This is a genomic window from Streptomyces sp. NPDC001549 (genome assembly GCF_042894025.1).
Lineage (GTDB): Bacteria > Actinomycetota > Actinomycetes > Streptomycetales > Streptomycetaceae > Streptomyces > Streptomyces kutzneri.
Genome location: NZ_JBIAVJ010000010.1, coordinates 64,611 through 109,128, shown reverse-complemented (window position 1 = coordinate 109,128; position 44,518 = coordinate 64,611). Strand labels below are relative to the sequence as shown.

General features: G+C 73.7%; 42 protein-coding genes and 1 pseudogene (1 of these 43 running past the window's edge). 20 read left to right on the top strand and 23 right to left on the bottom strand.

Annotated features, from left to right (window positions below; genetic code table 11):
• The coding region (locus tag ACFY04_RS18665) for a hypothetical protein (RefSeq protein WP_389117960.1) at nt 1-491 on the top strand (491 nt) is incomplete at its 5' end.
• A 67-nt stretch (nt 492-558) separates the two neighbouring features.
• Here the strand turns inward: ACFY04_RS18665 and ACFY04_RS18660 are convergent.
• Entirely contained in the window at nt 559-1,017 is a 459-nt protein-coding gene (locus tag ACFY04_RS18660) for a nitroreductase/quinone reductase family protein (RefSeq protein WP_389117957.1), read from the bottom strand.
• Nucleotides 1,018-1,174: 157 nt separating this feature from the next.
• Between ACFY04_RS18660 and ACFY04_RS18655 the strand changes: the two genes are divergently transcribed.
• From ACFY04_RS18655 to ACFY04_RS18645, 3 genes are all read left to right on the top strand, one after another.
• Nucleotides 1,175-1,873: a TetR/AcrR family transcriptional regulator gene (locus ACFY04_RS18655; protein WP_389117955.1), complete on the top strand. Its 699-nt coding sequence runs from the start codon at nt 1,175-1,177 to the stop codon at nt 1,871-1,873.
• A 204-nt stretch (nt 1,874-2,077) separates the two neighbouring features.
• Nucleotides 2,078-3,025 (top strand): spherulation-specific family 4 protein, encoded by a 948-nt coding sequence (locus ACFY04_RS18650; RefSeq protein WP_389117953.1) that lies wholly within the window; start codon nt 2,078-2,080, stop codon nt 3,023-3,025.
• Between the two features lie 34 nt (nt 3,026-3,059).
• Nucleotides 3,060-3,464, top strand: coding sequence for a hypothetical protein (locus tag ACFY04_RS18645; RefSeq protein ID WP_389117951.1), 405 nt, complete (start codon nt 3,060-3,062; stop codon nt 3,462-3,464).
• Between the two features lie 64 nt (nt 3,465-3,528).
• On the opposite strand, the gene ACFY04_RS18640 is transcribed toward ACFY04_RS18645, so the two are convergent.
• From ACFY04_RS18640 to ACFY04_RS18615, 6 genes are all read right to left on the bottom strand, one after another.
• Complete coding sequence (locus ACFY04_RS18640; RefSeq protein ID WP_389117949.1) at nt 3,529-5,178, bottom strand: IS200/IS605 family accessory protein TnpB-related protein; 1,650 nt, start codon at nt 5,176-5,178, stop codon at nt 3,529-3,531.
• On the bottom strand, nt 5,171-5,749 hold the full coding sequence (locus ACFY04_RS18635; protein ID WP_389117947.1) for an IS607 family transposase: 579 nt from the start codon (nt 5,747-5,749) through the stop codon (nt 5,171-5,173). Before ACFY04_RS18635 ends, ACFY04_RS18640 begins: the two co-directional genes overlap by 8 nt.
• A 20-nt stretch (nt 5,750-5,769) precedes the next feature.
• Nucleotides 5,770-6,579: an SDR family oxidoreductase gene (locus ACFY04_RS18630; RefSeq protein ID WP_389117945.1), complete on the bottom strand. Its 810-nt coding sequence runs from the start codon at nt 6,577-6,579 to the stop codon at nt 5,770-5,772.
• A 57-nt stretch (nt 6,580-6,636) separates the two neighbouring features.
• The gene (locus ACFY04_RS18625) at nt 6,637-6,792 is read right to left on the bottom strand and encodes a hypothetical protein (RefSeq protein ID WP_389117943.1); all 156 of its coding nucleotides are present in this window, start codon (nt 6,790-6,792) and stop codon (nt 6,637-6,639) included.
• Nucleotides 6,793-6,794: 2 nt separating this feature from the next.
• Nucleotides 6,795-7,046 carry a DUF6332 family protein gene (locus tag ACFY04_RS18620; RefSeq protein ID WP_314241889.1) on the bottom strand — a complete coding sequence of 84 codons (252 nt, stop codon included), beginning with the start codon at nt 7,044-7,046 and terminating at the stop codon, nt 6,795-6,797.
• A gap of 66 nt (nt 7,047-7,112) precedes the next feature.
• On the bottom strand, nt 7,113-7,856 hold the full coding sequence (locus ACFY04_RS18615; RefSeq protein ID WP_389117941.1) for a maleylpyruvate isomerase family mycothiol-dependent enzyme: 744 nt from the start codon (nt 7,854-7,856) through the stop codon (nt 7,113-7,115).
• Nucleotides 7,857-7,895: 39 nt separating this feature from the next.
• Here ACFY04_RS18615 and ACFY04_RS18610 point away from each other — a divergent pair, with 39 nt between their 5' ends.
• Entirely contained in the window at nt 7,896-8,555 is a 660-nt protein-coding gene (locus ACFY04_RS18610; protein WP_389117939.1) for an alpha-ketoglutarate-dependent dioxygenase AlkB family protein, read from the top strand.
• Between the two features lie 43 nt (nt 8,556-8,598).
• Nucleotides 8,599-9,867, top strand: a complete 1,269-nt coding sequence (locus ACFY04_RS18605; RefSeq protein ID WP_389117937.1) for an ROK family protein — start codon at nt 8,599-8,601, stop codon at nt 9,865-9,867.
• A gap of 115 nt (nt 9,868-9,982) precedes the next feature.
• On the opposite strand, the gene ACFY04_RS18600 is transcribed toward ACFY04_RS18605, so the two are convergent.
• Complete coding sequence (locus tag ACFY04_RS18600; protein WP_389117934.1) at nt 9,983-10,531, bottom strand: ATP-binding protein; 549 nt, start codon at nt 10,529-10,531, stop codon at nt 9,983-9,985.
• 199 nt (nt 10,532-10,730) lie between these two features.
• Here ACFY04_RS18600 and ACFY04_RS18595 point away from each other — a divergent pair, with 199 nt between their 5' ends.
• A complete protein-coding gene (locus ACFY04_RS18595) occupies nt 10,731-11,885 on the top strand; it encodes a PLP-dependent cysteine synthase family protein (RefSeq protein ID WP_389117933.1) in 1,155 nt (384 codons plus the stop codon).
• Nucleotides 11,886-12,245: 360 nt separating this feature from the next.
• Here the strand turns inward: ACFY04_RS18595 and ACFY04_RS18590 are convergent, their stop codons facing one another.
• The gene (locus ACFY04_RS18590; protein WP_389117932.1) at nt 12,246-12,734 is read right to left on the bottom strand and encodes an SRPBCC family protein; all 489 of its coding nucleotides are present in this window, start codon (nt 12,732-12,734) and stop codon (nt 12,246-12,248) included.
• 231 nt (nt 12,735-12,965) lie between these two features.
• Here ACFY04_RS18590 and ACFY04_RS18585 point away from each other — a divergent pair, with 231 nt between their 5' ends.
• Entirely contained in the window at nt 12,966-15,353 is a 2,388-nt protein-coding gene (locus tag ACFY04_RS18585; protein WP_389117931.1) for a hypothetical protein, read from the top strand.
• Here ACFY04_RS18585 and ACFY04_RS18580 read toward each other — a convergent pair.
• The 5 genes from ACFY04_RS18580 to ACFY04_RS18560 form a co-directional block, all read right to left on the bottom strand.
• Nucleotides 15,295-17,760, bottom strand: a complete 2,466-nt coding sequence (locus ACFY04_RS18580) for a right-handed parallel beta-helix repeat-containing protein (RefSeq protein WP_389117930.1) — start codon at nt 17,758-17,760, stop codon at nt 15,295-15,297. The two genes, ACFY04_RS18585 and ACFY04_RS18580, sit on opposite strands and share 59 nt — an antisense overlap.
• 146 nt (nt 17,761-17,906) lie before the next feature.
• Nucleotides 17,907-18,539, bottom strand: a complete 633-nt coding sequence (locus tag ACFY04_RS18575; protein WP_389117927.1) for a hypothetical protein — start codon at nt 18,537-18,539, stop codon at nt 17,907-17,909.
• Between the two features lie 195 nt (nt 18,540-18,734).
• Nucleotides 18,735-19,559, bottom strand: a complete 825-nt coding sequence (locus tag ACFY04_RS18570; protein WP_389117926.1) for an MOSC domain-containing protein — start codon at nt 19,557-19,559, stop codon at nt 18,735-18,737.
• A 47-nt stretch (nt 19,560-19,606) separates the two neighbouring features.
• Entirely contained in the window at nt 19,607-20,116 is a 510-nt protein-coding gene (locus ACFY04_RS18565; protein ID WP_030713698.1) for a DUF6643 family protein, read from the bottom strand.
• Between the two features lie 246 nt (nt 20,117-20,362).
• On the bottom strand, nt 20,363-21,541 hold the full coding sequence (locus tag ACFY04_RS18560; RefSeq protein WP_389117923.1) for a glycosyltransferase: 1,179 nt from the start codon (nt 21,539-21,541) through the stop codon (nt 20,363-20,365).
• Nucleotides 21,542-21,985: 444 nt separating this feature from the next.
• Between ACFY04_RS18560 and ACFY04_RS18555 the strand changes: the two genes are divergently transcribed.
• Nucleotides 21,986-22,777 (top strand): glutamate racemase, encoded by a 792-nt coding sequence (locus ACFY04_RS18555; protein ID WP_389117921.1) that lies wholly within the window; start codon nt 21,986-21,988, stop codon nt 22,775-22,777.
• Between the two features lie 130 nt (nt 22,778-22,907).
• Complete coding sequence (locus tag ACFY04_RS18550) at nt 22,908-24,518, top strand: ABC-F family ATP-binding cassette domain-containing protein (protein WP_389117919.1); 1,611 nt, start codon at nt 22,908-22,910, stop codon at nt 24,516-24,518.
• On the opposite strand, the pseudogene ACFY04_RS18545 reads toward ACFY04_RS18550, so the two are convergent.
• Nucleotides 24,488-25,401 (bottom strand): annotated as a pseudogene (locus ACFY04_RS18545) (ADP-ribosylglycohydrolase family protein). The gene ACFY04_RS18550 and the pseudogene ACFY04_RS18545 overlap by 31 nt on opposite strands.
• 8 nt (nt 25,402-25,409) lie before the next feature.
• On the bottom strand, nt 25,410-26,120 hold the full coding sequence (locus ACFY04_RS18540) for a TetR/AcrR family transcriptional regulator (RefSeq protein ID WP_389117918.1): 711 nt from the start codon (nt 26,118-26,120) through the stop codon (nt 25,410-25,412).
• Nucleotides 26,121-26,205: 85 nt separating this feature from the next.
• Between ACFY04_RS18540 and ACFY04_RS18535 the strand changes: the two genes are divergently transcribed.
• From ACFY04_RS18535 to ACFY04_RS18515, 5 genes are all read left to right on the top strand, one after another.
• Nucleotides 26,206-27,324 carry an FAD-dependent oxidoreductase gene (locus ACFY04_RS18535; protein ID WP_389117915.1) on the top strand — a complete coding sequence of 373 codons (1,119 nt, stop codon included), beginning with the start codon at nt 26,206-26,208 and terminating at the stop codon, nt 27,322-27,324.
• A gap of 14 nt (nt 27,325-27,338) precedes the next feature.
• Nucleotides 27,339-27,854, top strand: coding sequence for a hypothetical protein (locus ACFY04_RS18530; protein ID WP_389117914.1), 516 nt, complete (start codon nt 27,339-27,341; stop codon nt 27,852-27,854).
• A gap of 69 nt (nt 27,855-27,923) precedes the next feature.
• On the top strand, nt 27,924-29,549 hold the full coding sequence (gene lnt / locus ACFY04_RS18525; protein ID WP_389117913.1) for an apolipoprotein N-acyltransferase: 1,626 nt from the start codon (nt 27,924-27,926) through the stop codon (nt 29,547-29,549).
• Nucleotides 29,550-29,586: 37 nt separating this feature from the next.
• Nucleotides 29,587-30,111, top strand: coding sequence for an NUDIX domain-containing protein (locus ACFY04_RS18520; RefSeq protein ID WP_389117910.1), 525 nt, complete (start codon nt 29,587-29,589; stop codon nt 30,109-30,111).
• A 59-nt stretch (nt 30,112-30,170) separates the two neighbouring features.
• Nucleotides 30,171-31,370, top strand: coding sequence for an acyltransferase family protein (locus ACFY04_RS18515; RefSeq protein WP_389117908.1), 1,200 nt, complete (start codon nt 30,171-30,173; stop codon nt 31,368-31,370).
• A 188-nt stretch (nt 31,371-31,558) separates the two neighbouring features.
• Here ACFY04_RS18515 and ACFY04_RS18510 read toward each other — a convergent pair whose 3' ends face one another.
• Together ACFY04_RS18510 and ACFY04_RS18505 are read right to left on the bottom strand one after the other, a co-directional pair.
• A complete protein-coding gene (locus ACFY04_RS18510; RefSeq protein ID WP_389117906.1) occupies nt 31,559-32,329 on the bottom strand; it encodes a trypsin-like serine peptidase in 771 nt (256 codons plus the stop codon).
• Between the two features lie 140 nt (nt 32,330-32,469).
• The gene (locus ACFY04_RS18505) at nt 32,470-33,945 is read right to left on the bottom strand and encodes a hypothetical protein (RefSeq protein WP_389117903.1); all 1,476 of its coding nucleotides are present in this window, start codon (nt 33,943-33,945) and stop codon (nt 32,470-32,472) included.
• Nucleotides 33,946-34,105: 160 nt separating this feature from the next.
• Here ACFY04_RS18505 and ACFY04_RS18500 point away from each other — a divergent pair, with 160 nt between their 5' ends.
• Nucleotides 34,106-35,395: an ATP-binding protein gene (locus ACFY04_RS18500; protein ID WP_389117902.1), complete on the top strand. Its 1,290-nt coding sequence runs from the start codon at nt 34,106-34,108 to the stop codon at nt 35,393-35,395.
• 159 nt (nt 35,396-35,554) lie between these two features.
• The gene (locus tag ACFY04_RS18495) at nt 35,555-35,899 is read left to right on the top strand and encodes a DUF6191 domain-containing protein (RefSeq protein ID WP_389117901.1); all 345 of its coding nucleotides are present in this window, start codon (nt 35,555-35,557) and stop codon (nt 35,897-35,899) included.
• Here ACFY04_RS18495 and ACFY04_RS18490 read toward each other — a convergent pair.
• From ACFY04_RS18490 to ACFY04_RS18470, 5 genes are all read right to left on the bottom strand, one after another.
• Nucleotides 35,877-36,503, bottom strand: a complete 627-nt coding sequence (locus tag ACFY04_RS18490) for a hypothetical protein (RefSeq protein ID WP_389117899.1) — start codon at nt 36,501-36,503, stop codon at nt 35,877-35,879. The two genes, ACFY04_RS18495 and ACFY04_RS18490, sit on opposite strands and share 23 nt — an antisense overlap.
• Nucleotides 36,500-38,122 (bottom strand): serine/threonine-protein kinase, encoded by a 1,623-nt coding sequence (locus tag ACFY04_RS18485; protein WP_389117897.1) that lies wholly within the window; start codon nt 38,120-38,122, stop codon nt 36,500-36,502. Before ACFY04_RS18485 ends, ACFY04_RS18490 begins: the two co-directional genes overlap by 4 nt.
• A 144-nt stretch (nt 38,123-38,266) precedes the next feature.
• Nucleotides 38,267-39,520: a Tm-1-like ATP-binding domain-containing protein gene (locus ACFY04_RS18480; RefSeq protein ID WP_389118149.1), complete on the bottom strand. Its 1,254-nt coding sequence runs from the start codon at nt 39,518-39,520 to the stop codon at nt 38,267-38,269.
• Nucleotides 39,521-39,568: 48 nt separating this feature from the next.
• Nucleotides 39,569-40,048: an NUDIX domain-containing protein gene (locus ACFY04_RS18475; RefSeq protein WP_389117894.1), complete on the bottom strand. Its 480-nt coding sequence runs from the start codon at nt 40,046-40,048 to the stop codon at nt 39,569-39,571.
• A gap of 57 nt (nt 40,049-40,105) precedes the next feature.
• Nucleotides 40,106-41,170: a cation diffusion facilitator family transporter gene (locus ACFY04_RS18470; protein ID WP_389117892.1), complete on the bottom strand. Its 1,065-nt coding sequence runs from the start codon at nt 41,168-41,170 to the stop codon at nt 40,106-40,108.
• A 179-nt stretch (nt 41,171-41,349) separates the two neighbouring features.
• Here ACFY04_RS18470 and ACFY04_RS18465 point away from each other — a divergent pair, with 179 nt between their 5' ends.
• The 3 genes in view from ACFY04_RS18465 to ACFY04_RS18455 are tightly spaced (at most 5 nt apart) and all read left to right on the top strand, a layout consistent with a single transcriptional unit that may run on beyond the window.
• Complete coding sequence (locus ACFY04_RS18465) at nt 41,350-43,731, top strand: FHA domain-containing protein (RefSeq protein ID WP_389117889.1); 2,382 nt, start codon at nt 41,350-41,352, stop codon at nt 43,729-43,731.
• A 5-nt stretch (nt 43,732-43,736) separates the two neighbouring features.
• Nucleotides 43,737-44,465 (top strand): hypothetical protein, encoded by a 729-nt coding sequence (locus tag ACFY04_RS18460; protein WP_389117887.1) that lies wholly within the window; start codon nt 43,737-43,739, stop codon nt 44,463-44,465.
• A protein-coding gene (locus ACFY04_RS18455) for a serine/threonine-protein kinase (RefSeq protein WP_389118148.1) crosses the window boundary here: on the top strand, nt 44,462-44,518 show its 5' portion. Its footprint extends 990 nt past the window's final position; 57 of the gene's 1,047 nt are visible here — the first part of the coding sequence; the start codon lies at nt 44,462-44,464; its stop codon lies beyond the right edge, outside the window. The genes ACFY04_RS18460 and ACFY04_RS18455 overlap by 4 nt, the downstream gene beginning before the upstream one ends.

Below are 44,518 nucleotides of genomic sequence, written 5' to 3'. Positions count from 1 at the left end.
ACGGTACGGGTACGGCCGACGGTGCGGGTGCGGGCACGGCCGACGGTACGGGTGCGGGTACGGCCGGCGGTGCGGACGCGGGCCGTGCCGGCGGTCCCGATTGGCGGGGCGGCTCGAACCTCCTCGGGGTGGACCGGCCGGAGGTCGTCCTCGCGGCCTTCCGGCGCGGCGAGCCCAAGGCCGGGGTGGCGGTGATCGGGCTCGCCCTCAACCACGCCGACCCCGAGGCCGTGCTCCCCGTGGTCGCGAGGGCGTTGGAGTCGGCCGACCGGGAGGTCCGCCGGCAGGGGGTCATCGCCCTGGCACACGTCGCGCGACTCCACGGCACGGTGGACCGGCGCTGTCTGGCACTGCTGCGTCGTTGCCCCCGCGGCAACGAGGCCGACGACGACCTGTGGTCCTTCGTCCCGCACCGGGAGCTGCCGCTCTGGCTGTGGCGGCACCACCTGTGGGAGCGGCTGGTGGAGCGGCTGCGCCGGCCGTTCGGCTGAGTGACCGGCACGGGCGGGGCGGTCGCCGTCCGGGCGGCCGCCGTGACGGGGCCGGCCGGACACGGGGTCAGCCGGACACCGTGATCCGGAAGACCGGGTGGTCGCCGGCGGCCGCCTGCAGTTCGGCGTCGGAGGACTTGGCGGTGACCCCCTGGAAGAACCGGTTGACCTCCCAGCCCCACTTCTCCAGGTAGGTGCGCAGGATGTCGGCCTTCTGCACCGGGTCGGTGATCTCGGTGACGGTGAACGCGCGCACCTTGCGTCCCACGCGCAGCTCGCCGCCGCCTGCCACCCGCATGTTGCGGACCCAGTGGGAGTGGCCGCGGGCCGAGACCAGGTACTGGGCGCCCCCGTAGGTGTGCGGGTTGACCGGGATCCGCTGCATCTCGCCGGACTTGCGGCCGCGTACCGACAGCTCGGCGCTGCCCGCCAGGCTGATGCCGAATCGGGCCAGCTTGCCGAAGAGCGCGTTGAAGCGGGTCTCGAACGGGGTCGCCTGGACGTAGTACGGGGTGGGCGCGTTCATCGTGACCTCCGGGGCCGCTTTCTTCATTGAGAGAGCACCGCTCTCGCTTGAGAGCAGTGTGCACGGATCGGTGCGCCAAAGCAAGAGCAGTGCTCTCGAAATGGAGCGGCAATCCGTTTCCTGGGCAGTGCTCCGTTCGCGTGGCAGACTGACCCGCATGAACACCGTGCGAGGGGCCAGGGAACGGGCCCGCATCGAGGTCACCGCCGCCATCAAGGACGAGGCGCGCCGCATGCTCGCGGCCGAGGGCGCCGCCAAGCTCTCCCTGCGCGCCGTCGCCCGCGAGCTGGGCATGGTCTCCTCCGCCCTCTACCGGTACTTCCCCAGCCGGGACGAACTGCTCACCGCCCTCATCATCGACGCGTACGACAGCGTCGGCGCGGCCGCCGAGGCGGCCGACGCCCATGCCCGCGCCGCCGGGGCCCCGCCCCGCGCCCGCTGGATCGCGGTCTGCGAGGCCGTCCGCTCCTGGGCGCTGGAGCACCCGCACGAGTACGCCCTCATCTACGGTTCCCCGGTTCCCGGCTACAGCGCCCCCGTCGACACCGTGGGCCCGGCCTCCCGCGTCGCCAACACCTTCATCGGCATCCTCCGCGCCGCGTACGAGGGCCCCGGCCTCGCCCTCCCGCCGCTGCCGTCCGCCCTGCGTTCCGAGGCCGACCGGATGACCGCCGACTTCGCCGTGGGCCTGCCCCCGGCGGTCACCGCCGCTCTGGTCGCCTCCTGGGCCCAGTTGGTCGGTCTGGTGTCCTTCGAGCTGTTCGGCCAGTTCAACCGGGTCGTCGAGGACCGGGCCGCCTTCTTCGCGCACGCCGCCGACCAGCTCGCGCACGGGGTCGGACTGCCGGCCGTATGACGGGCGGGCGGCGGCGCGGACCGTCGCGGATATCTGGGCTCTCCATGATCTCCAGGAGGTCTGGTGGATCCAGGAGATTCACATGATGAGGGGACGGCTCGCTCTTCTGTTCCTGATACGAATGCGGGCGGTTCAGCCTTGAACGATGGGCCGCCCGTCTAGTGTTCCTCGGGTCGCCCCCCTGCCGCCGCCGAAGGAACGTTCATGCCTCGCGCCGTGAAGGCCTTGTACGCCGCCCTGGTCACCGCCTTACTGGCCGCATCGGCGCCCGCCATCATCGCCGCGGCACGTGACGCGCCCCACCAGGCCGCCCCTCCGGCGCCCACCCCGCCCCCCACCCCCCGTACACCGGGCGTGCGGGGCCTGGACATCGGCGTCCCCGCGTACGTCTGGGCGAACGACCCCATGCTGACCGACCTCACCGCGACCGCTCCGGCCCCCTCGGTCGTCGTACTGAACCCGGGCAACGGCGACTCCCCGTTCGACGGCCCCTGGCGGGCCCGCGCCGACGCACTGCGCGCCCGTACCACTTCCACCGGCGAGAAGACCCGGGTGCTCGGCTACGTCCACACCGACCACGGCAACCGCGACATCGCCGCTGCCAAGACCTCCGTCGACAACTACCTCAAGACCCCCGACGGCCGCCTCCACGTCGACGGCATCTTCTTCGACGTCGTCAGCCGCGACTGCGGCCCCGCCAACGCCACCCGCGACTACTACGCCGAGCTGCGCCGCTACGTCCAGGACGCGATGGACGCCGCCGACCCGGCCGCCCCCGACCTCGTCGTCAACAACCCCGGCACCGCCATAGCCGACTGCTACCTGGAGCCGGGCCACCGCACCGCGGACATCTTCGTCACGTTCGAGGACACGTACGCCGCGTACACCGGCGCCGGCTGGCTCGGCGGCAACGTCTTCGACCACCCCTCCGGCTACCGCTCCGGCGCCGAACTCGACCCGAGCGGCACGGCGTTCTGGCATCTGGTCCACGACGTCCCCGACACGGAGGCGATGCGCGCCACCCTGCGCACGGCCTTCGACCGCGGCGCGGGCTACGCGTACGCGACCAGCACGGTCATGCCCAACCCCTGGAACGCGGGCCCGGCATGGAAGTACCGCACCCAGACCACGTACGCGGCCACCCTCGGCTGAGGGCTGTCACCGGCCCTCTGCGATTCTTCCTTCCATGTCCGCACGAAATCGACGCCTGCCGCGCCACCGTGCCTGGCCACTGACCACCACCGACATCAACGCCTGTCTCGGCGCCCATCCGGACCGCGTCACGGACCTTCGGTTCCTCACCGGGCACAACAGCGGGACCATCGTCCTGGGAGCCGCATGGGTTGCTCCGGAACCGCGCAACTACGGGCGCGGCATCCACCCGGACATGGTCGGCTTCCGCATCGACGTCCACCCCGTCGACGCCAACGAGCGTGCGGCCACCCGCGCCCTTCTCCAGGCGTACGCCCTCCCGCAACTGCACGAATGGGTCACGCAGGCCATTGCGGCCGACGAGACCTGGCGGCAGGCCCCGCACCGCCACTACTGGCGGCTCACCGACGGTCACCTCACCCACCGCGACGAGGCTTGAAGTGGATCAGGGCTGACCCAGGCCGCCGTCGCTCCGGAGGAGCCGGGCGTTGATCCAACCGTTCCTAATCAGTGATCAGGAGTGAGTCTTGGACCCACTGCCCGGCACTGCGCGTATCCCGAACGGTTTTGGATGCACTGGTCGCCCGCGTTCCTCGTGTGGTCACCGCTCGGGCACGTGCATCGTGTGCACGTTCCGTGACGGGTGGGCGGGTTCCCTCACGTCCTCGGGTACCACGGTCGGCCTGGACGGTCCGATGCCCCACAGCATCACTCCGGTGCTGTGGGGGCGGTGCCGTCCGTCGCCGGATCGGGTGCCCGAGGGCGCGTCGTCCGATCGCGATGCCGGCGGCATCGTGACGGGACATCTTGCGTCGTGGGGTGGCCAGTGGCTTTTGCCAGTGGTGGGCGCCCCACTGGGAGGTGTAGGCCGGATCGACCGCGACGATCGACAGGCCCACTTCGGCGGCCATGGAGACGAGCCGGGCTTTGAGTTTTCCGGTGGGGATACCAGAGATGAGCTGCCGGAACCGCTTCTTGCGGCCGTGCTTCTCGCGGGTCTTCTCGGCGGTGAAGTCAAGGTCCTCGATCGCGATGGCGGCGACACCGCAGCGCTTGGCCCAGTGCAGGATTTGGGTGATGGCGTGCCGGATCTGCGCGTCACGGTAGTCCGCCAACCCGGACAGGTCGTAGGAGAAGCGCTTGGGGTTGCCGACCGGGTTGCCGTGCCGGTCGAGGCGGTAGGCGGCGAAGTGGTCGGCGTTCGTATCGACACCGATCATGCCCCTCGCGCGGGCCACGGCAAGCGGGATCGTCTGGACGACGGGGCGCTGCCAGGAGGCGGTGAGGTACCAGCGCCCCCGGGACACGTCGTAGTGGATGCGGTAGGCGACAGACCGGTTGCCCTCGACACGGTCCCGCCATTCGGCGTCCCGGTGCTGGAACTGCACCTTGGAGGTGAGGACGTACCGGCCATGCTTGGCGTTGGCCAGGTGCGCGAGCGGTGCGGGCAGCTTGACCGACAGCTCGCCGTCCGGGGTGACGCGGATCGTCTCGTTGCCGTACTGCTTGCCCGACTCGCCGTCAGCGGCGAGGAACCAGCGCTCCGCCTCCCAGCATTCCCGCCACTCGCCCTCGGTGAGCTGCGCCTTTTCGAGGTTGTGCCGGGTGCCCAGCAGCTGCCGGCCGCCGCGCACCACGTGCACGACACCGTTCTCCCGGTCGGCTCGGGCCGTATCGAGACGGTGCTGAAGGATGTACAGACGCCGGGACTTGTGGAACCACTCGCCCTTGGAGCGGTATCCGCCCGGCGCCCGCTTGGTGCCCTCCTCCCCGATGGGCCGGGACAGGCGGTGCGTCAGCGTGCGGACACCGGCCTCAAGGCTCTGGATGTGCGCGAGCTGACAACGGCGGGACAGCGCCCACTGATCGTGTGTGGCCTTCGTGATCGAACCCGCCCAGCGCGACGACGAACCTGCGGTCAGGCCCTGCTTGCGGGCCGCCCACCTTTGCGCGTCATGGTCGTTGCCATCCGCGCAGCGGGCCGCCAGGTCGAGGCAGGCCAGCCGCCCCAGGTGTTCGCCGATCAGACGCAACACCTTGTCGTCCTCGACGCTCAAGTTCTTGAGGCGGTCACGTATCGCCACACCGGACGGGCCGAGGGCCACGAACGGCGCGTCGATGGTGCGCGGCTTCTTCTTCGACTGCTCAGTCATCGGCAGCCGCCGCTTCCAATGCCTTCTTCGCCCGGTTCTTCGCGGAGCGGCGGCCGTAGAGGCGGGCACAGAAAGACGTCAGTACCTCGACCATGTCGCGTACGAGGTCGTCTTCGACTTCGCCCTTGTCCAGCACCACCAGGCGGCGGCCGGTCGCGGACAGGGCGGCTTCGACGAGCTCGACGTTCATCCGGCCGAGGCGGTCTTTGTGCTCGACCACCACAGTGGTCACCGCAGGGTCGGCCAGGAGACGACGCGCCTTTGTCCGGCTGCCGTTCATGCCCGAGGCGATCTCCGACTCGACGCGAACCGCTCGGTGCCCGGCCTTCACCGCCCACTCGGTCAGCCGGGCGACCTGACGTTCCAAATCCTGCTTCTGATCGTGGGAGGAGACGCGGGCATACAGGCCCACGCCACCCGTCACACACGGTGAGATGTTCGCCTCGACATTGACCAGAATCGTGCGCGGCCCCACTCGCTCGGCCGGGACCGGCAACACGCCCTCACGGAACCAGCGATACGCGGTCTGCGGATGCACACCCTGCGCCTTCGCCCACTCCTTCAGGTTCATGCACCCGACCGTAACGACACTCACCCAAATGCACTATCACTCACAAGAATGAACCAAAGGACCAACAGTTTCCAACCCCCCTCGGCGGAGCAGAGGAACGTGACGAGGTTCGCGCAGTCCTGCGGGACGCCGAGGCGTCCTAGGGGAGTTGCACGGATCAGGTCCGCCTTCTGCTCCTCGCCCATCCACCCGGTGTCGGTGGGGCCGGGATCGATCGCGTTGCAGGTCACTCCCAGGTGGGCGAGCTCGTGGGCGGCGGCCGTCGTGATCCGGTCCATCGCGCCTTTGCTCGCCCCGTACGGCAGGTTGCCGGCGGTGTGGTCGCTGGTCAGGCTGACGATCCGCCCGCTGCCGTGCCGCCCGCGGAACCGCAGCCCGTACTCCCGGATCAGCAGCCAGGTGGCCCGCGCATTGACCGCGAAGTGCAGGTCGAAGCTCTCCACCGTGGTGTCCAGCAGGCCCGAATCGACCGACTCGCAATGGCAGAGCACCAGCGCGGTGACGTTCCCCAGCGCATCCTCGACGCTGTCGAAGAGCTGAGCCGGCACGGCCGGGTCGCTCAGGTCCGCCTCGACCGCGTGCGTCCTCGCGCCCAGGGACGCCACCTCGGCCCGCAGCTCTTCGGGCGCACCCGACTCCACGCCCCACCGCATCCGCGCGTCGTACGGGGTCCAGTAGGTGAAGGCCACGTCCCACCCGGCCCGGGCCAGGTTCAGCACGACGGACGACGCGATCCCCGCCGAACGTCCCGCCCCCGTGACCAAGGCGAGCCGGCGCCGCCCCGCCTCACCCACCTCCTGCCGACTCCCCGCGCGCGTCTCACCGGTCATGCCCGCCATCCTGGCGGGCCGCCCCGGACACGGCACCCGAATTTCGCGCGTGCCGCGTCAGCGGCAGTCGTCGGGGTGGCCCTGCATCCAGGCGTTGATCCCGTCGCGGGTGCCGATCAGCAACGCCTTGTGCTTCTCCAGGTTCGCCGTGCTCCGGTCGCCCCCGTGATCGTCGGGGGCCCGACCGTACCGAGGCCACCTCGCCGTGCCCATGGTCAGCGCCCGTCGTTCTCCGGACGGCGGGCGAATCCGAGCAGCACGTGGGTGACCCGGAGCAGGAACACCGCCGCCGCCAGGATCACGCCCGCCACGGCCAGGGTGCGGCGCGTCGACGGGGAGAGGGAGAACGCGAGCGCGGGCCCGTACACCGCGCCGAAGGCGAGGGCGGCCGCGAAGCAGGCGCTGACCAAGGCGTAGACGATCTCGATGGTGATCGCGTCCCGGTCCGCCTGCGTACGTCGCTCCATGCGTGCAGTGTCACAGCGTGCACGGCCCGTCACAAGCCCCCCATGTCGCGCCCGGCGTCGGCAGGGTCAGATTCCGGCCGTGTCCGTCCACAGCCGGGCCAGTGCCAGGTCGCCCGTCACCCCCGGACCCGCCAGCGGGGTCCGGTTCCAGAGGGCCTCGTACAGCCAGGCCGCCTCGCCGGTCAGTTCGCAGTCCGCCGCCTCGCCCGTGTCGCCCTGCACCGTACGGGCCGGCTCCGCCGACAGGTGTACGGTCCACACCGCGCCCGTGTCGGCGGCCCGCACCCGCACCACCTTGGGCTCGGCGGTCCGCACCCGGCTGCGCGGCCGGGCGTGGAAGCCGGTCAGCAGCTCGTCCACCCCGTCCTCCGCGAACTCCGGCTCCACCGCGGAGAAGACCACGCCGAGCGCGGCCTCCGCGTCCATCCGGTGCACGGTGGTCTCGTGCGCCTGCCGCCGGGCCCAGAACGCCACCGGCGAGGGCGGGGCCGTCGGCAGGAAGGTCCAGCACTGCACATCGGCAGGCGCCTCGTTCAGGGTCCGTACCAGGTCCGCGTGGCCCTCCCGGAACCAGGCCAGCAGCTCGCCGCCGACCAGCTCCGGCGCGTCCGGGAAGCCCACCGGCTCGAGCCGCCGCTCCGCGACGTACGCGGTGGCCCAGCGGTGCACCGAGCCGGTGTGCCGCAGCAGGTCGGTGACGCGCCACCCCGGGCAGGTGGGGACCGCGGACTCCGTACCGGCGCGTTCGGCCACCTCGGCGAGCAGCTCGCCTTCGCGTGCGAGGGTCTTCACATGTTCGGTGATCTCCATACCGTGAGTCCTATCAGCCCGCCCGCGACAATGGAGAGCATGGACGGGGAACTCTTCCCGCGCGAGCGGACCGTGATCGCCCCCGGCGCCGTGCACCTGCCGGACTGGCTCGGGGCGGGGCGCCAGGGCGAGTTGCTGGCGGCCTGCCGCGCGTGGGCCCGGCCGCCCGCCGGCCTGCGCACCGTACGCACCCCGGGCGGTGGGGTGATGACCGCCCGCCAGGTGTGCCTCGGCCTGCACTGGTACCCGTACGGGTACGCGCGCACCGCCGTCGACGGCGACGGGGCACCGGTCAAGCCGATGCCGCCATGGCTCGCCGAGCTGGGGCGGGAGGCGGTGACCGCGGCGTACGGGTACCCGCCGGAGCCCGGGCCCGGACCGGCCTACGACATCGCGCTGATCAACTTCTACGCCGGCGACTCCCGCATGGGCATGCACCGCGACGCCGAGGAGAGGTCCACCGCGCCGGTGGTCTCGCTCAGCCTCGGCGACACCTGCGTCTTCCGCTTCGGGAACACCGCCTCGCGCGGGCGCCCGTACCGGGACGTCGAGCTGCGCAGCGGGGATCTCTTCGTCTTCGGGGAGGCGGGCCGGCTGGCCTATCACGGGGTACCGAAGGTCCTGCCCGGCACGGGCCCGCGGGAACTCGGGCTGACCGGGCGGCTCAACATCACACTCCGGGTCGGCGGGCTGGGCTGAGCGGCGGCACCCGGCGCCCTCCGATCATGCGAGGATCGTTGCCATGAACGGCAACGGGGCCCCGCCGCGGGTGGGGGATGTGACCACGTCATCCGCGTCCGGTGCGGCTGCGCGGACCAGGCTGGAACGGGGTCGCGGTGCGCTCGGGCCGGCGCTGGAGCTCGTCCACACCGGCCGTGCCCCGACCCGCGCCGTGCTGACGGCCGAGCTCGGGGTCACCCGCGCCACCGCCGGAGCGGTCGCCGCCGAGCTGGAGGCCCTCGGGCTGATCCGTGTCGATTCCCGCCCGGGCGGAGCCGGAGGGACCGGCGGAGCCCAGGGCCGCCCCTCGCACCGGCTCTCGGTGGCCGAGGACGGTCCGGTGGCGCTGGCGGCCCAGGTGCACTCGGACGGCTTCCGCGCCGCCCTGGTCGGCCTCGGCGGCCGCATCGTGGCCACCGCCCCCGGCAAGGTCACCGTCTCCGCCGATCCGGCACAGGTGCTCGGCGCGGTCGTGGAGGCGGGCGCGGAGCTGCTCGTGCAGAGCGGCCGGCGCTGCGTCGGCGCGGGTCTCGCGGTCCCCTCGGCGGTCGCGGAGCCGGACGGTACGGCGCTGAACCCGCTGCACCTGGCCTGGCCGGCCGGCTCTCCCGTACGGGCCATCTTCGCGGAGTGCGTGAAGGCGGCCGGGATCGACGGCCCGGCCCTGACGGGCAACGACGTCAACCTCGCGGCCCTGGCCGAGCACCGGCACGGCGCGGGACGCAGCGCCCAGCACCTGCTGTGCGTGGCCACCGGGCACCGCGGGGTCGGCGGGGCGCTGGTGCTGGACGGCCGCCTGCACAGCGGGAGTTCGGGCCTGGCCCTGGAGGTCGGCCACCTCACCGTGAACCCCGAGGGACGGGCCTGCCACTGCGGCAGCCGCGGCTGCCTGGACGTGGAGGCGGACCCGCTGGCCTTCCTCACCGCGGCGGGCCGCAGCCCCGGCCCCGAGGTGTCGCTGCTCCAGCAGGCCCGTGACCTGCTGCGCGACGAGCCCGCCGAACCGGCGGTACGCGCGGCCACGGAGGAGCTGATCGACCGGCTCGGGCTCGGCCTCGCGGGCCTGGTGAACATCCTCAACCCGGACCGGATCATCCTGGGCGGGCTGCACCGGGAGCTGCTGCACGCCGACCCGGAGCGGCTGCGCGCGGTGGTCGCGGACCGCAGCCTGTGGGGGCGCAGCGGCGGGGTGCCGATCCTGCCGTGCACCCTGGACCACAACAGCCTGGTCGGCGCGGCGGAGCTGGCGTGGCAGCCGGTGCTCGACGACCCGCTGGGAGCCCTGGCCTAAGCCGGATCGGGCCGGTTCGGGCCGATCTTGCCGGGCCCGGCCGGCACCGGCCGGCACCGGCCGGCACCGGCCGTCCCCGCTGATCGGGCCGGGCCCCCGGGGCCGGGGCGGTCGGTCACCCGGGCCGGGCGCCGACCGGCGATGCCACCGGCAGGCCTGTCGCGACGGCACCCGGATCGACGGCCAGGAGCACCGCGCGCGCGGGTTCCCGTACGGGCGTGGCCCTGATGGGGACCGGCCGTACCGGCGTCGCCCTGGCCGGGGCCGCCGTGAGCGAGAACCACACCGCCTTTCCGGGGCCGTCGGGCCGCTCGCGCGCCCCCCAGGCCTCGCTGAGCGCCTCCACCAGGGCGAGCCCGCGTCCGCAGGTCTCCAGCGCCTCCGCCCGCGTCCTGTGGACGACCGGCAACCGCGGATCGCTGTCGATGACGGAGACCGTCAGTCGCCCGAGCCGGAGTTCGATCTCCACGGTGCAGGTCTTGTCCGGCTGCGCGTGGCGGTGGACGTTGCTGAGCAGTTCCGTCACGCCGAGCGCAGCCCGGTCTATGAGCGGGTCGAGCTCCCAGTGGCGCAGTTGTGCAGAAACGATTCTGCGGATTTGGCCGATCCGCGACGGCAAGGCCTGCAGTTCGACGACGCAGTGCCTGCGGGAATGAGTGATCACGGCTGCGACTCCCCGACATGAGTGTTACGGGTGCTGCACCCTCGGTAATGCTCCACCAGGGTCACCCACGGTGCCGCACAGTGCAACCGAACGCGATCGAAAGGGATTCGCATGGATCCCCAAAGCGAACGTTTGTGCAGGTGGGAGGGGTACATTGCGAAGAAGGGGGGCGAAGTTCACCCACGAAGGAGCGCGGCACATGAGCACCACCGGCACCACCAGAACCACCGGTATCACCGGTACGACTGCCACGACCGTCGACGTCGATCGCAGCGACGCGGACTACCGGGCCTGGCTGAAGGAGGCCGTCCGCAAGGTCCAGGCCGATGCCAACCGCTCCGCCGACACCCACCTGCTGCGCTTCCCGCTCCCCGAGGCGTGGGGCATCGACCTCTACCTCAAGGACGAGTCCACCCACCCGACGGGCTCCCTCAAGCACCGCCTCGCGCGCTCGCTGTTCCTCTACGCGCTCTGCAACGGCTGGATCCGCCCCGGCCGCCCGGTCATAGAGGCCTCGTCCGGCTCAACCGCCGTCTCCGAGGCGTACTTCGCCAAACTGATCGGTGTCCCCTTCATCGCCGTCATGCCGCGCACGACCAGCCCGGAGAAGTGCCGCCTCATCGAATTCCACGGCGGCGCATGCCACTTCGTGGACGACCCGATGAAGATGTACGAGGAGTCGGCCGAGCTCGCCGCCCGCAGCGGCGGGCACTACATGGACCAGTTCACGTACGCGGAGCGGGCCACCGACTGGCGCGGCAACAACAACATCGCGGAATCGATGTACCAGCAGCTGAAGCTGGAACGTTTCCCCGAGCCCGCCTGGATCGTGGCGACCGCCGGCACCGGCGGCACCTCGGCGACCATCGCGCGCTACGTGCACTACATGCAGCACGACACCCGCATCTGCGTGCCGGACCCGGAGAACTCCTGTTTCTTCGAGGGCTGGACCAACAACGACCCGGACGCGAGCAGCGATTGCGGCTCGCGCATCGAGGGCATCGGCCGGCCGCGGATGGAGCCGAGCTTCGTGCCCGGGGCCATCGACCGGATGATGAAGGTCCCGGACGCGGCGAGCGTCGCCGCGTGCCGCGCGCTGGAGACGGCCATAGGGCGCAAGGCGGGCGGCTCGACCGGCACCGGCCTGTGGAGCGCCCTGAAGATCATCTCGGAGATGGTGGCGGAGGGCCGCACGGGCAGCGTCGTCACCCTGCTGTGCGACCCGGGCGACCGCTACCTGGACAAGTACTACTCCGACGAGTGGCTGGCGGCGCAGCGGCTCGACATCGCCCCGTACGCGAAGACCATCGACACGCTGCTGACGACGGGGGCCTGGCGCGAGCCGGCGGTCTGACCGGGCCGGCTCGGGCCGGCGGGTCCGACAGGTCTGGCCGGTCTGCGGTGCGACTGTGACCGTCCGGGGACGGAAACGCCCTGCCGGGGCGGTCCTGCTGATCGTCTCGACCGTGCGGACCCAACGGGCGTTCCGGGCCCGGGGCGTGGCCGGCCGGGACGCCGCCGGGGAGGTCCGGTGCCGCGGCTCGTGCTGCGCACGCTGCGCGGTGGTCCATTTCGGCACCGGGCCGGATGCCGGCACCGGGCCGGCGATGACCCTGCAGGAGTTCCGCAGGGCGGTCTGGGGCGCGGGGGCAAGACACCCCCTGGGGAGAGCTCGCCGAAGTCCACCCTGCGACCGGCACCGTGGCGGACCCGGTTACTGATCGGCCCCGCGCCGGGCGGTGAGCCGCCGGTCCAGGGACCGGACCGCCGTGCGGAAGGAGTGGCCCAGGCCCGGGCGGGCGGCGGCCAGGCCGAGGCGGAACGGGGCCGGCCCGTCCGCCGCGAAGGTCCAGCGGACGTGCGTGCCGGTACCGGCCGCGGTCAGCCGCCACTCCTCCAACAGGGCGCGTACCCCGGGGACGTTGGTGGTGTCGACCCGGTACGCGTAACGCCGCTCGGGATCCGCGGCCATGATGGTCTCCTGGAAGCGCACCCCGCCCATCAGCCTGACCTCGCGGCCCGCGCCCCCGTGCGTGGGGCGGGCCAGGGTCACCGCCCCGAACCAGTCGGCCCAGCCCTCCACTTCCTCGGCGAGCGCCTGGTACACGGCCTCGGGCGGCGCCACGGTGTCGGTGGCGAAGACCAGCCGGACCGGCGCGTCGTCGATGAAGTCGAGCCCCACCGGTCGGAGTCGGCGAGCCATGGGCGGTACCCCCTGGGGTGAGGCGCTGAACAGGCGTGCGCGCCACCATAGCCCCGTACCCGTGAGAAGTCCGTAGCGATCCCGACCGATCCGGACCGATCTCGACTGAACCCGTCCGGCCCTGTCCGACCCCGCCCGATCTCTGCCGACCCCCGCGCGGGACCTGGGCAGCGGCTCCGCCGCGCGGGATGCTGGAGCCGCGCCGATCCCGCCCCGCGAGCGGAGGCCGCTGTGCCCGACCGCCCCCAGCCCGACAACTCCCCGCCCCACACCCCGTCCCAGACCCCCCTCGCCCTCGAACTCCTGGTCCACGGAGTCGCCGGCGCCGCCCCCGGCGAGTTGCTCGGCGACCCGCGCACCGTCCGTGTCACCGGCGACTCCACCGCCGCCGTCTTCCGCCGCACCGAGGACGCCGACGCCGAGGCCCACCCCGAGCGGTACGCCGGGCGGCCCGTCCCCGAGGCCTACTGCTGGTCCCGGCTCACCTCCGGCAACGGTGCCCGCGCCCTGTGGCTGCTGCTCCTGCCCTTCATGGTGGCCAACCTCGCCCACTGGGCCCGGCCGGCCACGCCCGCCGCCGACCCGGCGCCGCGCGCCGTGCGCACGTACGGGGTCCTGGTACGGATCCTCGCCCTCAGTCTGACCGTGCTGCTCATCGCCGCCGCCTGCGAGGTCGCGCTCGACCTCCTCGCCTGGCAGTGCGCGGGCTCCGGGACCTGCGCCGGCTCCCGGTTCCGCTCCTGGCTGGGCTTCCTCGCGCCCGGCGGAGGCTGGTGGGCCCAGCCCGGGCGGCGCCTCGCCCTCGGGGCCCTGGTCCCCGCCGCGTTGACCGGGCTGCTCTGGTACCTCTCGAACCGCACCTGGAGCGCCTACGAGTCCCAGCCCCCGCCCGCCGGCACCGCCGACCCGGACACCGCGTCGGACCCCGTGCCCGCGCTCGGCCGCCCCGGATTCTGGTACGGCCGCCGGCTCGTGGCCCGGCTGCGCGCCGCGCACACCGCCGCCGGGCTGCTCACCGTGGCGGTGGCCGTCTCCGTACCGACCGCGCGCCACGACCGCCGGGCCGGCGCACCCGTCCTCGCGGCCCTCGGCACGCTCACGCAGGTCCTGCTCGCCGCCGGGGCCGTCGCCGTGGCCTCGGTCGTGTGCCGGCGCGGCCGCACCGAGGACCGGGCCGACCACCGGCTCGACCGGGCCGCCGTCACCCTGCTGCCCGGAGCCGCCCTCGTCCTGCTCGCCGCCGTCCTCGTGCACGCCTGCTGGTCGCGCCCGGGCTGGACCGCCACCGGACGGCTCCCCGGGGACCTGGCCTTCGGCGTGCTCATGCTGGGCCAGGGGCTCTGCGTGCTCGCCCTCGCCGCCGTCGCCCGGCACCTGTACCGCAGGGCGCCCGACGCGGCGGCCGCCCTGCGCGGCCTCGGCGGGCCCGCCGTCGCGATGCTCGGCTGCGCGCTCGGCGGGGTGATGTCCGGCGGGGTCGCCCAGCGCGTCGCCGACTGGCTGGACGGGGGAGCCACGCCCGGGATGCCCGGCGCCCCGCTGCCCGGACCGCCCGTGCTGCTGTCCTGGCAGGCCGCCGTACTGCCCCCGCTGCTCCTCGTACTGGCACTGCTCACGGGCTGGTTCGCGGTGCTCGGAGCCCGGGCACGGGGCCGGCTCGCCGCCGCCGTGGCCGCCGAGTACCCGGGGGAGACACCGGACCTCGCCCGCAGCCGCAGGATCGCCGGGGCGCGTACCGCGGCCGCGCTCACCGACTCCGCGCCCTGGTTCGTGGCGGCCGTTTCCGGGATCACCCTGGTACTGGGCGCGGGCGCGCTGGCCGGGGCCTGGTTCAGCGGAAAGGTCCCGGGCGAGGCGGCCCGGGGGACCGTGCCGCTGCTGGAAACCGCCGCCCGCGCCGCCCAGGACGCCGGGTCCTGGCTCATCGGCCTCGGCATCGCCGCCTTCATCGCCTGGGGCCGCCGCGCCTACCGGGACCCCGCCGCCCGCCGGACCATAGGGATCCTGTGGGACGTCGGCACCTTCTGGCCGCGCGCCGCCCACCCCTTCGCGCCGCCCTGCTACGCCGAGCGGGCCGTACCCGACCTGACCTGGCGGATGGCCGGCCGCACCGGCGGCCGCCTGGTCATCTCCGGCCACTCCCAGGGCAGCGTGCTCGCCGCGGCGGCCGTCTGGCAACTGCCGCCGCCCGCCCGCCGCCGGGTCGCCCTGCTCACCTACGGATCCCCGCTCGGCCGCCTCTACGGCCGCTGGTTCCCCGCCTACTTCGGCCCGGGTCCGCTCACCGCCCTGCACCGCGAGGTCGACTGCTGGCGCAACCTCTGGCGGGCCACCGACCCCATCGGCGGGCCGGCGCTGCCCGGCGCGGAGCCGGACGTGGACCGCGGCCCGCTCGCCGACCCGCTCGCCTACGGGCGCAGCGCCCGCCATCCGCTGCCCGCCCCGATCCTGGGCCACTCCGACTACCAGGCCGATCCCGCCTTCGCCGCCGAACGCGACGCCCTGCTCGCCCGGCTGGACGCCGCCGCACGGGCCGAGGTACCGGGTCAGCGGGTCGTGGTCAGCAAGGAGCGGGCTGGACCGGCAGCGCCGGCAGATCCGCCGGGAACAGCAGGGTGAGCTCGTCCGTACTGGGCTCCGCGAGCTGCGCCACCCGGCCCGCGTGCCGCTCCACCATCGACTCGAAGGTCTGGCGGGCCGTGCGGCCGTTGCCGAAGGCCGGGCCCTTGGGCAGCTCCGTGAAGTACGTCAGCAACGCCTGCGGCGTACCGTCCCCGAGCCGGTACTCGTGCTCCTCCGCCTGCTGCTCCACGATCCGCAGCAGTTCCCCGGGCCCGTAGTCGCCGAAGGTGATGGTCCGGGAGAACCGCGAGGCCAACCCCGGATTCACCGTCAGGAAGCGCTCCATCTCCGCCGTGTACCCGGCGACGATCACGACCACCGCGTCCCGGTGGTCCTCCATCAGCTTCACCAGCGTGTCGATCGCCTCGCGCCCGAAGTCCCGGCCCGAGTCCTCCGGCGCCAGCGCGTACGCCTCGTCGATGAACAGCACCCCGCCGCGCGCCCGGTCGAAGGCCTCCTGCGTACGGATCGCCGTGGAGCCGATGTGCTCGCCGACCAGGTCCACCCGGGACACCTCGACCAGGTGCCCGCGCTCCAGCACCCCGAGCGAGGCCAGGATCTCCCCGTACAGCCTGGCGACCGTGGTCTTGCCGGTGCCGGGGGAGCCGGTGAAGACGAGGTGCCGGCGCACCGAGGCGGCCTTCAGGCCCGCCTGCTGCCGCCGCCGGCCCACCTCGATCATGTCGGTGAGGGCCCGTACCTCGCGTTTGACGCTGTCCAGGCCCACCAGCGCGTCGAGCCGGCCCAGCATCTCGCCGGAATCCGGCGCGGCGGCGGCCGGACCGCCCTCCGGCCCGTCCGCGGGCCGCGGTACGGAAGGCGGGGGCGTCTGCGCCGGCTGCGCCACGGGGCTCTGCGTCCCGGTGGCCGTACGGATGCCCGCCCGCGCCCCGGCGGGCGCGCCGCCGGGGACGGCCCGGTCCGCGAGACGGGCGCCGGACTCGTCGCCGGTGCACTCCTCGGCGATCGGCCCGTCCTCGGGGACCTCGTAGCCCCCGCGGGCGCAGCGCTCGGTGTGGCAGCGCGTCAGCGTGGTGCGGCAGCCGTCCATGACGTGGAAGCCGAAGCCGGAACTGCCCGTCACCCGGCAGCCCGTGAAGGTGCCCCGGCCACCGGCCGACACGTAGAACCCGGCCTCGGCGGGGGAGGTGACCGTGCACCGCTCCAGCGTGGGGTCGGCGCCCTTCGTGACGATCACACCGGTCTGCACGGCGTCGATGGTGCAGCCGGCGAGCGTGCCGCCGCTGCCGTGGTCGCGGAACCAGGCCCCGGTCGCCGCCTCGCGGATCCGGCAGTCGTCGAGCTGCGCCGTCGCCCCGTCGCTCACGGAGACGGCGGTGTTGCGCACCTGTGACAGATCGCTGTCGACCACGTCGACGCGCGATCCGCGGTCCAGCACGAACAGCGCGTCCGGCACGTCGTGCACCCGGCAGGAGTCGAGGGAAACGGTGGCCCCGTCACTGATCCACACCGCCGGGTAGTCACCCGTACTGTCGTGGATCTCGCAGGACTCGGCGTCCACCCGGGTGCCCGGGTCCCACACGGACAGGCCGTTGCGGCCGAACCGGCGCACGGTGGTGCGGCTGAGGGTGAGCACCGAACGGGACCGCAGATCGACCGCGTTCTCCGGGATGTCGTGGATGTCGCAGTCGGCCAGCGTGAGCACCGCGTCGGTGTCGAGCGTGACCCCGTCGGCCGAGGTGCGGTGCACCGAGCAGTCGGTGAGCCGGGCCGTGGCGCGCGCGGCGATCTGCACCCCGGCGCCCTTGACCTCGTACACCTCGCAGCCCAGCGCCTCCAGACCCGAGCCCTCGCCGGTCACCCCGATGCCCGCACCCGTGGCGTGGTGGATCCGGCAGCGCTCCAGCCGGGGCCGGCCGCCGCCGCGCACCGATACGCCGTTCTGCCCGGCGGACACGACCTCGCACTCCTCGAACACCCCGCCGCCACCGTCCAGTACGGCGATGCCGACACCGGCCGGATTCTCCACCGTGCACCGCCGCACCAGGGGCCGGGCTCCGGAGCCGCGTACCTCGATGCCGGCGGCGGAGTGGGTGCTCACCCGCAGATCGGTGAGCTCGGGGCAGCCCTCCTCCACCAGCAGCGCGGGCGCCGCCCGGTCCTGGCCCTCCAGATACAGGTCCTGGACCACGGCCGAGGCGCGCACGGTCAGCGCGACCCCGTCGAGCGGGGCGATCCGCACCGACCCCGTCCCGCCCTCGGGCCCGCGCAGGGTGACGGCATGGTCCAGCACCAGGTTCTCGCGGTAGGTGCCGGGGGCGATCGTCAGCACGTCCCCGTCGCCCGCGACGGCGAGCGCGGCGGTCAGCGTCGGATACTCACCGGAGCGGCGCCGCCACCGCGAAGTCCCGCCGTGCGTCACCTGGACCGTGCCCTGAACCATGGTGCTGTCGTGCCCCCACCCTCGTACTCGCGCTGCCGATACGACCGATGCCACTGAAGTCTGACGTCACCGCAGCCACCGAAGTCACTGGTGCGACCGATCCGGCCGCTCCACCGTAGCGCGCGCGGCGCCGATGAGCTGCCAGGTCAACTGCCTGCGCCCGCTCGGCCCCAGTCCGGTCCTGCCGCCGCCCAGGCCCGGTCCAGACGTATGTACCGCCGATGCATGAGCCGCCGTACGACCAGCCGCCGGACCGTCTCCACCAGTGTGGCCACGCAGATCGCGGCGGCCAGCCCCGCCATCCCCGCGTGGAACACGGCCGCGGACGGGTCGAGCGGCTGCCCCACCAGCCGGCCGCGCGCGTCGGTCCAGATCCGGAACCGCTCGCCGGGCCGCGGCGGTTCCTCCGCGGCCGGCACCGTGCCCTGATGGCTGCTGCCGTCGGGCGCGGTCCACGAGGCCACGATCTGCGTCCGGTGCGGGGCCGTCCGCTGCGCCGACGTGTCGGCCGAGGCGCTCGCCGAAGCGCCCGCGTCCGCGGCCGCCGATTCCGGGGCGGGCCGCAGGACCACCGCCGGGACGAGATGACGCTCCTGCCGCTGCTCGTGCGCGGCCTGCTGAAGGGTACCGTCCACCTGCAGGCCCGCGACCCAGCCGACGGCCGGAGCCACCACCAGGACACACACCAGCGCGGCGAACGCCACCCACGCCTCGAAAAGATCGGTCGGCCGGCGCAGCGGATTGCGCCGCCACCGCCACACACCCATTGCTGTCCGCACGGTCCGGCTCCCCCAACCTGTGCCAGTCTCCGCCTGTCTGCGCCTCTGTCCTGACTGATCCAACGGCTTGGTCGTGCCAGTTGGTTCCAGCCCGGGCGCCGAGCCCCTCGAAGGTGTCAATCCGGGCGGGTCGCCGGTCCGCGACCACCCGTCCGCCCCTCATGTCCCACCTGTCCCAGGACGGCACCGGACGCGTCACGCGAGGACACGGACCTCGTCGCCGACGCGCACCGTACCCAGCCGCACCGGCACCAGGAGCCGCCCGAACGCCAGCGACCGGCCGATCCGCCGGTGCCTGGCCAGGGTCTTCAGCGGCTCCTTGCCCCGCTGCGCCGTCTCCTGGTCGGTGGTGGTGACGACGCACCGGCCGCATTCGCGAACACCGCGGAAGACGGCATCGCCGATCGCGATGCGGAGCCAGCCGTCCTCCGCCCACGCCTCGGCCCCGGAAACCACCACATTGGGGCGGAAACGGTTCATCGGCAGAGGGCCTTCCTCAGGATGGTCCCCCTGCGCGATCAGCGAGTTGAGCGCGTCCAGCGAGGCGAGCGTGGCGATCAGCAGCGGATAGCCGTCGGCGAGGCTCACCATCTCGCCCGGCAGGGCGTAGTCCGGATCCACGGGACGGCGTACCGCCGGATCATCCATGTGCATCAGCCGTACCGGCTCCCCGAGGTACGCGCTGAACCAGTCGGCCGCGGTGGTCGCCGCGGCCACGGTCTCGACCTTCTTCCCGAACAGCATCGCCGGCTCCAGCGGACCCGGCTCGGGCACCTCCACGAACAGCTCCGCCATGCCCGGCGCCGTCACCGCGATCCGGCCGCCGCCCGCGGGACGGGCCGCGGCCAGGGCGAGGCGTGGATGGCGGCGTTGGGTGATGACCGCGCCCTCGGGATCGATCAGCGCCCAACGGCGGTCCCCGGACAGACCCCAGGGCTCCACGGCCACCTCGTCGGGAGCGGTCCCCGCTACCGATTTGACGGGATGGATGTGGAGCGCCTGGACGTGCAAGTTCGACATGAGGGCATCCTGCCAGCCCTTCCGCTGCCCCGCGTCTCAGAGCCCCGTCAGTAGCCGCGCCCCTGGTAGGGGCGGCCGTACGGGTCCTCGTACGAGGCGGCCGGCACCGGTGCGGGCACCTGCATCGGGCGCGGCGCGGCCGGGCGCATCGCCTCGTACCCGGTGGCCATGGCGACCGGGCGGGGCTGCTGCGGCTGGGGCTGCGGCATGTACCCGCCGCGGGCCGCCATCGGCTGCTGCTGCGGGATGTACGGGGCCGGAGCCTGCTGCAGCGGCATCGGCTGCGGGGCCGACTGCTGCTGGTACGGGTATCCGTACCCCGAGGTCTGTTGCTGCTGGGGCTGGGCCGGCGGCAGTGCGGGCATCGACGACGCGAGAGCCGGCAGGTACCCGCCGCTCGAGTATCCGGCACTCGGGGACTCGTAGGCGGCCGGGACGCGGATCGGGGCGATCTGCGGAGTGCCGCGTTCGGCGACGAGGGAGTCGTAGATGGGGGTGTCCGGGAAGGAGGGCGCGGAGTAGTAACCGCCGCCATAAGTGGAGCGGGGGGAGGTCATGGGACCTAAGTTAAGCCCACGACTTCACCGGGTCCATAGCGAGGTGTGGTCAACCCCGCCCTGACCTGCATATTCGCAGGTCAGGGCCTCACCTTTCACTTGACGTTCACGTGCACGATTCGCCACTTCCGCCCCACCTTGTTCGTACTCGTACTCACCGGATGGGTGTTGCACCGACTTCGTGCTGACGCAGCGTCACAATGCGGTGACCTCGGATGACTCTGTCTCGGGCGGCAGTTCGCCGTTTCAGGCGTCACTGGGACGGGGATAGGTTCGGCCCTTCCAGGACGCCCCGCGGCCCCGGTAGTGCTGGACGGCCGAGTCGAGGGTCATCAGGAGGTACAGCAGCGCGGTGAACGGAAGCAGTGGAGCGAGCGCGGCCGGCTGGCGGTAGTACCGGAGCATCGGCAGGTAGGTGCCGGCCATCAGCAGCCACGCCACGCCGCCCGCCCAGGCGATGTCCGGACGCCCGGCCGCGATCCCCGTCAGCAGGGCGGCCGGCGGCACGAGGTAGACGAGCGCCAGCCCGGCCACCGTCCCGGCCAGCAGGAGGGGCTGGTGGCGCAGTTGCGCGTAGGCGCTGCGCGAGACCATCCGCCACAGGTCCGCGAGCACGGGGTACGGGCGGACACTGTCCACCCGCTCCGCGAGCCCCAGCCAGATCCGGCCGCCGGAGCGGTGCACCGCGCGGGCGAGGGACACGTCGTCGATGACCGCCTGGCGGATGGAGTCGGGGACCCCGGCCCGCACGGCGGCCGCGGTGCGCAGCAGTACGCAGCCGCCGGCGGCCGCCGCGGTCCGGGCGGAGGGCCGGTTGATCCGGCGGAAGGGGTAGAGCTGGGCGAAGAAGTACACGAAGGCCGGTACGACGAGGCGCTCCCACAGGCCGACCACCCGCAGGCGGGCCATCTGGGAGACGAGGTCGAGGTCCGCGGAGGTGGCGGCGGCGACCAATTCGCGCAGACTGTCGGGTTCGTGTGCGATGTCGGCATCGGTGAGGAGGAGGAAATCGGGCTCGGTGGCATGCGCGGTGCGGGCGATCCCGATGCCGTGCCGGAGCGCCCAGAGCTTGCCGGTCCAGCCGGGTGCGGGGTCGCCGGGGGAGGAGACGGTGAGGGGGAGCCCGGGGTGCTCGCGGGCGAGCCGGCGCGCGAGCTCGCCCGTGCCGTCGGTGCTGCCGTCGTCGACGAGGATCACCTCGGCCTCGCCGGGATAGTCCTGGGCGATCAGCGAGGGCAGGCTCCGCGGCAGCACCTCGGCCTCGTCCCGGGCCGGGACGACGATCGCGACGGACGGCCAGCGGGCGGGGGCCGTGCGCGGCGGGAGGCGGACGTCGGTCCGCCAGAACATGCCCTGGGCGAGGGTGAGCCAGAGCCAGGCGGCGAGGGAGGCGTAGGCCGCGCAGGCGGCGGTGAGGAGGCCCATGGCGGCAGTGTGCCGGGCCCGGGCGGGCGTGTCCCGCACCCCGCCACCCCGGGTGCGGCGGCCTCCCGGCGGTGACCTCCCGGTCGAGGTGCGGTGGCCTCGCGGCGTGTGTGTGATGGTCTCCTGGACCGGCTGCGGTGGCCTCCCGGCCGGGGTGCGTGGGCCTTCCGGCCTGGGTGTGGCGTCTCCCGGCCTGGGTGCCGGCCGGGTGTGCGGCGGTCTCCCGGTCGGGGTGCCGACCGGGTGTGCGGCGGTGTCCCGGTCGGGGTGTGGCGGCTCTGCTGTTCTCCGTGTGGCGGTTCCGGCGGGTGTCTCGTGCGCCCCGGCGTCCCGGCGGCGGTGGCCTTTCGGTCCTGCCGTGGCGGGCCCTGGGCGCGGTCCGGTCGGCTTCGGGTGTGGTGGAGGGAGGGCCTCGTCGGGGCGGGGGTCGACTAAGGTGGCCGGGTGAAGATCGCGCTCATGGACTCCGGAATTGGCCTCCTCGCGGCGGCCGCGGCGGTGCGGCGGCTGCGGCCGGACGCGGATCTGGTCGTGTCCTCCGACCCCGACGGAATGCCCTGGGGCCCACGGACCGCCGCCGACCTCACCGAGCGGGCACTCGCCGTCGCCCGGGCCGCCGCCGCGCACCGCCCGGACGCGCTGATCGTCGCCTGCAACACCGCGACCGTGCACGCCCTGGACGCCCTGCGGGCGGAGCTCGAGCCGGCCATCCCCGTCATCGGGACCGTGCCGGCGATCAAGCCCGCCGCGGCCGCCGGCGGCCGGGTGGCGATCTGGGCCACTCCCGCCACCACCGGCAGCGCCTATCAGCGCGGGCTGATCCGCGACTTCGCCACCGGGGCCCGGGTCACCGAAGTGCCCTGCCCCGGGCTCGCCGACGCGGTGGAGGCGGCCGACGACGCCGCCGTGACGGCCGCCGTCGCCGCGGCCGCCGCGCTGACCCCGGCCGACGTCACCGACGTGGTGCTCGGCTGCACCCACTACGAGCTGGTCGAGGGCCCCATCCGAGCCGCCCTCGCCGCGCGGACCCGGGGGGCGGAGCTGGTCTACCACGGTTCCGCCGAGCCCGTCGCGGTGCAGGCGCTGCGCCGCCTGGGCCTGCGGCCCGAGCCCGACCTGCCGCGCACGGGCGGACTGGTCGTGCTGCGCAGCGGGCGCGAGGGGACCCTGCCCGCCGCCGCGCTCGCGTACGCCGAAGGCAGGCTGCTCGCGGGCCAGGGCGCGCCCGTCGGCTGACGGAGGCCTGCCGCCCGACCCACCCCCTGGCGAGACGAATCGTCTTGCATGTGATCCGGACCTGATCTACGGTTGGCCATGCAACGAGACGAAACGGTTCGTCTTGCAATGTTCCGAGGGGGGATCGCCCTTGCGTGCTCCACTCGCCACCACCCAGATCGTCCTGTCCGAGGTCACCAAGAGCTACGACACCCGCGTCGTCCTGGACCGCGTCAGCTGCACGGTCCGGCCCGGCGAGCGGGTCGGCGTCGTCGGCGACAACGGCTCCGGCAAGTCCACCCTGCTCCGGCTGCTCGCCGCACGGGAGCGCCCCGACCGCGGAGAGGTCGCCGTCACCGCCCCCGGCGGCCTCGGGTTCCTCCCGCAGACCCTCGGCCTCCCGCCGGCCGCCCGCGTCGGCGAGGCCGTCGACCTCGCCCTCGCGGACCTGCGCGCCCTGGAGCGCCGGATCCGCGCCGCGGAATCCCTGCTCCACCGGGCCGGTCCCGAGGAACTCGTCGCGTACGGAGGCCTCCTGGCCGCCTACGAGGCGCGCGGCGGCCGTGATGCCGAACGGCGCGTCGCAGCCACCCTGCGCCGCCTCGGCGAACGCGCCGAGCTCGACCCCGGCCGCCCGCTCGGCACCCTGTCCGGCGGGCAGCGCTCCCGGCTCGCGCTCGCGGCGACCCTCGCCGCCGAGCCGGAACTGCTGCTGCTCGACGAACCCACCAACGACCTCGACGACCAGGCGGTCGCCTGGCTGGAGGACCATCTGCTCGCCCACCGCGGCACCGTCATCGCCGTCACCCACGACCGGCTCTTCCTCGACCGCGTCACGACCGCCGTCCTCGAAGTGGACCAGGACGGCCGGACGGTACGCCGTCACGGCAACGGCTACGCGGGCTACCGCACGGCCCGCGCCGCCGAACGGGCCCGCCGGGAGCGGGAGTACGAGCAGTGGCGCGAGGAGGTACGGGACGCCGAGCGGCTCGCCGACGCCAACATCGGGCGGTTCGCCGCGATCCCGCGGAAGCTGCCGCGCGGCTTCAGCGGAGCCGGCGCCTTCCGTGCCCGGTCCCGGACCCACGGCGCCGCGAGCCGTGTCCGCGCCGCCCGCGAACGGCTGCACCGGCTGAGTGAGCACCCGGTCGCGCCGCCCCCGCGACCGCTCTCCTTCACGGGCCGGTTCACCGAGGGCTCGGCGGGAGTGGTGGAGATCGCCGGCGCGGCCCTGCCGGGACGGCTCGCGCCCGTCTCGCTCATGCTGCCGCCGGGGGAGCGGCTCCTGGTGACCGGACCCAACGGCGTCGGGAAGTCCACCCTGTTGCACCTGCTCGCGGGTGAACTGGAGCCCGCGCGGGGCAGCGTACGGACGCCGCCGCGGGTCGGGCTGCTCCGGCAGGACGACCCGTGGCAGCGCGAACCGCGCTCCGTCGTCGAGGTGTTCGGCCAGGAGTACGCCGACCAGGTGGCGGGTGACGGCCTGCTGGCCCCGGACGACCTCGCCCGGCCCGTGCGGGCGCTCTCGGCCGGCCAGCGCCGCAAGCTGGAGCTGGCCCGGCTGGTGGCACGGCCCCTCGACCTGCTGCTGCTGGACGAGCCCACGAACCACCTGGCCCCGGCCATGGCGGAGGAACTGGAAGCGGCCCTGGCCCACTTCGGCGGCACCCTGGTCCTCGTCACGCACGACCGGCGGCTGCGCGCGGCCTTCCGGGGACGGTGCCTGGAGCTTCAGCGGGAGCCGGCCGCCGCGAGCCGCTGAGCCAGCGTGCGCAGGTCGTCCGCGTCCAGGACCCGGTCCCCGAACCCGGGCAGCGGCACGTGGAGCGGCGCCGTCCAGTGGGCGGGGACCGCCCCCTGGCCGTACCGGGCCCCGCCAGGATCCCCGTCACCGCCGCCACCGTGTCGGTGTCCCCGCCCAGGTCCACGGCGGCCCGGACCGCCTCGGCGAAGCCGGTGGTGGTCCGCAGTGCCCACACCGCCGAGCCCAGACAGGGCCACACCGCCCCGTTGAACTCGGTGGCCAGCTCCGGATGCCAGTCGGGGGCGAGCACGCGGCCGTACCGCTCGCGGTGGTCCGGATGCACCGCGGCGAGCGTCGCGGGGAGGGCGGCCAGCGGGTCGGCCCCTTCCAGGGCGACGCGGACGAGCTCGTGCAGGATCGCGGTCCCCTCCCAGGCGGCCCGGTCGCCGTGCGTCAGGGCCGCGATCCGCCGGGCGGCCTCCATGGTCCCCTCCCGACCGGCGGGGGCGAAATAGACCGCCGAGGTGGCGGCCCGCATCAGGGAACCGTTGCCCGCCGCCCGTGCGTTGATCTGGAAGTGCAGGGCCGCGGCGAGCTCCCAGGGCTCCCCGTTGGTCAGCACGTCCTCGGTCTGCAGCCCGATGTCCTTGGGCTGCCCGGCCGCCCAGCGCTGGAACCGGCCGAAGATGTCGGGGAGTTCGAGACCGCCGCACTCCAGCAGGGACTCCGCGACCAGGACGGCCATCTGCGTGTCGTCCGTGGCCTCGCCGGGGTCCCAGCCGCCGCCCCCGGCCATCTCCGCGCCGCGGGCGGTCAGTTCCCCCGCCGCCCCGAACTCGTAGGGCGCGCCCAGCGCGTCGCCCGCCGCAGAGCCGATGACGGCTCCCACGGCCCGGTCCATCCGGGTGATCACGGGGTCTCCTCCTCGCACACGGCCGCCAGCAGTTCGCGCGTGAAGCGGTCCAGGTCGTCCAGGCCGGCCGCCGCCAGGGTCGCCGGGGCGCCGGCCAGCAGGTGCGGGATGGCACCGTGCAGGGCGAGGGTCAGCGCACGGGCCCGCTCCGGCCCGGCCGGCAGTCCGGCCGCGCGCAGCAGGTGCGTGTGCGCCGTGAAGTCCGCCGCCGCGACCGGGTCCAGCAGCGCGGCCAGCCAGGGGCGGCGCGCCGCCTCGGCCTGGAGCTCCAGATACGCCAGCACGCGGGTGCGCCCGGGCCCGGCCACGTTGCGCAGCAGCCCCGCGAGCAGAGCCGCGAGCTGCGCCGCGTCGGCAGGCCCCGGTCCGAGCCCGTGTCCCGATCCGGGTCCGAGCCCCGGTCCGAGCCCGTGTCCCGATCCGGGTCCGAGCCCCGGTCCCGACCCCGGTCCTGGCCCCGGCTCCGCTCCCGGTCCGTGCTCCTGCCCGGCCCCCGCCAGGGTCTGCGCCAGCGCCCGGTACTGCTCCGTGCAGCGTTCGGCCGCGGCCCGCAGCAGGGCGTCGCGGGTCGGGAAGTAGTTCTTGGCGGTGCCCGTCGGCACGGCGGAGGCCGCGTCGACGGCACGGTGCGTCAGCCCGCGTCCGCCCTCCTGCGCCAGTACGGCGATGGCCGCGTCCCGCAGCCGGTCCCTCCGGTCCTGATTCACATTGCCACCTTAACCACAACCGTGGTACCACAGATGTAGTACCACATTTGTGGTGGTTGTCGGCCGTGCGGTGAAGGGACAGGCCATGAGCGAAACCCGGAGCGGGCGGGGACCGGGGCACGGAGCGGGCACGGCCTTGGTCGTCGGCGCGGGGGTCGGCGGACTCGCCACCGCCGTCGGCCTGCGCCGTGCGGGCTGGGAGGTGACCGTCCTCGAACGGCGCACCGCGCTCGAACGCTACGGAACCGCCTTCGGGATCCACCCCACCGCCGAGACCGCGCTCGACCGGCTCGGCCTCGGCGACGCGCTGCGGGCGCGGGCGGTTCCGTACCGGGGAGCCCGGATCCGGCGCCCCGACGGGAAGGTGCTGGCCGCCCTCCCGCTCGAACGGATCGAGCGCCGGGCGGGCCGCCCGGAACTGCTCATCTCCCGGCCCCACCTCATCGACGCGCTGCTCGCCGCGCTCGACCGGCTCGGCGGCGAGCGGATCGCGTACGGCCGGCGCCTCACCGACCCGGCCGCACTCGCCGCCGACCTGGTCGTCGGCGCCGACGGCATCAACAGCGCGGTGCGTACCGCGCACTTCGGCCGGGCCGCCGGACCGCGCCCGGTCGGCACCGCCGCCTGGATCGGCACCGCCGGATTCGAGACCGGCCTCTACGGCGAGACCTGGGGCGCGGGCCGCTTCTTCGGCATGACCCCCGTCGAGGCCGGCCGCACCAACTGGTACGCCGCCGTCCCCGGGGCCACCACCGCCCAGGAGGTACAGGAGGTCTTCGCCGACTGGCACGACCCCATCCCGCGCGTGCTGGCCGAGACCGATCCCGCGACCTGGATCCGGTACGAGATGCGCCACCTGTACCCCGCGCTCCCCAGCTTCGTCGCCGACGGCCGGATCGCCCTCGTCGGCGACGCCGCCCACGCCATGACACCCAACCTCGGCCAGGGCGCCTGCACCGCCCTCCTCGACGCCGAGGCCCTGAGCCGCGCCGTCGCCGCGGCCGGACCGGCCGGGCTGCCCGGCGCCCTGCGCGCGTACGACACCGAGCGCCGCCGCAGCGCCCAGCGCGTCGCCTTCGCCTCCCGGAACCTGCACCGCTTCATGACCGGCCGCCACCCGGCCCTGCGCGACGCGCTCGTCCGCCGTGCCGGAGCCGCGCTGCACCGAGTGGGCGAGGGACGGTGGCGGGCAAGCGGAACGTGAGTACGCTGCTACTCATGACGGGTCACCCTCCGGGTCCGCTCTGGGCGGGCCGCGCCTCCAACCGTGTGCAGTGGCTGCTCGCCGCCGTCGGTGCGGCCTGTCTGGCGCTCGGTGTCGAACTCGCCGTCGACTACGCCTGGACCGCCGGCATCATCCCGCTGCTCATGTCCGTGATCGGCTGCCTCGCCGTCGGGCTGCTCATCCTCTACGGCACCCTGGCCTTCGTGCACGTCGCCGTCACCGTCGACGCCGAGGCCATGGAAGTGCGCTGCGGCCACATAGGGGTGCCCCGCCGCAGGATCCGGCTCGCGCAGGTCACCTCCGCCGAGTTCGTCCCCAGCATCACCCCGCAGCAATGGGGAGGCTGGGGCCACCGCTGGCGCCCCGAGAAGGGCACCGCGATCATCGTCCGGCGCGGCGAGGGCGTGGCCCTCGTCCTCGACGACGGCAAGCGGTTCACCGTCACCGTCGACGACGCCGAGAACGCCGTCCGCGTCATCCGCGCCCACCTGCGCGCCCTCGCCCGGTAGAGGTGTGTCCTGCGGAGCGCGGCCGGGCGCTTACCGCTCCGCGAGGCGCGGGGACGTACACTCCGCCAGATGAGCAGCAGTGTCACCCGCACGACCGGGAACGAGCCCTCGCAGTCCGCCGACGGGCCCCGGGCCGAGGCGGCCACACCCCCCGCGACCGCCCGGTCCGCCGCGAAGCGGAAGGGGCTGTGGCTGCTGCGTGCCCTGCTCGCCGCCCTCTCCGGCGTGCTGCTCTACCTCAGCTTCCCGCCCCGCCCGTTGTGGTGGCTGGCCCCCTTCGCCCTCGCCCTGCTCGCCGGCTGCCTCCACGGCCGCCGTGCCCGGGCCGGCTTCGGCCTCGGGCTCCTCGCCGGACTCGGCTACCTGCTGCCGCTCCTCGTCTGGACCGGTGAGGAGGTCGGCCCGGTGCCCTGGCTGGCGCTGAGCACCCTCGAAGCCCTCCTCATCGGCCTCACCGGCCTCGGTATCGCCCTCGTCAGCCGGCTCCCGGCCTGGCCGCTGTTCGCCGCCGCCGTCTGGGTCGCGGGCGAGGCCCTGCGGGCCCGGGCCCCCTTCGGCGGCTTCCCCTGGGGCAAGCTCGCCTTCGGACAGGCCGACGGCGTCTTCACCCCGCTCGCCGCCCTGGGCGGCACCCCCCTGCTCTCCTTCGGTGTCGCCCTCTGCGGATTCGGCCTCTACGAGGCCCTGCGCATCGCCCGCAGCCACCCCGGCCGCACCACCGCCGCGCTGACCGCGCTCACCGTCGCCGCCCCGATCGGCGTGGGCCTCGCCGCCCGCCCGCTGGTCTCCGACGCGGCCGAGGACGGCACCGCCGTGGTCGCCGTCATCCAGGGCAACGTGCCCCGCCTCGGCCTCGACTTCAACTCCCAGCGCCGGGCCGTCCTCGACAACCACGCCCGGCGCACCGTCCAGCTCGCCGAGGACGTCAGGGCCGGCCGCGCCCCGAAGCCCGACTTCGTCGTCTGGCCGGAGAACTCCTCCGACCTCGACCCGTACGCCGAGCCCGACGCCCACGACGTCATCGACCAGGCCGTCAAGGCCATCGGCGTGCCCGTCGCCATCGGCGCCGTGGTGGCCCCGGAGACGGGCCCGCTGCGCAACACGATGATCCTGTGGGACCCGGTCAAGGGCCCCACCGCGACCTACGACAAGCGCAAGATCCAGCCCTTCGGCGAGCGCATCCCGATGCGTTCCGTCGTCCGCCTCTTCAGTTCCGACGTGGACCGGGTGCGCCGCGACTTCGGTCCCGGCAAGGACCCGGGCGTCTTCGACATGGCCGGCACCGGCGTCGGCATGGTCACCTGCTTCGAGGCCGCCTTCGACGACGCCGTCCGCTCCACCGTCCAGGACGGCGCCCAGGTGATCGCCGTGCCGAGCAACAACGCCACCTTCGGCCGGACCCAGATGACCTACCAGCAGCTCGCCATGGACCGGATCCGCGCCGTCGAGCACAGCAGGACCGTCCTCGTCCCCGTCACCAGCGGGGTCAGCGCCGTCATCCGCCCCGACGGGAAGATCGTCTCGCAGACCAGGATGTTCACCGCGGACGCGCTGGTCGCCGAGGTGCCGCTGCGCTCCGGCCGCACCCCGGCCACGGTCGTCGGCCCGCTGCCGGAGTACGCACTGCTCCTGCTGGCCGCGGGCGGCTTCGGGTGGATCCTGAACCGCCGGATCCGCTCGCGCCGCGCCGCCTGAGGCCGGAACCGGTCCGGCGGCCTCGTAGGGTCGGGTCATGACCACACCCGATTTCATCCGCCGGATCCGCGCCACCGCCGGGCACCAGCTGCTCCTGCTGCCCGGAGTCACGGCCATCGTCTTCGACGACCTCGGCCGGGTGCTGCTCGGCCGGCGCTCCGACACCGGGCAGTGGGCGGTGGTCGGCGGAATCGCCGAGCCGGGGGAGCAGCCCGCCGAGACCGCCGTGCGCGAAGTGTACGAGGAGACGGCGGTGCGGTGCGTCGTCGAGCGCGTGGTCCTCGTCCAGATGACGGAGCCGATGACCTACCCCAACGGTGACATCTGCCAGTTCCAGGACATCACCTTCCGCTGCCGCGCGACGGGCGGCGAGGCGCGGGCCAACGACCACGAGTCCCTCGAAGTGGCCTGGTTCGAGGTGGACGCGCTGCCTCCGCTGGATCCCTTCGGCCGGGAGCGGATCCACCGGGCCCTGCTCGACGAGCCGACCTGGTTCGCGGATCCCGCCGCTCTCGCGCAGCTCCCGGACCGGCAATGTGAGCCGGGCGGGCGTGCGCTGTAAGGTTCCGCTGATCCAAGGCGGTTGTCGGACAGTCGTACATTCGAGGGGGCGGTCGGGGGATGACCTCGCGCAGTTCAGCCGGAGAGTCGCGGACGGGCGGCTCTGGCCGCCCGTCGGCCGGAGCGGTCCCCGGCGGGCGCCTGGCGGTCCTCGACGGGGTGCGGGTCCTCGCCGCGCTCGGCGTGCTCTTCTACCACTACTTCGCCCTCGAGAGCGCCTGGGGGAAACCGCCCGCCGAGATCTTCCCGACCGCCCACCGGCTCGCCGTCTACGGCTGGCTCGGCGTCGAGATCTTCTTCCTGGTCAGCGGGTTCGTCATATGTATGAGCGCCTGGGGCCGCTCCGTGGGCGACTTCGCGGTGTCCCGGGTCTCCCGGCTCTTCCCCGCCTACTGGGCGGCCGTCGCCTTCACCTCCCTCGTGCTGTTCTCCTGGCCCGAGGTCAGGCAGGTCAAGGCGTTCAGCCACGTCCTGGTGAATCTGTCGATGCTCCAGGGAGGCGTCGGCGTCCCGAACATCGACGACGCCTACTGGACCCTCTTCGTCGAGCTCAAGTTCTACATACTGTTCGCGATCGTGGTCATGCGCGGCGTGACCTACCGCAACTGCGTCCTGTTCTGCGCGGCCTGGACCCTGGCCGGCGTCGTGGCGCCCACCGCCGACAACGGCGTGCTGTCCTTCTTCGCCGTCTCGCCCTCGTCCCCGTACTTCATCGCCGGCATCGCCTTCTACCTCATGCGCCGGTTCCGGCCGAACGCCGTCCTGTGGGCCGTCGTCGGCGTCCAGTTCCTCCTCGCCCAGCACTACGTGCACGCCCGCATGATCTCCAGCCTGGGCCGGGCCGCCACCGAGCGGACGCCCGCCTGGCCCGCGCATCTGATCATCGTCCTGGGCTTCGCCCTGATGGCGGCCATAGCGCTCGGCGCCCTCGACGGCGTCCGGTGGCGCTGGCTCCCGCACGCCGGAGCGCTCACCTACCCGCTCTACCTGATCCACATGATGGCCGGGCTGACCTTCATCCATCACTTCCGCCGAGACGTGGCGCCCGTACCCCTGGTCATCGGCGTGACCGCCGCGATGCTGCTGCTCGCCTGGCTCATCCACCGGCTCGTGGAACGCCCGCTCGGCCGACGCGTGCGCGACCGGCTGCGCAGCGGGGTGCAGGACATCCGGTCGGCCACCCCGCGCGGCCCGTCGATCGACCGGCTCCCCGCCCAGCCCTCGGCACCCGACGCGGAACGCATCCCGGCCGGCCGCTAGTGCTGTGCCGGGCGTCGTGACCCGGTGAACCCTTCCGTTCACAGCACCAGGGCGTGTCCTGCCGGGCTCGCGGCGCCCGGCCACCCGCCTTCGACCTGGCCTCTTCGATCCTCGGGCGCCGGGAACCAGGCATGTTCCCGAAGAGCGGTGCCATGAACCGCCCGGCCGTCAGGCCCGCAGGCGGGGCCTCAGGACCGTGCCTCCTGGTACAGCCGCACCGCCCGGTCGCCCAGGACCGCGCTGTACGAGATCTCCGGGACGCTCCCGCCGCCCTCGTAGCCGCCGAGTACCCCGGCCAGGGCCCCGTTCACCAGCCAGGGGCTGCCGCTGGTGCCGCCGGTGAGGTCCGGGCAGCCGATCCGGCGCTGGGTCGCGGAGAGCAGGTCGGTGGTGTTCGCGCAGCGCACCGGGGCCTCCAGGGTCCGCGGGTAGCCGATGATCGTCACCCTGGCGTCGTCCGGCTGCTCGGCGGCGACCGGGAAACCGCCCACGAGGTCCTCCACGGTCCCGGTCCGCCCGCCGTCCACCGGGGCCACCGTCGCGAAGGCGATGTCGTCGTCCGGGTCCTGCCCGTCCGTCCAGCCCGGTGCGATGTACGCGCCGGTGAGCTTCCAGAATCCGTACGGGGCCTTGCCGTCGCGGTAGCCCGGCGCGAAGACGGTGGTGTCCGGGCTCTCCAGGCAGTGCGCGGCGGTGGCGATCACATCGCCCTCTTCGCTGTGCACCACGGCCGCGGTGCAGTGATGCCCGCCGCCCTGCCCGCCCGCGAAGAGCGCGCCCACCCGGTCGGCGGTGGCGCCGGGCAGCGCCCACGCGGTGACGCCGAGCGGTGGTCCGGCGGCGGCGTCGGGCAGGTCCACGCCGACCAGCGCGGCCATCGCGGTCAGTGCGAGCAGGATCCGGGACGCCCGCCGCGCACGGGTGCGCCGGGCCGGTCGGAGGAGCGTGGAGTGGATCATTTTTCCACCCTGCCCGCCGAACCTATGTCCGGAGGATGGTGTTCCGTATGAATCCCCTGTGAATTCTGTGAACCTCGTGTGAAGGCCGGGGCATGCCCTGACAGGACCCGCTATGTCGGATGTCGGCAGCCGATCGGCGGCTATCCGAGCCGCTCGTACACCGTCACCCGGCGCCCCCGCACCTGCCGGTCCGCCACCACCGCGAAGTGCTCCCGCAGGACCGCCGCCTTGGCCTGGTCCCGCTCCGCCGACGGCGGCTTCGCCACCTTCTCCGCGTCCGTCACCAGCAGCACCCGCCGCTGCCCGAGCAGCGCCGCCCGGATCCGCGCGGGGTCCGCTTCCTCACCCTTCAGGGTGGCCGAGGCGGCCGGGGACGCGGCCAGTGCCACATCCGCCAGGCCGCCGAAGGCGCCGGGCGAGACCAGCGCCGTGTCCCGTCGTGCGGCCGGGAGGAACAGCACCGCGTCCCCGTCCCGCTTCAGCCCGGCCACCTCGCCGGCCACCGCGAGCACGTCGTCGATCCGGCTGGCCGGGGCCCGCTTGTCCAGTTCCACCGGAAGCAGGGCCAGCACCGAGACCCCGACCACGCCCGGCACCAGCAGACCCGACGCCCTCGGGAGGCGCGGCGCGCAGGCCCGTACGGCTGCGCCCAGCGCGGCGCCGATCAGCAGCGCCAGCCCCACCATGCTGAACAGCACGTACCGGTCCTGGAACAGCGGCTGCACCAGGGACAGCCCGATCAGCCCGAGCTGCGGCACCGCCAGCAGCGGCAGGCCGACCGCGGCCACCGACAGCGCCGGGCGGTCCGGCCGGACCCCCCGGTCCGCCCACGCGCCCAGCCCGCCGACCGCCAGGAGGATCCCCGGCCCGATCAGCGTGGGCCAGCCCAGCGGCGGTATCCAGGACACCTGGTCGGACTGGCCGCGGCTGAACAGGATCAGCGGGAGCGCCCCCGCCACCGCGCCCGAGCTGTACGCCGCCCAGCGCAGCCACACCGGCCGCCCGGCCCGCCCCCACCCCAGGGTCGCCGCGTGCGCGGGCAGCACCAGCAGGGACAGCCAGTTCAGCAGGGCGCACACCAGCACGGTGATCCCGTACGCCGCCCAGCGCGGCCAGGCCCGCCGTTTGGGGCCGCGCTCCAGGAGCGAGACCAGCAGCAGCGTGGAGAGCCCGGCCCCCGCCGCGACCAGCGCGTACGGGCGGCCCTCCTGGAGGTGGAACTGGACCGCGGGCAGCAGCCCGAGGGCCAGCCCGCCGCCGAGCCCCGCCCAGAACCCGGCCAGGCGCCGCCCGATCAGCGCCACGCACGACGCGGTGGCCGAGACGGCCAGCACCGACGGCAGCCGCAAGGTCGCCGTACTCGCCCCGAAGACCTCGAAGAGGCAGTGCATCAGCAGGTAGTAGAGCCCGTGCACGGCATCCACGTTCGCGAGCATCGCCCATATCTCACCCGCCGACCGCCCGGCCACCTGCCAGGTCGCCGCCTCGTCCCGCCACACGCTGTCCTGCCGGGAGAGCCCCCACAGACCGAGCCCCAGGGTCCACAGCAGGGGGACCAGCCACACCACGACGCGCCGACTTCGGGATTCAGCTATGGCGGATATGTCGGAAGGCATGAAGGTGCGCGGATCCTCGGTGGGGGGCGTCGGCGGAAAGCACCAGTCTATGGACGCCGCGGACGGTTTCCGGACCGGGTGTTGTGCACCACGGAGCGTGATCGTCCGGCCCACCCGCCCCTAGCCTCGCCGCAGGAGCACGAACGAGGGGCGGTACCCGGTGAACTGGCTCATCCACGACTACCGCGAGAGCGATCTCGCAGCGGTGGTCCATCTGATCGACACCACGGCCGAACTCGGACAGGAGTCCGTCTTCTCGCTCGCCGAGTGCATCAGCGCACTGACCGGCCGCCAGCCCTGCGTGGTCGCCGTCCACCAGGGCGTCCCCATCGGCGCGGCGCTCGCCTGCGTCACCGGCGAACGGGCCTGGGTCATGCGCATCGCGATCGCCGCCGGCTGGCGCGGCCGGGGCCTGGCCAGCGCCCTGCTCGTCGAACTGGAGCGACGGCTCATCGCCGCGCGCGTCGGCCGCATCGCGTACGTCCTGCCCGAGGAGGACATGCTCGGCGAGGGCCTCCTCAACGCCGGATACACCCGGCAGCCGGCCGTCGCCTACTTCGAGAAGACCGAGCCGCTGCACGGACCGGCCGCGGGCCTCCTCGACGACCTCGGCGGCCGCTTCCTGCCGAACGACCTGTGGACCGAGGTCGCCGGTATGGAGAAGGAGAAGGACCTCATCGAGCGGCGCGTGGTGCTGCCGCTCGCCGAGCCCGAGCGGGCCGCCTCGCACGGGGTGCGGCCGCCGCGCGCCATCACCCTCTTCGGCCCGCCCGGCACCGGCAAGACCACCTTCGCCCGGGCCATCGCCTCCCGGCTCGGCTGGCCCTTCGTGGAACTGCTGCCCTCCCGCCTCGCCGGCGAGGGCAACCTGGCGGCCGCACTGCGCGACGCGTTCGCCCGGATCGCCGAGCTGGAGCGCGTACTCGTCTTCATCGACGAGGTCGAGGAGATCGCACCGGTACGCACCGAGCCCGCGCAGCCCGGCGGGATCCACGGGGTGACGAACGAGCTGCTGAAGCTGATACCGGGCTTCCGGGAGGGCGACGAGCGGCTGCTGGTGTGCGCCACCAACTCCATCCGCTCCCTCGACCCGGCCTTCCTGCGGCCCGGGCGCTTCGACTACCTCATCCCGATCGGCACCCCGGACTCCGTGGCGCGCGCCGCCATCTGGTCCCGCTACACGGCGGGCCGCGCGGACGTCGACGTGAACGCCCTGGTGGCGGCCACCGAGCTGTTCACGCCGGCCGACATCGAGCACGCGGCGCGGATCGCGGCGCAGGTGTCCTTCGAGCGGGACCTGGAGGCGGTGGGCGCGCGGGGCGCGGCGGCCGCGCAGCTGGGCGCGACCACGGAGGACTACCTGGCGGCGGTCCGGCAGTGCAGGCCGACGGTGACCCCGGCGATGACGGGCGAGTTCGAGGCGGACATCACCGCGCACGCCCGGTTCTGACCCCGGTCGGAGCCCCCTGACCTCCGTCCCCCGGTTGCGGCGGGGGCGGAATGCGAAACGGCCCGCGGCCACTCCCCGAAGGGGCCGCGGGCCTCCCGCGCGGACGCGGCGGCCGCCTCGGCCGGACGGCCGAGGCCCGGCTTCGGCTACCGTCGCCGCATGGGCTTCGTCATCTTCATGACCCTTCCCGGTCTGGCTCTGGTGCTCACCGCCATGGCCTTCCTCGACCTGGCGCTGGTCCGCGCGGGCCGCGCCGGGCTGCTGCCCTGGCGGTGGAACGGCCGCCAGGGACAGATATCCGCCACCGGCTTCGAGCAGCTGCACGCCAGCTTCTCGCCGGGCAAGCAGAACGAGCTCAAGGAGCGGCAGAGCGCCCTCGTCATGCGCGACGACGAGGAGGACGGCGCACCGCCGCGCACCCGGGTCGACCTCGACGGCGGACTCGCCGTCATCCGGCTGCCCGGTACCGCGGCCGGGCCCGCTACGGGGAGCAGCGGTACGTGAAGTCCACCGCGGCCGTGCGCCGACCGGGCGACACCAGCTGCAACTCCGCCTTCGCCGGGTAGCTCCCCGTGCCCCGGAAGGTCCACAGCAGGTGCAGCCGGGCCTCCCGCTGCCCGCGCGGCACCCGCTCGGTCAGCTGCTCGGACCGGGTGCCGTCGCTGCGCACCCACCGGTAGGTGAGGACGCCCGGGCGCCCGTTGGTCGCCACCACGGCCACCACATCGGCCGCCGCGTCACAGGCCGGGCCCTTGGGATCGGTACTCACGGCCACGTCCCGGACCTCGATGCCGGGCCCCAGCCGCTGCCACCCGAGGTACGCGAGGACCGCGGCCAGGACGAGCGCCGCGAGGGCGTACCGCCGCAGACCGGCCAGGCGGCGCCGCCGGGGCGCCGACGCGACCGCCATCGAGGCGTCGACGGGGAACGGCGCGGGCATGGCCGCGGTGACCCCGGGCCCGAACCGGAGCACGGAGCCCTCGACCCGGTCGGGAGCCACCTCCTCGGGAGCCATCCTCTTGGTCGTGTCCGGGGGGCCGCTGAACCAGTGGCTGCCGAGGACGGTGGCGCTGTAGTCGTCGCCCTCGGGGGCGCCGGAACCGCTCATCGGGGTACCTCCTGGCAACGCAGCAGGTACTGCGAGGCCGACGCGGACTTGTTCCCGGCGGTGGGCTTGGTGGTGACCCGGACGCCGCCGTGGCAGCCACGGTCGCGTGTGAAGGTGTGGGACCTGACCTGGGTGGCCGTCGAGCCGGCCGGGACGACGAACGACTCCGCGCCGTCCGGGACGGAGTAGGAGCCCTGCGCGCCGCCCAGGAACCACTCCACCGTCACGGTCACCGAGCCCGTGCCCTGGGAGGTGACCGAAATCGTCGCGTCGCCCCGGTAGACGCCGGTCTTGAGCGACACGGAGACGTCCGTGACCTTCAGCGTCGGTGTGGGCGTCGGGGTCGGGGTCGGGGTCGGCGTGGGCGGCCAGCTGACCGTCGGCTTCGGGGTGGGGCTCGTCGACCCCGACGGAGAAGCCGACGGAGACGTGGACGTGGACGGCGAGGGGCTCGGGGACGCCGAGGGGCTCGGACTCGGCGAAGGGGAGGCGGAGTCCGTCGGGCTCGGGCTCGGGATCGGCGAGGCCGAGCCGGGCGGGGCCGCGCTCGTCGTGGCGAAGGCGCTTACCGCCGAGGCCGCGTCCGGGGCCGCGCCGATCGCGTCCGTCGTCAGGATCAGCACGGTTCCCAGCACCAGCGCCACGCCCGCCGCGAGCCAGCCGCGGCGCCCCGGAGCCCAGCCGGAACCGCTGGGCACCGTGGTCGTGGCGAACGCGGTGGTACCCGCCGCCGTGCCGCCCGCCGAGGGGAACAGCAGCGGCAGCAAGGCGGCCAGCGCCGCCAGCTTGCGCTGTCCGCGCTCCTCCCACTCGGGCCCGTACGCCGCCAGTGCCACGCCTTCCAGCTCGGCCACGAACGCCTCGGCGTTCTCCGGCCGCTGCTCGGGTGCCTTCGCGAGGCCGCGCCGGATCAGCGGACGGACGGGCTCGGGTGCTTCCGTCTCCGGTACCGGCGCCTCGATGTGCTGGACGGCGAGCTCGGCGAAGTTCTCCCCGTCGTAGGGCTTGCGGCCGGTGAGGCACTCGAAGAAGGTCGCCGTCGCCGCGTACACGTCGGCCGCGGGCGAGGCCGGCCGGCCCTGCCACTGCTCCGGAGCCATGTAGGCGGGAGTTCCGGCCACGCCGGGCGTGCTGCCCCGGTTCGCCGCGATCCCGAAGTCCACCAGCTTGGACGAGCCGTCCGGCGCGACCAGTACGTTCTCCGGCTTGTAGTCCCGGTGGACGACGCCCGCCCGGTGCGCCGCCGCGAGCCCGAGCAGGGACCCCTTGAGGACCACCAGCGCGGCCTCGGCATCCGCTCGCCCGGACTGCTTCAGCAGCGCGCGCAGGGAGATGCCGTCCACCAGCTCCATGACGATGGCCGCGCCGCCGGACGCCTCCACGTACTCGTACAGCCTGACCACGTACGGGGTCTCCAGCCCGCCCAGGAGGCGGGCCTCGGCCCGGAACTCCCCGACGAACGCCGGATCCTGGCGCAGCCGGTCGCTGAGGTACTTCACCGCGACGGGGGTGCCCGTGCCGTCGTGGACGGCGAGCACCACGCGGCCGCTGCCGCCCGAACCGAGCTCACGGACCTCGGTGTAACCGGGGACCGACCATGCCGCCCGCGTGTCGTTCATCGTTTCTGCCCCCTGCCTGCCGTGTGGCGCCGCCGCATCGCTCGGACGACCGGTCCCGGACCGGCGTCCACCGGCCCTCCCCGGACCGGACGCCCCCTGGGACGTGATTTCCGCCGTGGCCGGTTCCCGACCGGGGCGGACGGCTCAGGCCGCGGCCGACAGGGCGCCGATCATGGCGTGCAGCCGGTCGGCTGCCGCCCGCCCGAAGGCCGGATCGTTGATGTGTGTGTCGTAGTCGTAGAGCCTGGTGGCACTGCCCCGCAGGCCCTCGCGCAGCGCCGAGAACAGGGCCCGGTCCGCGCCGGCGTCATGGTACGGCCCGCCCGGTGCGCCGAGCGTGGACAGTCCACGGAGCGGGACGCAGACCGCCGTGGGGCCGTTCGCCGCGCGCAGTTTGGCGGCGACCCGGCGGCCGAGCTCCGCGCATTCGGCCGCGGTCGTACGGGTCACCGTGATGGACGGATTGTGGACGTGGACGCCCCGGTCGCGGACCTTCCGGGGCAGGCTCTCCAGCGGGCCGAACTTCACCATGTCCAGCGCCCCCAGGCTCACCACCTGCGGGATTCCGGCCCGCCCGGCCGCGCTGAGCCGGTCCGGGCCCGCGGTGAGGATGCCCCCGCACAGGTCGTCGGCGAGCTCGCTGAGGGTGAGGTCGAGGACGCCCGCGAAGATCCCCTGGCCGGCCAGGGTCTCCAGGGTGCGGCCCCCGGTGCCGCTGACGTGGAAGACCAGCACCTCGTAGCCGAGTTCCGTCAGCCGTTCGCGCGCCGCGTCCACCCCGGCCGTGGTCACGCCCGCCATGCTCGCCGCGACCAGGGGGCGGGCGCCCGCGCCCAGCCGGGGCGGGTGGCCCTCCGCGGAGGTGCGGGCGTAGGCCCGGGCCATCCCGGTGATCGCCGCCACGGCGTTCGCCAGGACCGGTGCGGAGATGCTGTTGATCCCCGCGATGTCCACCACGCTGTACATCATGGTGATGTCCGAGGAGCCCACGTAGGGGCGGACGTCCCCGGACGCCATGGACGAAACCATCAGTTTCGGTACGCCCAGCGGCAGGGCGCGCATCGCCCGGGTGGCGATGGAGGTGCCGCCGCTCCCGCCGATGGCGAGTACCCCGTGCAGCCTGCCCTCGGCGTGCAGGCGTAAGAGGGTCGCCTCCGCGCCCCTCGCCATGGTGGTCACGGCCGCACCCCGGTCGGCGGCCGTGCGCAGTTCCGACAGTTCCGTTCCGGCCGCCCGGGCCACCGCGTCACGCGGCACGTCGGCGGGTACCCGGGGTTCGCCCATGATTCCTGTGTCGACCAGTACCACTTCGACTCCGGCGCGCAGCAGCCTCTCGTGCAGCCAGCCGTACTCCACACCCTTGGTGTCCAAGGTTCCCACCAGCACGACGTTCGTCATGTGTGCAATGTCCATGCAGGTAAGGGTGTTGGCAAGTGCAAGTGTGGGTCAAACCTTCAGGAGCTCCAACAGGCGCTCGACGAAAGGGAGTTGGGATGGCATCAGCATGTTTCGCGCCAGTGGTGGAGCAAACCAGGCCACCCGGTCCAGCTCCGGGAACTCCTGGACGTTCCCGGAGTGCGGAGGCCACTCCATCGAGAAGGTCCCGGGCACCATCAGCGCGGGGTCGAGATCCGCCTCCACCGCCCAGATGGTCACCAGCTTTCCGCTGGTCAGACGTACCTCGCCCAGCGGCAGGTACTCGCCCTCCGGCGGAGGCAGCCCGATCTCCTCGGTGAACTCACGGCGGGCCGCGTCCCGCGGAGTCTCCTCCGGCCCGTATTCACCCTTGGGGATGGCCCAGTCCCCGGTCTCCCGCCCGGCCCAGAGCGGGCCGCCCATATGTCCGAGGAGTACCTCGACACCGGGCTCCGGCTCCGGACCGGTCCGCCGGAAGAGGAGCAGTCCGGCACTGCGTTTGTGCGTCATGGGTACATCCATGCCCCGTACGGACCCCGGCCAGTGATGCGGGTACGGGTTCCGCGGTCAGTGGTCGTGCGGGCCCTGCCGGTGGACCGGACCGTGCGCGTCCGCGCAGTGCGCGTCGGACGGGCCTCCGCCCGCGCGGCCGACCGTGAGCAGGGACTCCTGCGCGTGGTCCACCTGAAGGGTGGTGTGCGTGATCCCGTACTCCTTGTCGAGCAGCCGCTCCAGGTCCCGGCGGACGGCGTGGCAGTCGCCCGCCGGCTCCACCAGCACGTGCGCGGACAGTGCCGCCTGGCCCGAGGTGATCGTCCAGATGTGCAGGTCGTGCACCTCGGTGACGGGCGGGTGCCCGACGAGCCGGTCGCCGACCGCGTCCGGGTCCACATGGGCCGGGGCGGCCTCCAGGAGGATCCGGCCGGACTCGCGGACCAGCCCGTAACCCGCCTTGATCATCAGCACCACCACGACCAGCGTGGCGATCGCGTCCGCCTGCCGGAAACCGGTGGTCAGCACGATCAGGCCGGCGATGGCGGTGCCGATGAAGGCGAAGAGGTCGTTCAGGATGTGCTGGTAGGCGCCCTCGACGACGAGCGCGGAACGGTTCGCCCGGGAGATGCACCAGGCCGCGGCCACGTTGACGGCGATGCCCGCGAGCGCCGTCAACACGACCAGCCCGCCCTCCACCGGCGGCGGGTCCATCAGCCGCCGCACCGCCTCGTACGCCAGCCAGACCGCCAGCAGGATCAGCGTCAGCCCGTTCGCCTGGGCGGAGAGTATCTCCGCCCGCTTGAGGCCGTACGTGAAGCCGCCGCGGGCGGGGCGCGCGGCCAGCCGCATGGCGATCAGCGCCAGCACGATCGAGACCGCGTCGGTCAGCATGTGGGCCGCGTCGGAGATCAGCGCCAGCGAGTTGGCCATGACGCCGACGACCACCTCGATGGCCATGAACCCGCCGATCAGGGCGAGCGCGATCGCCAGCCAGCGCCGGTCGGCGTCGGCCGCCACGCCGTGGCTGTGCCCTCCGGGACCGTGGCCGTGGCCGTGGTCGTGGCCCGCGGACCCGTTTCCGCGTCCGTCGCCGCTCCCGTGTCCGTGGCCGTCGTGCGCGTGGTCGTGCCCACTCATGGCGTCCCCCGTCTCGTCGCGGCGCCCGTGTGTTCGGGTCCGTCGCGTGAAGTGAAGCGCACCCCGGCGGGATCGGCAAAGGCTGCAACGGGGACCGTTGTCATTACCCATAAGAGGCCTCTGACCTGCGGTGATGTCCGACCGGTGCCGGACCTTCGCGATCGTGGGAAAATCTGGTCATGGTCCAGCGCCCAAGTGTGCCGACCGCGCCCCAGCTCGTCCTGGTGACAGACTGGGGCGCCACCGAGATGGATCCCGACCGGATCTACCACGTCGGTCGGGACCCCCTTTGCGAGATCTGCCTCGACGACGCCCGCGTCTCCTGGCACCACGCGATCCTGCGCCCGGACGGCGACCACTGGACGCTGGAGGACGAGGGCAGCACCAACGGCACCTTCGCCGACGGCCACCGCGTCCACGAGTGGAGCGTCGGCGTCGGCACCGAGCTGCGATTCGGCAGCGTCGACGACGGGCCGCGCGCCGCCGTCATCGGTCCCGCGCCGCCGACGCCCGAACCACCCCCCGCGCCCGGCACCGGCCGCCCCTCCCAGGTCGCGAACCCGGCCATGACCGGCACCTTCCGGCAGCCGACGACCGTACGTCCGCTGCCCGTCCGCACCGCCGTCCGCATCGGCCGCGCCCCCGAGAGCGACCTCGTCGTCGACGACCTCACCGTCTCGCGCCGGCACGCCGAGCTGCACGCCCTCGCCGACGGGAGCTACGAGATCGTCGACCTCGGCAGCCACAACGGCACCTACCTCAACGGCGCCGCCGTGACCCGGGCCACCCCCGTCACCGAGGGCGACATCGTCGGCATCGGCCACTCGGTCTTCTGCCTCGTCGGCGACCAGCTCCAGGAGTACGTGGACACCGGAGAGGTTTCCCTCGACGTCCAGGGCCTCACCGTGGCCGTCGACCACGGCCGCAAGATCCTCCTTGACCAGGTCTCCTTCCCGGTCGGCGCCAAATGCCTGCTCGCCGTCGTGGGCCCCAGCGGAGCCGGCAAGTCCACCCTGCTCGGCGCCCTGACCGGCCTGCGACCCGCAGACCAGGGCACCGTCCTGTACGACGGACGCGACCTCTACCGTGACTACGCCGAACTGCGCAGCCGCATCGGCCTCGTCCCGCAGGACGACATCCTGCACTCCCAGCTCACCGTCCGGCGCGCCCTCACCTACGCCGCCGAACTGCGCTTCCCGCAGGACACCGCCAAGGCCGAACGCGAGGCCCGGGTCGACGAGGTGATCGGTGAACTCGGCCTCGAACAGCGCGCCGACCAGCCCATCCACAGCCTCTCCGGCGGCCAGCGCAAACGCGTCTCCGTCGCCCTGGAACTGCTTACCAAGCCGTCCCTGCTCTTCCTGGACGAGCCCACCTCCGGACTCGACCCCGGCATGGACCGCTCGGTGATGAACATGCTGCGCGACCTCGCGGACGACGGCCGCACGGTCATCGTCGTCACCCACAGCGTGCTCAACCTCGAAGGCTGCGACCGCCTCCTGGTCCTCGCGCCCGGCGGGCGCATCGCGTACTACGGCGCTCCCGGAGAGGCCCTCGACTTCTTCGGCTTCGAACAGTGGCCCGAGGCCTTCGAGGCCTTCGAGAACCAGCGCGACCGCGACTGGGCCGGGGAGTACCGGGCCTCGCCGCTGCACCGCCGCCACGTCGACGTCACCGCCGGCCGGCCCCCGCTCACGGCGCAGGCCGAACGGGCCGCCGGCGTCCCGCCGCAGCCGCCGCCCAAGGCCCAGAGCTGGGGCTCCCAGCTCTCCACCCTGATCCGCCGGTACGCCGCCGTGCTCAGGTCCGACCGCACCTTCCTGATCATCATGGTCGCGCTGCCCTTCGTCATGGGCGCCATGACCCGGGCACTGGCCGGCAACACCCTCAACGCCGAGACGGCCCTGAACGCCCTGTTCATCCTGTGTGTGGGCGGAGTCCTGATCGGCGCCGCCAACGCGGTGCGCGAACTCGTCAAGGAACGCGTCATCTACCAGCGCGAGCGCTCCGTCGGCCTGTCCCGGTCGGCCTACCTGATGTCCAAGGTGGTCGTCCTCGGCGCGATCACCGTCGCCCAGGCCGTGGTCCTGACCCTCGTGGGCCTCGCGGGCGTCACCATCAACGCCCCCGGCGGCCGCGGCCTCTTCATGCCGCCTCTCTTGGAGATCACCCTCGCCGTCGCCCTGCTGTCCCTCACCGCGATGCTGCTCGGCCTGCTGATCTCCGCCCTGGTGACCAAGGAGGAGGTCACCATGCCGCTGCTGGTCCTCCTCACGATCGTCCAGGTCGTCTTCTGCGGCTCCCTGCTGAAACTCACCGGCGTCCCCGTCATCGAACAGCTGGCCTGGTTCGTGCCGGCCCGGTGGGCCATGGGAGCGATGGCGGGCACCATCGACCTCGGCGCGATCGTGCCCGGCAAGATCACCCAGGATCCGCTGTTCGATCACGAGGCCCACCTGTGGCTCCTCGAAATGGGCATGCTCGTCGTCCTGTCCGTGCTGTTCGGCGTGCTGGTCGTCCGGCTGCTGCGCCGCCACGAGCCGACCATCATGCGGAAGTAGGCCTTATGAGCAGCCCGCTGGGACCCGGAGGCGAGGTGGCGGACTTCCGGCCCACGCATGTGGTGCCGCAGGAGGGACTGCCCGCCTGGGAGGGTCCCGACGTCACCCGGCCGACCGTGCCCCTGGACCCGTTCCTGCCCGTGCAGCTGCTGTCCCGGCGCGGGGAGTGGGGGGAGGTCCTGTGCGCCAACGGGTGGTCCGCCTGGGTGGACGGGCGGCTGCTGGTCGCCGTGCCGCACCCGCCGCCGACGGCCGGGGGACGCCCCCCGGTCCGCTCCGAGGACCCGCGGCCGCTGCTCACCCGCGGCTCCGAGGCCCTGGAACGCTACCGGCGGGCCGTCGACGAGCTCGCCTCGGGACGGATCGACGCCGACGCCTTCCGCCGCTCGGTGCGCGGGCTGCGGGCCGGGGTGGTCATCGACGGGGAGTCGGTGTGGCTCTACGACGAGAAGTCCGGCCGGTGGCTGTACGACGACGGCGACCGCATGAGCACCTACGCGGTCGTCGCCGGCCCGGGCGGCCCGTCCGCGCCCGCGCCCGAACCCGGGCCGCAGCCGCCGCCCGCGGCACCGCCCGCGGACACGGATCCGGGCGGCGGGGCCGCCGTACGCAGGGAACCGCCACCGACCGACGTGGTCGGAGTCCCGCGCGAAGGCCCCGGGAAGCAGCCCGACCGGGCGGCGGCCCATGACCCGACGCGGATCGTGGACACCCGCGACCCCGGAGGCGGCTGACGGTGGACGAGGAACGGGCGGAGCCCGCCGGCGGGTCCCCCACCGACCTGCGC

Bases quoted from the DNA above. Each gene is read 5' to 3' on its own strand.
- ACFY04_RS18580 (WP_389117930.1), bottom strand. From the start codon at position 17,760: ATGGTTCAGGGCACGGTCCAGGTGACGCACGGCGGGACTTCGCGGTGG.
- ACFY04_RS18630 (WP_389117945.1), bottom strand. From the start codon at position 6,579: ATGACCGGTGAGACGCGCGCGGGGAGTCGGCAGGAGGTGGGTGAGGCG.
- ACFY04_RS18625 (WP_389117943.1), bottom strand. From the start codon at position 6,792: ATGGGCACGGCGAGGTGGCCTCGGTACGGTCGGGCCCCCGACGATCAC.
- ACFY04_RS18640 (WP_389117949.1), bottom strand. From the start codon at position 5,178: ATGACTGAGCAGTCGAAGAAGAAGCCGCGCACCATCGACGCGCCGTTC.
- ACFY04_RS18530 (WP_389117914.1), top strand. From the start codon at position 27,339: ATGACGGGTCACCCTCCGGGTCCGCTCTGGGCGGGCCGCGCCTCCAAC.
- ACFY04_RS18510 (WP_389117906.1), bottom strand. From the start codon at position 32,329: ATGATCCACTCCACGCTCCTCCGACCGGCCCGGCGCACCCGTGCGCGG.
- ACFY04_RS18605 (WP_389117937.1), top strand. From the start codon at position 8,599: ATGAACGGCAACGGGGCCCCGCCGCGGGTGGGGGATGTGACCACGTCA.
- ACFY04_RS18655 (WP_389117955.1), top strand. From the start codon at position 1,175: ATGAACACCGTGCGAGGGGCCAGGGAACGGGCCCGCATCGAGGTCACC.
- ACFY04_RS18645 (WP_389117951.1), top strand. From the start codon at position 3,060: ATGTCCGCACGAAATCGACGCCTGCCGCGCCACCGTGCCTGGCCACTG.
- ACFY04_RS18635 (WP_389117947.1), bottom strand. From the start codon at position 5,749: ATGAACCTGAAGGAGTGGGCGAAGGCGCAGGGTGTGCATCCGCAGACC.
- ACFY04_RS18470 (WP_389117892.1), bottom strand. From the start codon at position 41,170: ATGAGTGGGCACGACCACGCGCACGACGGCCACGGACACGGGAGCGGC.
- ACFY04_RS18460 (WP_389117887.1), top strand. From the start codon at position 43,737: ATGAGCAGCCCGCTGGGACCCGGAGGCGAGGTGGCGGACTTCCGGCCC.
- ACFY04_RS18615 (WP_389117941.1), bottom strand. From the start codon at position 7,856: ATGGAGATCACCGAACATGTGAAGACCCTCGCACGCGAAGGCGAGCTG.
- ACFY04_RS18515 (WP_389117908.1), top strand. From the start codon at position 30,171: ATGACCTCGCGCAGTTCAGCCGGAGAGTCGCGGACGGGCGGCTCTGGC.
- lnt (WP_389117913.1), top strand. From the start codon at position 27,924: ATGAGCAGCAGTGTCACCCGCACGACCGGGAACGAGCCCTCGCAGTCC.
- ACFY04_RS18465 (WP_389117889.1), top strand. From the start codon at position 41,350: ATGGTCCAGCGCCCAAGTGTGCCGACCGCGCCCCAGCTCGTCCTGGTG.
- ACFY04_RS18590 (WP_389117932.1), bottom strand. From the start codon at position 12,734: ATGGCTCGCCGACTCCGACCGGTGGGGCTCGACTTCATCGACGACGCG.
- ACFY04_RS18535 (WP_389117915.1), top strand. From the start codon at position 26,206: ATGAGCGAAACCCGGAGCGGGCGGGGACCGGGGCACGGAGCGGGCACG.
- ACFY04_RS18610 (WP_389117939.1), top strand. From the start codon at position 7,896: ATGGACGGGGAACTCTTCCCGCGCGAGCGGACCGTGATCGCCCCCGGC.
- ACFY04_RS18475 (WP_389117894.1), bottom strand. From the start codon at position 40,048: ATGACGCACAAACGCAGTGCCGGACTGCTCCTCTTCCGGCGGACCGGT.
- ACFY04_RS18650 (WP_389117953.1), top strand. From the start codon at position 2,078: ATGCCTCGCGCCGTGAAGGCCTTGTACGCCGCCCTGGTCACCGCCTTA.
- ACFY04_RS18595 (WP_389117933.1), top strand. From the start codon at position 10,731: ATGAGCACCACCGGCACCACCAGAACCACCGGTATCACCGGTACGACT.
- ACFY04_RS18620 (WP_314241889.1), bottom strand. From the start codon at position 7,046: ATGGAGCGACGTACGCAGGCGGACCGGGACGCGATCACCATCGAGATC.
- ACFY04_RS18565 (WP_030713698.1), bottom strand. From the start codon at position 20,116: ATGACCTCCCCCCGCTCCACTTATGGCGGCGGTTACTACTCCGCGCCC.
- ACFY04_RS18560 (WP_389117923.1), bottom strand. From the start codon at position 21,541: ATGGGCCTCCTCACCGCCGCCTGCGCGGCCTACGCCTCCCTCGCCGCC.
- ACFY04_RS18660 (WP_389117957.1), bottom strand. From the start codon at position 1,017: ATGAACGCGCCCACCCCGTACTACGTCCAGGCGACCCCGTTCGAGACC.
- ACFY04_RS18495 (WP_389117901.1), top strand. From the start codon at position 35,555: ATGGGCTTCGTCATCTTCATGACCCTTCCCGGTCTGGCTCTGGTGCTC.
- ACFY04_RS18485 (WP_389117897.1), bottom strand. From the start codon at position 38,122: ATGAACGACACGCGGGCGGCATGGTCGGTCCCCGGTTACACCGAGGTC.
- ACFY04_RS18570 (WP_389117926.1), bottom strand. From the start codon at position 19,559: ATGTCGAACTTGCACGTCCAGGCGCTCCACATCCATCCCGTCAAATCG.
- ACFY04_RS18490 (WP_389117899.1), bottom strand. From the start codon at position 36,503: ATGAGCGGTTCCGGCGCCCCCGAGGGCGACGACTACAGCGCCACCGTC.
- ACFY04_RS18505 (WP_389117903.1), bottom strand. From the start codon at position 33,945: ATGCCTTCCGACATATCCGCCATAGCTGAATCCCGAAGTCGGCGCGTC.
- ACFY04_RS18480 (WP_389118149.1), bottom strand. From the start codon at position 39,520: ATGACGAACGTCGTGCTGGTGGGAACCTTGGACACCAAGGGTGTGGAG.
- ACFY04_RS18520 (WP_389117910.1), top strand. From the start codon at position 29,587: ATGACCACACCCGATTTCATCCGCCGGATCCGCGCCACCGCCGGGCAC.